At 73.1% G+C, this 54,091-nt stretch carries 59 protein-coding genes (2 of these 59 running past the window's edge); 27 read left to right on the plus strand and 32 right to left on the minus strand.

From position 1 onward, the window contains the following. On the minus strand, positions 1–67 hold the 5' portion of the coding sequence (locus ACH4D3_RS25665; protein WP_398326190.1) for a YbaK/EbsC family protein. 491 nt of this gene lie to the left of the window's left edge; the window shows 67 of its 558 coding nt (coding positions 1–67); the start codon lies at positions 65–67; the stop codon falls past the left edge of the window. A gap of 43 nt (positions 68–110) precedes the next feature. Beyond that, positions 111–683 carry a helix-turn-helix domain-containing protein gene (locus ACH4D3_RS25670; RefSeq protein WP_398326193.1) on the minus strand — a complete coding sequence of 191 codons (573 nt, stop codon included), beginning with the start codon at positions 681–683 and terminating at the stop codon, positions 111–113. 119 nt (positions 684–802) lie between these two features. Here ACH4D3_RS25670 and ACH4D3_RS25675 point away from each other — a divergent pair, with 119 nt between their 5' ends. Continuing rightward, the gene (locus tag ACH4D3_RS25675; RefSeq protein ID WP_398326196.1) at positions 803–1,660 is read left to right on the plus strand and encodes an EamA family transporter; all 858 of its coding nucleotides are present in this window, start codon (positions 803–805) and stop codon (positions 1,658–1,660) included. Between the two features lie 47 nt (positions 1,661–1,707). On the opposite strand, the gene ACH4D3_RS25680 is transcribed toward ACH4D3_RS25675, so the two are convergent. Next, entirely contained in the window at positions 1,708–2,511 is an 804-nt protein-coding gene (locus ACH4D3_RS25680; RefSeq protein ID WP_398326199.1) for an acyltransferase, read from the minus strand. Between the two features lie 107 nt (positions 2,512–2,618). On the opposite strand from ACH4D3_RS25680, the gene ACH4D3_RS25685 reads away from it, so the two are divergent. Next, positions 2,619–3,146, plus strand: a complete 528-nt coding sequence (locus ACH4D3_RS25685) for a gamma carbonic anhydrase family protein (RefSeq protein WP_398326202.1) — start codon at positions 2,619–2,621, stop codon at positions 3,144–3,146. 37 nt (positions 3,147–3,183) lie between these two features. Here the strand turns inward: ACH4D3_RS25685 and ACH4D3_RS25690 are convergent, their stop codons facing one another. Then, positions 3,184–3,819, minus strand: a complete 636-nt coding sequence (locus tag ACH4D3_RS25690) for a DedA family protein (protein WP_398326205.1) — start codon at positions 3,817–3,819, stop codon at positions 3,184–3,186. Positions 3,820–3,907: 88 nt separating this feature from the next. After that, entirely contained in the window at positions 3,908–4,345 is a 438-nt protein-coding gene (locus tag ACH4D3_RS25695; RefSeq protein ID WP_398326402.1) for a DUF4442 domain-containing protein, read from the minus strand. An 84-nt stretch (positions 4,346–4,429) separates the two neighbouring features. On the opposite strand from ACH4D3_RS25695, the gene ACH4D3_RS25700 reads away from it, so the two are divergent. Further along, positions 4,430–5,428, plus strand: coding sequence for a hypothetical protein (locus tag ACH4D3_RS25700; RefSeq protein WP_398326405.1), 999 nt, complete (start codon positions 4,430–4,432; stop codon positions 5,426–5,428). Between the two features lie 76 nt (positions 5,429–5,504). Further along, positions 5,505–6,536, plus strand: a complete 1,032-nt coding sequence (locus ACH4D3_RS25705; protein ID WP_398326208.1) for a hypothetical protein — start codon at positions 5,505–5,507, stop codon at positions 6,534–6,536. A gap of 22 nt (positions 6,537–6,558) precedes the next feature. Here ACH4D3_RS25705 and ACH4D3_RS25710 read toward each other — a convergent pair whose 3' ends face one another. The 3 genes from ACH4D3_RS25710 to ACH4D3_RS25720 form a co-directional block, all read right to left on the minus strand. Continuing rightward, the gene (locus ACH4D3_RS25710) at positions 6,559–7,404 is read right to left on the minus strand and encodes a spermidine synthase (protein ID WP_398326211.1); all 846 of its coding nucleotides are present in this window, start codon (positions 7,402–7,404) and stop codon (positions 6,559–6,561) included. Between the two features lie 65 nt (positions 7,405–7,469). Beyond that, the gene (tuf, locus tag ACH4D3_RS25715) at positions 7,470–8,639 is read right to left on the minus strand and encodes an elongation factor Tu (RefSeq protein WP_398326214.1); all 1,170 of its coding nucleotides are present in this window, start codon (positions 8,637–8,639) and stop codon (positions 7,470–7,472) included. A 275-nt stretch (positions 8,640–8,914) separates the two neighbouring features. Continuing rightward, positions 8,915–9,637 (minus strand): DNA alkylation repair protein, encoded by a 723-nt coding sequence (locus ACH4D3_RS25720; RefSeq protein WP_398326217.1) that lies wholly within the window; start codon positions 9,635–9,637, stop codon positions 8,915–8,917. Between the two features lie 49 nt (positions 9,638–9,686). Here ACH4D3_RS25720 and ACH4D3_RS25725 point away from each other — a divergent pair, with 49 nt between their 5' ends. Next, positions 9,687–10,463 (plus strand): TVP38/TMEM64 family protein, encoded by a 777-nt coding sequence (locus ACH4D3_RS25725; RefSeq protein ID WP_115741027.1) that lies wholly within the window; start codon positions 9,687–9,689, stop codon positions 10,461–10,463. A gap of 29 nt (positions 10,464–10,492) precedes the next feature. Here ACH4D3_RS25725 and ACH4D3_RS25730 read toward each other — a convergent pair whose 3' ends face one another. Further along, a complete protein-coding gene (locus ACH4D3_RS25730; protein ID WP_398326220.1) occupies positions 10,493–11,662 on the minus strand; it encodes a thiolase family protein in 1,170 nt (389 codons plus the stop codon). 151 nt (positions 11,663–11,813) lie between these two features. Between ACH4D3_RS25730 and ACH4D3_RS25735 the strand changes: the two genes are divergently transcribed. The 4 genes from ACH4D3_RS25735 (at position 11,814) to ACH4D3_RS25750 (ending at position 14,812) form a co-directional block, all read left to right on the plus strand. Further along, positions 11,814–12,287: a winged helix-turn-helix transcriptional regulator gene (locus tag ACH4D3_RS25735; protein WP_398326223.1), complete on the plus strand. Its 474-nt coding sequence runs from the start codon at positions 11,814–11,816 to the stop codon at positions 12,285–12,287. Positions 12,288–12,436: 149 nt separating this feature from the next. Beyond that, on the plus strand, positions 12,437–13,312 hold the full coding sequence (locus tag ACH4D3_RS25740) for an undecaprenyl-diphosphate phosphatase (RefSeq protein WP_398326226.1): 876 nt from the start codon (positions 12,437–12,439) through the stop codon (positions 13,310–13,312). A gap of 71 nt (positions 13,313–13,383) precedes the next feature. Then, a complete protein-coding gene (locus ACH4D3_RS25745; RefSeq protein WP_398326229.1) occupies positions 13,384–13,824 on the plus strand; it encodes a MarR family winged helix-turn-helix transcriptional regulator in 441 nt (146 codons plus the stop codon). Between the two features lie 97 nt (positions 13,825–13,921). Continuing rightward, complete coding sequence (locus ACH4D3_RS25750) at positions 13,922–14,812, plus strand: NmrA/HSCARG family protein (protein WP_398326232.1); 891 nt, start codon at positions 13,922–13,924, stop codon at positions 14,810–14,812. Positions 14,813–14,888: 76 nt separating this feature from the next. On the opposite strand, the gene ACH4D3_RS25755 is transcribed toward ACH4D3_RS25750, so the two are convergent. Beyond that, positions 14,889–15,716 carry a helix-turn-helix transcriptional regulator gene (locus ACH4D3_RS25755; protein ID WP_398326234.1) on the minus strand — a complete coding sequence of 276 codons (828 nt, stop codon included), beginning with the start codon at positions 15,714–15,716 and terminating at the stop codon, positions 14,889–14,891. Positions 15,717–15,925: 209 nt separating this feature from the next. On the opposite strand from ACH4D3_RS25755, the gene ACH4D3_RS25760 reads away from it, so the two are divergent. Together ACH4D3_RS25760 and ACH4D3_RS25765 are read left to right on the plus strand one after the other, a co-directional pair. Then, positions 15,926–16,768, plus strand: a complete 843-nt coding sequence (locus tag ACH4D3_RS25760; protein ID WP_398326237.1) for an NAD(P)H-binding protein — start codon at positions 15,926–15,928, stop codon at positions 16,766–16,768. 95 nt (positions 16,769–16,863) lie between these two features. After that, positions 16,864–17,043 carry a hypothetical protein gene (locus ACH4D3_RS25765; RefSeq protein WP_398326240.1) on the plus strand — a complete coding sequence of 60 codons (180 nt, stop codon included), beginning with the start codon at positions 16,864–16,866 and terminating at the stop codon, positions 17,041–17,043. Positions 17,044–17,062: 19 nt separating this feature from the next. On the opposite strand, the gene ACH4D3_RS25770 is transcribed toward ACH4D3_RS25765, so the two are convergent. Beyond that, positions 17,063–17,803 carry an SDR family NAD(P)-dependent oxidoreductase gene (locus ACH4D3_RS25770; RefSeq protein WP_398326243.1) on the minus strand — a complete coding sequence of 247 codons (741 nt, stop codon included), beginning with the start codon at positions 17,801–17,803 and terminating at the stop codon, positions 17,063–17,065. Between the two features lie 151 nt (positions 17,804–17,954). Between ACH4D3_RS25770 and lnt the strand changes: the two genes are divergently transcribed. Continuing rightward, positions 17,955–19,529, plus strand: coding sequence for an apolipoprotein N-acyltransferase (lnt, locus tag ACH4D3_RS25775; protein WP_398326246.1), 1,575 nt, complete (start codon positions 17,955–17,957; stop codon positions 19,527–19,529). On the opposite strand, the gene ACH4D3_RS25780 is transcribed toward lnt, so the two are convergent. Both ACH4D3_RS25780 and ACH4D3_RS25785 read right to left on the minus strand, forming a co-directional pair. After that, positions 19,453–20,358, minus strand: coding sequence for a Gfo/Idh/MocA family protein (locus ACH4D3_RS25780; RefSeq protein WP_398326249.1), 906 nt, complete (start codon positions 20,356–20,358; stop codon positions 19,453–19,455). The genes lnt and ACH4D3_RS25780 overlap by 77 nt on opposite strands. A 13-nt stretch (positions 20,359–20,371) precedes the next feature. Further along, positions 20,372–21,562 (minus strand): FAD-dependent monooxygenase, encoded by a 1,191-nt coding sequence (locus ACH4D3_RS25785; protein ID WP_398326252.1) that lies wholly within the window; start codon positions 21,560–21,562, stop codon positions 20,372–20,374. 126 nt (positions 21,563–21,688) lie between these two features. Between ACH4D3_RS25785 and ACH4D3_RS25790 the strand changes: the two genes are divergently transcribed. From ACH4D3_RS25790 to ACH4D3_RS25800, 3 genes are all read left to right on the plus strand, one after another. After that, entirely contained in the window at positions 21,689–22,309 is a 621-nt protein-coding gene (locus tag ACH4D3_RS25790) for a TetR/AcrR family transcriptional regulator (RefSeq protein ID WP_398326255.1), read from the plus strand. Positions 22,310–22,352: 43 nt separating this feature from the next. Further along, positions 22,353–22,865 carry a DinB family protein gene (locus ACH4D3_RS25795; protein WP_398326258.1) on the plus strand — a complete coding sequence of 171 codons (513 nt, stop codon included), beginning with the start codon at positions 22,353–22,355 and terminating at the stop codon, positions 22,863–22,865. 103 nt (positions 22,866–22,968) lie between these two features. Beyond that, positions 22,969–23,475, plus strand: a complete 507-nt coding sequence (locus tag ACH4D3_RS25800) for a hypothetical protein (protein ID WP_398326408.1) — start codon at positions 22,969–22,971, stop codon at positions 23,473–23,475. Between the two features lie 51 nt (positions 23,476–23,526). Here the strand turns inward: ACH4D3_RS25800 and ACH4D3_RS25805 are convergent, their stop codons facing one another. From ACH4D3_RS25805 to fabG, 5 genes are all read right to left on the minus strand, one after another. After that, entirely contained in the window at positions 23,527–24,078 is a 552-nt protein-coding gene (locus ACH4D3_RS25805; protein WP_398326261.1) for a hypothetical protein, read from the minus strand. Between the two features lie 127 nt (positions 24,079–24,205). Then, entirely contained in the window at positions 24,206–24,889 is a 684-nt protein-coding gene (ung, locus tag ACH4D3_RS25810; RefSeq protein WP_398326264.1) for a uracil-DNA glycosylase, read from the minus strand. Between the two features lie 73 nt (positions 24,890–24,962). After that, positions 24,963–26,549: an ABC transporter substrate-binding protein gene (locus ACH4D3_RS25815; protein ID WP_398326267.1), complete on the minus strand. Its 1,587-nt coding sequence runs from the start codon at positions 26,547–26,549 to the stop codon at positions 24,963–24,965. Between the two features lie 207 nt (positions 26,550–26,756). Then, the gene (locus ACH4D3_RS25820; protein ID WP_356863055.1) at positions 26,757–27,518 is read right to left on the minus strand and encodes an SDR family oxidoreductase; all 762 of its coding nucleotides are present in this window, start codon (positions 27,516–27,518) and stop codon (positions 26,757–26,759) included. A gap of 58 nt (positions 27,519–27,576) precedes the next feature. Further along, positions 27,577–28,338 carry a 3-oxoacyl-ACP reductase FabG gene (gene fabG / locus ACH4D3_RS25825; protein WP_003977481.1) on the minus strand — a complete coding sequence of 254 codons (762 nt, stop codon included), beginning with the start codon at positions 28,336–28,338 and terminating at the stop codon, positions 27,577–27,579. A gap of 266 nt (positions 28,339–28,604) precedes the next feature. On the opposite strand from fabG, the gene ACH4D3_RS25830 reads away from it, so the two are divergent. Beyond that, entirely contained in the window at positions 28,605–29,393 is a 789-nt protein-coding gene (locus ACH4D3_RS25830; protein WP_398326271.1) for a hypothetical protein, read from the plus strand. Between the two features lie 46 nt (positions 29,394–29,439). On the opposite strand, the gene ACH4D3_RS25835 is transcribed toward ACH4D3_RS25830, so the two are convergent. Both ACH4D3_RS25835 and ACH4D3_RS25840 read right to left on the minus strand, forming a co-directional pair. Further along, positions 29,440–29,823, minus strand: coding sequence for a DUF3037 domain-containing protein (locus ACH4D3_RS25835; protein ID WP_398326274.1), 384 nt, complete (start codon positions 29,821–29,823; stop codon positions 29,440–29,442). Then, positions 29,820–30,575, minus strand: coding sequence for a HipA family kinase (locus tag ACH4D3_RS25840; protein ID WP_398326277.1), 756 nt, complete (start codon positions 30,573–30,575; stop codon positions 29,820–29,822). Before ACH4D3_RS25840 ends, ACH4D3_RS25835 begins: the two co-directional genes overlap by 4 nt. A gap of 333 nt (positions 30,576–30,908) precedes the next feature. Here ACH4D3_RS25840 and ACH4D3_RS25845 point away from each other — a divergent pair, with 333 nt between their 5' ends. After that, on the plus strand, positions 30,909–31,883 hold the full coding sequence (locus ACH4D3_RS25845; RefSeq protein ID WP_398326280.1) for a helix-turn-helix transcriptional regulator: 975 nt from the start codon (positions 30,909–30,911) through the stop codon (positions 31,881–31,883). Between the two features lie 6 nt (positions 31,884–31,889). Here ACH4D3_RS25845 and ACH4D3_RS25850 read toward each other — a convergent pair whose 3' ends face one another. Then, complete coding sequence (locus ACH4D3_RS25850; protein ID WP_398326283.1) at positions 31,890–33,302, minus strand: aminopeptidase P family protein; 1,413 nt, start codon at positions 33,300–33,302, stop codon at positions 31,890–31,892. Between the two features lie 123 nt (positions 33,303–33,425). Here ACH4D3_RS25850 and ACH4D3_RS25855 point away from each other — a divergent pair, with 123 nt between their 5' ends. Then, positions 33,426–34,409, plus strand: coding sequence for a LuxR family transcriptional regulator (locus ACH4D3_RS25855; protein ID WP_398326286.1), 984 nt, complete (start codon positions 33,426–33,428; stop codon positions 34,407–34,409). A gap of 44 nt (positions 34,410–34,453) precedes the next feature. Here ACH4D3_RS25855 and ACH4D3_RS25860 read toward each other — a convergent pair whose 3' ends face one another. After that, entirely contained in the window at positions 34,454–36,067 is a 1,614-nt protein-coding gene (locus tag ACH4D3_RS25860; protein WP_398326289.1) for a serine protease, read from the minus strand. Between the two features lie 331 nt (positions 36,068–36,398). On the opposite strand from ACH4D3_RS25860, the gene ACH4D3_RS25865 reads away from it, so the two are divergent. Both ACH4D3_RS25865 and ACH4D3_RS25870 read left to right on the plus strand, forming a co-directional pair. Then, complete coding sequence (locus tag ACH4D3_RS25865) at positions 36,399–36,851, plus strand: Rieske (2Fe-2S) protein (RefSeq protein WP_398326292.1); 453 nt, start codon at positions 36,399–36,401, stop codon at positions 36,849–36,851. After that, positions 36,848–37,315, plus strand: coding sequence for a pyridoxamine 5'-phosphate oxidase family protein (locus tag ACH4D3_RS25870; RefSeq protein ID WP_398326295.1), 468 nt, complete (start codon positions 36,848–36,850; stop codon positions 37,313–37,315). The genes ACH4D3_RS25865 and ACH4D3_RS25870 overlap by 4 nt, the downstream gene beginning before the upstream one ends. A gap of 33 nt (positions 37,316–37,348) precedes the next feature. On the opposite strand, the gene ACH4D3_RS25875 is transcribed toward ACH4D3_RS25870, so the two are convergent. After that, on the minus strand, positions 37,349–38,260 hold the full coding sequence (locus ACH4D3_RS25875; protein ID WP_398326298.1) for a LysR family transcriptional regulator: 912 nt from the start codon (positions 38,258–38,260) through the stop codon (positions 37,349–37,351). Between the two features lie 74 nt (positions 38,261–38,334). On the opposite strand from ACH4D3_RS25875, the gene ACH4D3_RS25880 reads away from it, so the two are divergent. Next, on the plus strand, positions 38,335–39,336 hold the full coding sequence (locus ACH4D3_RS25880; RefSeq protein ID WP_398326301.1) for a DMT family transporter: 1,002 nt from the start codon (positions 38,335–38,337) through the stop codon (positions 39,334–39,336). A gap of 388 nt (positions 39,337–39,724) precedes the next feature. On the opposite strand, the gene ACH4D3_RS25885 is transcribed toward ACH4D3_RS25880, so the two are convergent. Then, complete coding sequence (locus ACH4D3_RS25885; protein WP_398326304.1) at positions 39,725–41,062, minus strand: aminotransferase class I/II-fold pyridoxal phosphate-dependent enzyme; 1,338 nt, start codon at positions 41,060–41,062, stop codon at positions 39,725–39,727. A 35-nt stretch (positions 41,063–41,097) separates the two neighbouring features. Between ACH4D3_RS25885 and ACH4D3_RS25890 the strand changes: the two genes are divergently transcribed. Further along, entirely contained in the window at positions 41,098–41,784 is a 687-nt protein-coding gene (locus tag ACH4D3_RS25890) for a pyridoxamine 5'-phosphate oxidase family protein (protein WP_398326307.1), read from the plus strand. 64 nt (positions 41,785–41,848) lie between these two features. On the opposite strand, the gene ACH4D3_RS25895 is transcribed toward ACH4D3_RS25890, so the two are convergent. The 3 genes from ACH4D3_RS25895 to ACH4D3_RS25905 all read right to left on the minus strand — a co-directional run bounded on the left by ACH4D3_RS25895 (position 41,849) and on the right by ACH4D3_RS25905 (position 44,706). Continuing rightward, complete coding sequence (locus ACH4D3_RS25895) at positions 41,849–42,811, minus strand: DMT family transporter (protein ID WP_398326310.1); 963 nt, start codon at positions 42,809–42,811, stop codon at positions 41,849–41,851. 186 nt (positions 42,812–42,997) lie between these two features. Then, a complete protein-coding gene (locus ACH4D3_RS25900) occupies positions 42,998–44,002 on the minus strand; it encodes an EamA family transporter (protein WP_398326313.1) in 1,005 nt (334 codons plus the stop codon). Between the two features lie 164 nt (positions 44,003–44,166). Further along, the gene (locus ACH4D3_RS25905) at positions 44,167–44,706 is read right to left on the minus strand and encodes a Clp protease N-terminal domain-containing protein (RefSeq protein WP_398326316.1); all 540 of its coding nucleotides are present in this window, start codon (positions 44,704–44,706) and stop codon (positions 44,167–44,169) included. A 218-nt stretch (positions 44,707–44,924) separates the two neighbouring features. On the opposite strand from ACH4D3_RS25905, the gene ACH4D3_RS25910 reads away from it, so the two are divergent. After that, complete coding sequence (locus ACH4D3_RS25910; protein WP_003977461.1) at positions 44,925–45,092, plus strand: hypothetical protein; 168 nt, start codon at positions 44,925–44,927, stop codon at positions 45,090–45,092. Between the two features lie 147 nt (positions 45,093–45,239). Here the strand turns inward: ACH4D3_RS25910 and ACH4D3_RS25915 are convergent, their stop codons facing one another. Genes ACH4D3_RS25915 through ACH4D3_RS25925 form a run of 3 tightly spaced genes read right to left on the minus strand, consistent with a single transcriptional unit; the run spans position 45,240 to position 47,789 of the window. Continuing rightward, on the minus strand, positions 45,240–45,893 hold the full coding sequence (locus ACH4D3_RS25915) for a PadR family transcriptional regulator (protein WP_011027749.1): 654 nt from the start codon (positions 45,891–45,893) through the stop codon (positions 45,240–45,242). Next, on the minus strand, positions 45,886–46,647 hold the full coding sequence (locus ACH4D3_RS25920; RefSeq protein WP_398326320.1) for an ABC transporter ATP-binding protein: 762 nt from the start codon (positions 46,645–46,647) through the stop codon (positions 45,886–45,888). Before ACH4D3_RS25920 ends, ACH4D3_RS25915 begins: the two co-directional genes overlap by 8 nt. After that, positions 46,644–47,789, minus strand: a complete 1,146-nt coding sequence (locus ACH4D3_RS25925; RefSeq protein WP_398326323.1) for an ABC transporter permease — start codon at positions 47,787–47,789, stop codon at positions 46,644–46,646. The genes ACH4D3_RS25920 and ACH4D3_RS25925 overlap by 4 nt, the downstream gene beginning before the upstream one ends. A 173-nt stretch (positions 47,790–47,962) precedes the next feature. On the opposite strand from ACH4D3_RS25925, the gene ACH4D3_RS25930 reads away from it, so the two are divergent. From ACH4D3_RS25930 to ACH4D3_RS25940, 3 genes are all read left to right on the plus strand, one after another. Further along, positions 47,963–49,177: a sensor histidine kinase gene (locus ACH4D3_RS25930; protein WP_398326326.1), complete on the plus strand. Its 1,215-nt coding sequence runs from the start codon at positions 47,963–47,965 to the stop codon at positions 49,175–49,177. Then, complete coding sequence (locus ACH4D3_RS25935) at positions 49,174–49,809, plus strand: response regulator (RefSeq protein ID WP_398326329.1); 636 nt, start codon at positions 49,174–49,176, stop codon at positions 49,807–49,809. The genes ACH4D3_RS25930 and ACH4D3_RS25935 overlap by 4 nt, the downstream gene beginning before the upstream one ends. Before the next feature lie 112 nt (positions 49,810–49,921). Then, complete coding sequence (locus ACH4D3_RS25940) at positions 49,922–50,731, plus strand: PhzF family phenazine biosynthesis protein (protein ID WP_398326332.1); 810 nt, start codon at positions 49,922–49,924, stop codon at positions 50,729–50,731. A gap of 27 nt (positions 50,732–50,758) precedes the next feature. Here the strand turns inward: ACH4D3_RS25940 and ACH4D3_RS25945 are convergent, their stop codons facing one another. Together ACH4D3_RS25945 and ACH4D3_RS25950 are read right to left on the minus strand one after the other, a co-directional pair. Beyond that, positions 50,759–51,586, minus strand: a complete 828-nt coding sequence (locus ACH4D3_RS25945; RefSeq protein ID WP_398326334.1) for a CPBP family intramembrane glutamic endopeptidase — start codon at positions 51,584–51,586, stop codon at positions 50,759–50,761. 81 nt (positions 51,587–51,667) lie between these two features. Continuing rightward, positions 51,668–53,185 (minus strand): glutamate--cysteine ligase, encoded by a 1,518-nt coding sequence (locus ACH4D3_RS25950; RefSeq protein WP_398326337.1) that lies wholly within the window; start codon positions 53,183–53,185, stop codon positions 51,668–51,670. Positions 53,186–53,751: 566 nt separating this feature from the next. Between ACH4D3_RS25950 and ACH4D3_RS25955 the strand changes: the two genes are divergently transcribed. Continuing rightward, positions 53,752–54,091, plus strand: the 5' portion of a protein-coding gene (locus ACH4D3_RS25955) for a hypothetical protein (protein ID WP_398326340.1). Its footprint extends 245 nt past the window's final position; the window shows 340 of its 585 coding nt (coding positions 1–340); it begins with the start codon at positions 53,752–53,754; its stop codon lies off the right edge, out of view.

Below are 54,091 nucleotides of genomic sequence, written 5' to 3' on the forward strand. Positions count from 1 at the left end.
GGGTCAGTGCGTCGAGGCGGTCCGGGGCGGGCGCGGCGCTGTCGAAGTTCCCGATGGGTGCGTGCATGGCGGCACGCTAACAACCCCCGGAGCCCCGGAGAACGGCCGTCTCAGCGGACGGGCGGCACCGATACCGCCATGATCATCTCCATCGGCGCGTCGCCCTCGTTGCCGTACGTGTGCGGGGTGTCGGACTCGAAGGAGGCGCTCGCGCCCGTGGGCACGCGGTGGGTCACCCCGTCGACGGTGAGGGCGAGTTCGCCGGCGGTGACGTGCACCAGTTCGACGGTGCCGGTGGGGTGCGGGTCCGAGAGGCTGCTCTCGCCCGGCATCAGCCTCCATTCCCACATCTCCAGCGGGCCGGGCGCCTCCACTCCGGCGAGCAGCCGGCTGAAGCTGCCGGCGTCGGTGTGCCAGAGGCGGACGGCCTCGTCGGCGGGAACGACGCGGACCGCGGGCCCCTGTTCCCAGTCGAGCAGGGTGGTGATGCTGACGCCGAGGGCGTCGCCGATCTTCACGACCGTACCGAGGCTGGGGTTGGTGCGGGCCTGCTCGATCTGGATGAGCATGCCGCGGCTGACCCCGGCGCGGGCCGCCAGCGCCTCCAGGGTGAAGCCGCGTTCGCCGCGCCAGCGCTTGACGTTGCGCGCCAGGGACTGGGTCAGGAGGTCGAGGTCCGCCACGTTCCGTCCAGGGACTCGTACAGGTGCGTACATTATTTTGGATGACATGGTGCAGCGGATTGAACTATGGTCTGCTGCACCCGAAGGTCCATCGAACTGTACTGCGAGGCGACCGGATCATGACAGCGCTGTTCGCCCTGGCCACCAGCGTCCTGTGGGGCCTGGCCGACTTCGGCGGCGGAGTGCTGACCCGGCGGACCCCGGCGCTCACGGTGGTCGTCGTCTCGCAGTCGATCGCGGTCGCGGTCCTCGGTGTGATCGTGGCGGCGACCGGCGCCTGGAGCGAGGCGTCGCCGCACCTGTGGTTCGCGGTCGCGGCGGGACTGGTCGGGCCGGTGGCGATGCTCGCGTTCTACAGGGCATTGGCCATGGGCCCGATGGGCGTCGTCTCGCCACTCGGTTCGCTCGGCGTGGCCGTCCCGGTGACCGTGGGCCTCGTCCTGGGCGAGCGGCCCGGACTGCCGCAGCTCGCGGGCGTCCTGGTCGCCGTGGCCGGGGTCGTGCTGGCCGGGGGTCCGCAGCTGCGGGGCGCGCCCGTGCAGCGGCGGGCCGTCGTCCTCACGCTCGTCGCCGCGATCGGCTTCGGCGCGGTGATGGCCCTCATCGCCGAGGCGTCGACCACGCTCACCGGTCTCTTCCTCGCCCTGTTCGTCCAGCGCGTCACCAACGTCGCCGCGGGCGGACTGGCACTGCGGCTGTCCGTCCGGCGCGGCGCCCCCGCGCTGCCCGGGCAGGGACTCCCCCTCACCGCGCTGCCCGCCCTGGCCTTCGTCGGCCTCGCCGACGTCGCGGCCAACGGCACGTACTCGATCGCCGCCCAGCACGGCCCCGTCACGGTCGCCGCCGTCCTGGCCTCGCTCTACCCGGTGGTGACCGCGCTGGCCGCACGGGGGTTCCTGAGCGAACGGCTGCGTGCCGTACAGGCGGCCGGCGCGGGCCTCGCGCTGGTGGGCACACTGCTGCTGGCGACGGGCTGAGGCCGGCGCCCGCTCGGCACTCATGCCCGCTCGGCACTCGCGCCCGTTCAGCCCTCCGCGGCCGGTTCGGCGAGCCTGCCCGCCGCCCGCTCCGGGTCGTCCAGTTCGGCCAGACGGGCCACCGCCTCGTCGTCCAGCTTCGACAGCTCCCGCAACTGCCCCGGCGTGATCCCGTCCGGGATCGGCACCGGAGCCGGGGTCCGCAGCGGCGGCTGCCAGCCCTCGGCCGGTGTCCAGCGCCGTACGACGCGGGCGGGGGCGCCCGCCACCACGGCGTGGTCGGGGACCGTGCCCCGGACCACCGCACCGGCGGCCACGACCACGTTCCGCCCGATCCGCGCGCCGGGCAGGATCACCGCGCCGGTACCGATCCAGCAGCCGGGGCCGATCTCCACCGGGTCCATCCGCGGCCACTGCTTGCCGATGGGCTGCTGCGGGTCGTCGTAGGAGTGGTTGGTGGAGGTGACGTAGACGTACGGGCCGAAGTAGCAGTCGCTGCCGATGGTGACGGTGGTGTCCGCGATGACGTGGCTGCCGCGGCCGAGGACGACCCCGTCGCCGATGCGCAGGATCGGTTCCGGTCCGAGGTCGAGGTCGGGCATGAGCCCGGCGGTCAGCGTGACCTGCTCGCCGATGATGCAGTGCGCGCCGACATGGATCCAGGGCTCACCGAAGACCGTGCCGAGCGGGAAGGCGAGCCGGGTGCCCGTGCCCAGCGCGCCGAACCGGAACCGCCCGGGGTGCGCGGCGGTGACGGAACCGGTGCGCTGCACCCAGGCCCAGCCCGCGTGGACGGCCCGCTGCGCGAGACGGCTCCGCCAGGACGAGAACGTGTTCTTCCGGTGCGGCACCCGCTCACGGTAGACCGCGCGCGCCGCGGCCAGGACCGCGCCGTGCTGTGATCTTCACCCCACCGGGTGGCGTACGGTGCCGTACAACACCCGAGCAGGAGGCGAAGATGACGCAGCAGGCGCTGATCACGGGCATCGGCGGCAAGGACCCGAAGGTGGACGCGGAGGCCTTCGTGGCGCCGACCGCCTCGGTCGTCGGGGACGTGACGCTGCACGCCGGGGCGAGCGTCTGGTACGGCGCGGTGCTGCGCGGCGACGTCGAGCGGATCTTGGTCGGGGCGAGCAGCAACGTCCAGGACAACTGCACGCTCCACGCCGACCCGGGCTTCCCCGTCACCGTCGGCGAGCGCGTCTCCATCGGGCACAACGCCGTGGTGCACGGCGCCACCGTCGAGGACGACTGTCTGATCGGCATGGGTGCCACGGTGCTCAACGGCGCGGTGATCGGCGCCGGTTCACTGGTGGCCGCACAGGCGCTGGTCCCGCAGGGGATGCGGGTGCCGCCGGGGTCGCTGGTCGCGGGGGTGCCGGCGAAGGTGAAGCGGGAGCTGACGGAGGAGGAGCCTCAGGGGGTCACGCTGAACGGCACGATGTACGCGGCGCTGGCCGGGGAGCATGCCCGGCTCCACGGGTGAACAGGGAGCCGCGGCCCCGCGCCCCGCTGGGGGCGCCTCACTCCCCGGCGGTGACCGGATCGGGCTCCGGGTGGGCCCGGTTCGCCCGCCGCTTGACGATCAGCATCGAGGCGACGCCGATCAGGACCGCCACCACCAGGCCGAGCCACGAGAAGCGCTTGAGCCAGTCCTCGGCGACGACGCCGACGTAGTAGATGACGGCGGTGGTGCCGCCCGCCCAGACGATGCCGCCGAGGACGTTGGCGATCAGGAACTTCCAGTACGGCATCCGCAGTACACCGGCCAGCGGGCCCGCGAAGATCCGCAGCAGGGCGACGAAGCGGCCGAAGAACACGGCCCACATGCCCCACTTCTGGAAGGACCGCTCGGCGGTGGCGACGTGTCCCTCGCTGAAGTGCTTGGGGAACTTTCTGCCCAGCCAGGCCAGCAGGGGCCGGCCTCCCTTGCGGCCGATGGCGTATCCGATGGAGTCGCCGATCACCGCGCCCGCGCTGGCGCAGGCGCCGAGGACCAGCGGGTCGATCCCGCCGTGCTGCGACGACAGCAGGGCCGCCGACACCAGGATGATCTCGCCGGGCAACGGAATGCCGAGGCTCTCCAGACCGATGACGAGTCCGACGACGGCGTAGACGGCCGCCGCGGGCACCGTGTCGAGCCATTCCTGGACGTGCAACGCCCCACCCTCCGCTTCGCGAACCTGATCCCTGTTCCCGGTGCGCCTCGATCGAGGCGCACCGGGAAGCGTACCGGGTCGGCGAGGGTCAGCTGTTGGGGCGCAGGGTCCATATGACGGTCATCTCACCGGTGACGGCTCCGTCCTCGCGCCGGATGGCGACGCTCACGGGGAACTCGGGCCGGCTGCCCGCGTCCAGTTCGGCGACGACCTCCGCGGCGGGCCGGCCGAGGGTGGCGGTGGCGGTGACCGGACCGAGGGCGATCTTCTTGAAGGCGATCTCCGCGGTGACCGGCAGCGGCACCGCCCGGGAGAGCTGGTCGCCGAAGGCGGCCAGCACGATCGCGCCGCTGGCCGACTCGCCCAGCGTGAACATGGCTCCGGCGTGCGGTCCGCCGACGTGGTTGCGGTACTCGCTCTGGTCCGGGAGGGCCAGGACCGCCTTCTCCGGAGTGGTCTCCTGGTACTCGAGGTTCAGGGTCCGGACCATCGGCACCGTGGCGGCGAGCAACTCGCCGATCGACATCTGATCTGCGCTCATGGAGGCAGGTTACCCGTGAGTAGCTTCCAGGGCCAGGCACCCGTGAAGATCGCCGTAGGCTGTGCACCCATGTGGCCAGGAGAGCAGTCATCCACCGGCGGACCGGACCCGCGCCGGCCCAACCCGTACCAGCAGCCCGGCTACCAGCAGCAGCCGAACCCGGGACAGCAGCCGTACGCGGGACAGCAGCCGTACGCGGGACAGGCCGGGCCCGCGCCCTGGAACGCCCCCACCGTCGCCTCCGGCGGACCGGCGGACCGGGGGCCCGGCAACGGCCGTACGAAGGTGGTGGCGATGGTCGCCGCCGCGGTCGTGGTGGTCGCCGCGGCGGTGACCGGGACAGTGCTCCTGGGCGGCGGTGAGGACGACGGGGCACGGCCGCCCGGCCCCACCGCCTCCTCCTCCCCGTCCGCCGCCGCCCCGTCCGCGTCCCCCGCCGACGACCCGCGCGGCGGGGACGGCGCCCCGAAGGCCACCGTCGAAGGGTGGACCGTCGTGGCCAACCCCGGCCACGGCATCGCCTTCGACGTGCCGGCCTCCTGGGTGCCGCAGTCCCGCGACTGGGTGACCTACGTCGCCGAGGACGACGACCCCGACGAGAAGCCCCTGGTCGCCATGAAGGCCCCCGCCGTCCTGAAGGAGAAGTGGTGCGGGTCGGACGGCGACCGGGACGGCTCGGTCGAGTACACGCCCCTGGCCAGTGCGGGCACCCGCGGCAACAACGGCGCCCGGAGCACCGAGGAGATCGCCCGGACCGACTCCGCGACCTGGGTCTACGGAGCCTTCACCCAGCCGGACCGGGACAAGGTCTCGACGGGGCCGGTGACGCCCTTCACCACCGACTCCGGCATCGAGGGCAGCCTGGCCACCTCCCGGTCGGCCGGGGTGGCGAAGAAGGGCAAGTGCGACGTGAACGGCAAGGCGACCACCTTCGCCTTCAAGTCCGCCGACGGCGACTTCGTGTCGTGGTCGTTCTTCGGTGCCGCGGGCGTCGCCGACGAGGTGACCGACGCCACCGTCCGCAGAATTCTGGCCACCGTCAGGGAGTACACCCCGTCGGAGGCCTAGGCTTCCGGGTTTCGGTACGTCCCTGACAAGGGTCGGTGACCGAATCGTTTCCCGGGCGGCATTAGGGTGACTGCTCATGTGGCCAGGACAGCAGCCGCCCGGGGGCGAGCAGAACCCGCAGAATCAGAACAATCCCTACCAGCAGCCGGGGTACCAGCAGCCGAATCCGTATCAGCAGCCGGGCTACCAGCAGCAGCCCGGCGCGTACGGGCAGCAGCAGTGGAGCACGCCGCAGCCGGCCACCGTTCCGCAGCCGGCCACGGGCGGGGGTGGCGGCGGTGGCGGCAACCGGACGAAGCTGGTCGCGATCGTCGCGTCCCTCGCCGTGGTCGTGGCCGCGGGCGTCACCGGCTTCCTGGTGCTCGGCGGTGACAAGGACGACAAGGCGGACGACGGCAAGGACAAGAAGACGTCCGCGAGCCCGACCGTGGAGAAGTCCGAGTCCCCCGCCGCCGACCCGAGCGCGTCGGGCTCCGACGAGAACCCGCGCGGGGGCGAGGGCGCGAAGGCCACCGTCGACGGCTGGAAGGTCGTCGCCAACCCGCGCTTCGGCACCATGTTCGACGTGCCCGCGGACTGGGAGATCGACAGCACCGACACCAGCGTCGGCTTCGAGTGGGAGGAGGACGGGAAGACCGACCGCACCACGGTCACCGCTCCCGCCTACCTGAAGTCCGAGTGGTGCACGACCGACGAGAACAAGGACGGCCGCAAGGAGACCACCGCCCTCGCCACCACGGGCACCCGCGGCGAGAGCGGCGCCAAGACCACCGACCAGGCGGCCGAGACTCGGGTGCCGTGGTGGATCTACGGCGGTTACACCGAGCCGGACAAGAAGAGCGTGAAGTACGGCAAGCCGAAGCCGTACACCACCGCGTCGGGCATCAAGGGGAGTGTCATCACGGCGCACTCGGAGGGCGCTCCCAAGAAGGGCAAGTGCGACACCGAGGGCAAGGCGATCACCTTCGCGTTCAAGAACGGCGCGGGCGATTTCGTCACCTGGAACCTCTACGGCCCCAAGGGCGTCAAGGAGGAGATCCCGGAGGCGACGGTCCAGAAGATCCTCGCCACCGTACGCCTCACCGAGGAACCGCCGACCGAGTCCTAGGACACCGGGCCGGTGGCGTCGCTCAGCCGATGCCGAACGCCCCGGCCGGCGGCTCGGGCGACGGTACGGCGTCCTCGTCCCGCACCGGACGGGCGTCGCCGACGAAGTCCCGCAGGGCGGGCCCGTGCTCGACCCTGGCCGGGAAGGCGTCGGCGGCGGTGCGCCGGGCCAGCGCCGCGGTGTCCAGCGGCCGGTGGGCGGCGACGAGCACCGCGTTGCCGAAGCGGCGCCCGCGCAGCACCCCCGGTTCGGCGATCAGCGCCAGCTCCTCGAAGAACGCGGCGAATCCGGCCAGTTGCCCGCGCAGGAAGCCGAACGGCGCCCCGTCGGCCAGGTTGGCCACGTAGACGCCGTCGGCGCGCAGCACCCGGGCCGCCTCGCGCACATAGCCGAGGGACGTCAGGTGCGCGGGCACGCGTGAGCCCCCGAAGACGTCGGCGACCAGTACGTCGGCCGAGTCCGCGGGGGCGGCCGCCAGCCAGGCGCGGGCATCGGCGCCGTGCGCGGTGATGCCCGCGTCCGGCGGCAGCGGCAGGTGCTCGGCGACCAGGTCGAGCAGCCCCCGGTCGGCCTCCACCACGTCCTGCCGCGAGTCGGGCCGGGTCGCGGCCACGTACCGGGGCAGGGTGAACGCGCCGCCGCCCAGGTGCAGGACGTCCAGCGCGCGCCCCGGCTCGGCGACTGTGTCCAGGACGTGGCCGAGCCGGCGCGTGTACTCGAACTCCAGGTGCGCCGGCTCGTCCAGGTCGACGTACGACTGCGGCGCCCCGTCCACGGTGAGCAGCCAGGCCCGGGCCCGGTCGACGTCGGGCATGAGCTTGGCGGTGCCGTGGTCGGTGACCCGGCTGACGGGTATGGCTTCGTTCACCCGCCCATTGTGCCGGTGCCCGGCGGGACGCTCCCCCCACCGCGCTCCACCGGGCTCCACCGGGCTCATTCCACCGCGGTCACGGTCCCCGCTCCCACGGTGCGGCCGCCCTCGCGGATCGCGAAGCCGAGCCCCGTCTCCAGCGGCACGTCCCGCCCCAGTTCGACCGTCATCGTGACGGTGTCCCCGGGCCGGGCGACGGCCACCTCGCCGAGGTCCACGTCGCCGACCACGTCCGCGGTGCGGATGTAGAACTGCGGCCGGTATCCGGTGGTCAGCGGCGTCGAGCGTCCGCCCTCGCGCGCCGAGAGCACGTACACCCGGGCCCGGAACCGCCGCGCCGGGACGACACTGCCGGGTGCGGCGACCACGTGCCCGCGGCGCACCGTGTCACGGGCGACCCCGCGCAGCAGCAGCGCCACGTTGTCCCCGGCCTGCGCCTCCTCCATCGGCTTGCCGAAGGTCTCCAGGCCGGTGACGACCGTCTCGACGGACGCCCCGAGCACCTCGACCCGGTCCCCGACGCGCACGGTGCCGCGTTCGACGGCGCCGGTGACGACGGTGCCGCGGCCGGTGATGGTGAGCACGTTCTCCACCGGCAGCAGGAACGGCGCGTCCAGGTACCGCTCGGGCATGGGCACATAGGTGTCCACGGCGTCGAGCAGCGCCTCGACGGACGCCGTCCACCGCGGGTCGCCCTCCAGCGCCTTCAGCCCCGAGACCCGTACGACGGGCACGGCGTCCCCGCCGTAGCCGTGCGCGGTGAGCAGTTCGCGTACCTCCAGCTCGACGAGGTCGGTCAGTTCCTCGTCACCCGCGTCGGCCTTGTTGAGCGCGACCACGATGTGGTCGACGCCCACCTGCCGGGCGAGCAGCACGTGCTCGGCGGTCTGCGGCATGATCCCGTCCAGCGCGGAGACGACGAGGATCGCCCCGTCGAGCTGGGCGGCGCCGGTGACCATGTTCTTGACGTAGTCGGCGTGGCCGGGCATGTCGACGTGGGCGTAGTGCCGGGTGTCGGTCTCGTACTCGACGTGCGCGATGTTGATGGTGATGCCGCGCGCCGCCTCCTCGGGGGCGCGGTCGATGCGGTCGAACGGCACGAATGTGCCGGCCCCGCGCTCGGCGAGGACCTTGGTGATCGCGGCGGTCAGGGTGGTCTTGCCGTGGTCGACATGGCCCATCGTGCCGATGTTCAGGTGCGGTTTGGTGCGGACGTACGCCGTCTTGGACATGGCGGTACCTCGAAGCCTCGTGGCGGTGTTGGGGACCCCTGGGGCCGGCCGACCCTCCCCCTGCGGGGTCCGCCGGACGATCCGGGGAGGGTCAGCTTCGGGCGCCGTCGACTGCGGCGGTGAGGTGGGCGACGGCAGCCTTCGGGGCATCCGCGACCGCGGATGCTGCGAGGTGGAAGGCGTACCGGAACATGAGGCAGATCATTGCCGACGCTTCGTCGCACGTCGAATGGTTTTTGAGGGAACGGCAGTTCGAGAGCGGTACCGGTCCGGCGCTAGGCGCCGACGGTCCGCAGCGCCTCCCGCGCGGACAGCGGCGCGAGGCGCGTGCGGTGCTCGGCCACGAAGGCGCGCACGGCGTCCGGGTCGGTCTTGGCGTACTCGCGCAGGCACCAGCCGACGGCCTTGCGGACGAAGAAGTCCCCGTGGCCGGACTGCCGCAGGCAGTAGCCGAAGAGGCGGTCGGTGTCGGTGTGTTCCTTGTACCGCAGCTGGTGGAGGAGGGCCGCGCGGACCAGCCAGCGGTCCTCGTCCTCGATCCAGGCGTCCATGTCGGCCGTGAGGCCGCGGTCGGCGGTGACCAGGTTCCCGACGACGTGTGCGGCGAGCAGGTCGACGGTGTCCCACCAGGGGACCGTGGTGAGCAGGTACCGGACCACGGGCAGGAATCCGGACGAGCAGTGCGTCACATACCGGCGCAGGTAGTCGACGGCGAAGTAGTGGTACTCGCGCTCGGGCAGCCGCCAGCAGCGCAGCGCGACCGCGGTGCAGTCCGGCTCGTCCGGGCGGGGCACTCCTGCCAGCACGGTGCGGGTCAGGGAGCGGCGAACGGGCGAGGTCATGCCCAGGAACGGCGCCACGTCCTTCATGTACGCCCGGAGCCCGACGGCCCGCTCCGGGTCGGCCGCGGCGGGGTATTCGACGGTGATCCGCTTCAGTACCGTGTCGGCGAGGGCGCTGTGCGGCGCGTCCGGAACCGGCCGGGCTGTGACGCTCATGAGACGCACCATACGGCGATCACACACATTTGTCGGTTAGTGTCACCGGATGCTCGATGCCACCACCCGCTCTGGGGGCACCGCCACGGTCTCTCCCCGGACCGCCGCCGCCGAACTCGCCGTCGCCGCCGCGGGACCGGTCGCCCCGACCGGCTTTGCCGCGCGTGTGACGAGAGTGCTGCTGTCACCGTGGTCCCGGCTCTCCCTGCTGGTCGCCCTGCTGGCCTCGGCCGCGACGACGGTGGTGCTCTTCCAGCCGCAGCAGTTGCTGACGAACGGCTGGCCGCCTCAGCTCGGGGGCGCCGCGGCGGCCGTCGCGTACGCGGTGGCGTACGGGCTGTGCACGGTCGCCTTCGTGCCGCGCCCGCTGCTCAACCTGGCGGCCGGCGCGCTGTTCGGTTCGCAGCTGGGGCTGGCCTCCGCGCTGGCGGGGACGGTGCTCGGCGCCGGGGTCGCCTTCTGTCTCGGCCGGGTCCTCGGCCAGGAGGCGCTGCGCCCGCTGCTGCGGGGCAAATGGCTGAAGGCCGCGGACGGGCAGCTGAGCCGGCACGGTTTCCGGACGATGCTGGCGATGCGGCTGTTCCCGGGGGTGCCCTTCGCGGCGTCCAACTACTGCGCGGCCGTGTCCCGCATGGGTCTGCTCCCCTTCCTGCTGGCGACGGGGCTCGGTTCGATCCCCAACACCGCGGCCTACGTCGTCGCGGGCGCCCGTGCCTCGACGCCGACCTCCCCCGCCTTCCTGATCGCGCTGGCCTGCATCGCCCTGCCGGGGCTCGCGGGCGCGGTGGTGGCCTGGCGCAAGCGGCACCGGCTGCGCGGGCGCTGAGCGGACACCGCGAGGGTGCTGACGAGGCGTTACAGCGCTTCCAGGATCATGGCGTTGGCGAGACCGCCCGCCTCGCACATGGTCTGCAGGCCGTAGCGGGCGCCGCGTTCGTGCAGGGCGTGGACGAGGGTGGTGGTCAGGCGGGTGCCGCTCGCGCCGAGCGGATGGCCGAGCGCGATGGCCCCGCCGTGCACGTTGACCTTGTCCAGGTCGGCGCCGGTCTCCTGCTGCCAGGCCAGTACGACGCTCGCGAAGGCCTCGTTGACCTCGAAGAGGTCGATGTCGCCGAGGGAGAGCGACGCACGGCGCAGCACCTTCTCGGTGGCCGGGACGACGCCGGTGAGCATGAGCAGCGGGTCCGAGCCGGTCACCGCGAAGCCGTGCAGCCGCGCGAGGGGCCGCAGGCCGAGGCGGGCGGCGGTGTCGCTCGACGTGATCAGCACGGCCGAGGCACCGTCGTTGACCGGGCTGGCGTTGCCCGCGGTGACGTTCCACCCGATCTGCGGGAACCGTTCGGCGAAGGCCGGGTCGTGATAGGCGGGCCGCAGTCCGGCGAGGATCTCGACGCTGCTGTCCGGGCGGACGCACTCGTCGCGCGAGACCCCGTCCAGCGGCGCGATCTCGGCGTCGAAACGGCCGGCGGCGTGGGCGGTGGCGGCCTTGTGGTGCGAGGAGACGGCGAAGACGTCCATGCGCTCCCGGCTCAGTGACCACTTGGCGGCGATCAGTTCGGCGCTGATGCCCTGCGGGACGAGCCCCTCCGGGTAGCGGGCGGCGACGCCGGGACCGAAGGGGTCGGCGCCGGGCGGCACGTTCGACCACATCGGCACCCGGCTCATGGACTCGACCCCGCAGGCGACGACGAGGTCGTAGGCCCCGGCCATGACGCCCTGCGCGGCGAAGTGGACGGCCTGCTGGGAGGAGCCGCACTGCCGGTCCACGGTGGTCGCGGGGACGGACTCGGGGAAGCCCGCCGAGAGCAGGGCGTAGCGGGTGGTGTTCATGGCCTGTTCGCCGACCTGGTCCACCGTGCCGCCGATGACGTCGTCGATCAGCGCCGGGTCGACCCCGGACCGCTCGACGAGGGTGCGCAGGGTGTGCGCGAGGAGTTCCACGGGGTGGACGTGGGCGAGGGTGCCGTTGGGCTTTCCCTTGCCCATGGGGGTGCGTACGGCTTCCACGACGACTGCGTCACGCATGGTGCGGGCCTCCGGTGGTCGGCGGATCGGTGGGTCGGTGGTCGGCTGACTGCCGGTGCGGAACTACCGGTGAGTAGGAAATCTGGACTCACCATAGCTCCGTGAGTTGGAAATTCAAACCCTCCCCTGGTCCTCGCCTAGACTGGCCGTCATGGCCGCCGCTCCCAAGAACCCGCGTCCCTGTTCCATCGCCGACACGCTGGCGCTGGTCGGCGAGAAGTACTCGCTGCTGGTCCTGCGCGAGGTCTGCCTCGGCAACGGCCGCTTCGATCAGCTGGTGGGCAACACCGGCGCCCCGCGCGACGTCCTCGCCACCCGGCTGCGGCGGCTCGTCGACGCGGGGATCCTGGACCGGCGTCCGTACAGCGAGCGCCCGCAGCGCTTCGAGTACCGGCCGACCCGGGCGGGGCTGGAGCTGGAGCCGGTCCTGATGACCCTCATGGCGTGGGGGGACCGGCATCTGCACGCGGACGGCGACCGGCCCATGGTGATCGAGCACGTCTGCGGACACGAGCTGGCCCCCCAGGTCATCTGCCCCGCCTGCGGCGACGCCGTCCGCCACGAGGACCTGACCGCCCATCCGCAGGTCCCCGGCTGGACGGTGACGGGCCCGGCGGCGGCGTAGGCCCGCTCACCCCCGTCGTCCAGGGTTCATTTTGGGGCGCTACGCTGCCCCACGGCACGCCAGGTCCCGATCACCGCACGCGACGGTTCGGCGTGTCCGCCGACCGTTCCTCGCCGTTCTCCGATCGCCACTTGGACTGACGCAACTCCATGTCTTGGTTTGAATCCCTCGTCCTCGGACTCGTCCAGGGACTGACCGAGTTCCTTCCCGTGTCCTCCAGCGCGCACCTGCGGCTGACCGCGGCGTTCTCCGGCTGGCACGACCCGGGCGCGGCCTTCACGGCGATCACGCAGATCGGCACCGAGGCCGCGGTGCTCATCTACTTCCGCAAGGACATCGGGCGGATCATCGCGGCGTGGACGCGCTCCCTCACCGACAAGTCGATGCGCCACGACCCCGACGCACGCATGGGCTGGCTGGTGATCGTCGGCTCGATCCCGATCGGCGTGCTCGGCCTGACGCTGAAGGACCAGATCGAGGGCCCCTTCCGCGACCTGCGGATCACCGCGACGATGCTGATCGTCGTCGGCGTGATCATCGGCATCGCCGACCGGATGGCCGCCCGGGACGAGAAGGGCGGCCGGCACCGCACTCCCCAGCAGCGCAAGGAACTGGAGAACCTGGGCGTGCGGGACGGCCTGATCTACGGCCTGTGCCAGGCGGCGGCGCTCATCCCCGGCGTCTCGCGCTCCGGCGCGACCATCAGCGGCGGTCTCTTCATGGGCTACCGGCGCGAGGCGGCCGCCCGGTACTCGTTCCTGCTCGCGATCCCCGCGGTGCTCGCCTCCGGCGTGTTCGAACTGAAGGACGCGATGGAGAGCGACCACGTCTCCTGGGGACCGACGCTCTTCGCCACGGTCATCGCCTTCGCCACCGGGTACGTGGTGATCGCCTGGTTCATGAAGTTCATCTCCACCAAGAGCTTCATGCCGTTCGTCTGGTACCGCATCGCGCTCGGCATCGTCATCATCGCCCTGGTGGCAACGGGTTCCCTCAGCCCGCACGCGGGCGAGTCCGGCGGCTGAACCAGGGCCTCGCGGACCGCCGGCCCGCGACGAGTAGGCTGATCGTTCGTCATCGGACCGGGGAGGTCGGCGTGGACTATGGCGACAAGATCTTCTGGCTCTCGGTTGTGATTCAGCGCAAGTACGCGCAGGTCTGCGCCGAGTTCGATCTGACCCCCTCGCAGGCCACGCTGCTCTGCGCGGTCAGGAACGAGCCGCGGAAGATGGCCGACCTCGCCGCGTCGTTGGGCATGACCAAGAACGCGTTGAGCCAGCTGGTCGATCGCACCGCGCGGCGCGAGCTGGTCGACCGGACGAGCTCGGCGCAGGACCGGCGGGTCGTCATGCTCAGTGCGACGCCCACGGGGAAGGTGCTCGGCGAGGCGGTCTACGCCGAGATCGCCAGGCGCCTGCCCGAGATCGCGAGGAATCTCGGCGCCGACGACCAGCGCGACTTCGAGCGCGTGGCCACCGCCATCGTGGACACCTCGGACCTCTCTCCGCCCGCCTCGGACCCACCCATCACACCGTGAGGTGCCGCTGCACCCGCACCGCTGCACCCGCACCTTGACGAAGTTCACGGCATGAACTAATTTCGTTCATGCCGTGAACTACTGAAGGGTGGCAGCGATGAGCACACAGACGACCGGCACGATCGCGGTCTTCGGCGCGACGGGGCAACAGGGCGGGGCGGTGGTCGACGCGCTGCTGGACCACAAGGCGCGGGTGCGGGCCCTGGTCCGCAACCCGCGGTCCGACCGGGCTCGGGCGTTGGCCGCCCGCGGCGTCGAGCTGGCGGCCGTCCGGGGCGACGACCCGGCGTCGCTTGCCGCCGCGCTGGCGTCGGTCGAGGGTTTCTACTTCATGACCCCGGAGGCGAACAGCCTCGAAGAGGTCGAGGCGGAGATCCGTATCGGCACCGCGCTCGTCGACGCGGCGGTCGAGACGGGCGTCCCGCACGTCGTGTTCAACTCGGTCTTCGGAGCGGACCGGGAGTCGGGTGTGCCGCACCACGACTCGAAGCGCTCCATCGAGGAGCATCTGAGGAAGTCCGGCCTCAGGGCCTCGATGGTTCGCGCGACCGCCTTCATGGAGAACTTCGCGAGCGTGATGGCGCCGAGCCTGGAGCATGGGGAGATCGTGCTGAGGCTGCCGCTGCCGGAGGACGTCGCCCTGAAGATGATCTCGGTCAGGGACATCGGCCGGGTCGCCGCCGCCCTCCTGCTCGGCACCGCGCAGGCGCCCGGCGGAGCCGTCGAGCTCGTGGGCGACGAGCTGACGGGCCCCCAGATCGCCGCGGCGTTCGGCGCGCGCGCCGGGCTCCCGGCACGGTACGAGGCCGTCCCGTTGAGCGTGCTTCCCACCGATCTCGACAGGGTGATGTTCCGCGAGTTCGCGAAGGCGGCGCAATACCCTTCGGACCCCGCGGTGGTGCGCTCGATCGAGCCGGACACCCTGGACCTGGCCGGCTGGATCCGAGCCACCGGCTGGACGGCGCCCGCAAGCGTGGCTGGTTCCTGAGCCTCCGGCCGCGACGAACGCCTCGCGGGGCCGTACAGCTGCGCGGGTACAGCACGTCGATCGGTGGCGGCAGCGGTCAAAGGCTCCTCAGCGCGGCGGCGCTGGGGCTGCCGGCTTCTGCCGTGTACATCACCAAGGAGAAACCCGAGCCGGGCAGGCTGAGGGTGTGCCGGTCGATCTCGAGCTCGCCGAGTGTGGGGTGATGCAGGCTTTTTCGCACGCTGAGTATGGGGTGTACGGAGTGCTTGCGCCAGCTGCTCGCGAAATCTGGATCGTGGGTCGCGAACTCGTTGATCAGCTCCGCGAGCACGTTGTCCGTGGGGTACAGAACGCTGGCTGCGCGCAACTGAGCGGCCATCTGCCGAGAGAAGTCGGACTCCGCACCGGGCGCGCCGGTGCAGAGGGTGTCACGGAACCTCGTTGAGATGCGCGTGAGGTTGCGCTCGTCGGGTGTGAGACGAGAGAAGTCGGTAATCAGAGCCGCGGCCGCTGCGTTCCAGGCGACGATGTCCTGCCGGTCGTTGACGATGTAGGCAGGGATGCCGTCGAGCCGGCCGAGTAGCTGTCGGGCGTCCTCGGGTACGTGCTCCGGCGCGCCGTCGTTCTCCGCCGGCAGCACTTGTCCGGCCAGGCGGGCCAGATGGTCGCGCTCCGCTTCAGTGAGCCGGAGAGCGGTCGCCAGCGCGGACAGCACTTGCGGTGAGGGCCGGGGTGCCCGTGCCTGTTCCAGTCGTTCGTAGTAGCTCACTGACACCTGCGCCAGGGCGGCTACCTCTTCGCGGCGCAACCCGGGTGTGCGACGGGCGCGCCGACCTGGTGGCAGCGGCGTTTCGGCCTGCGCATCTTCTGGTCGCAGGTCCTCGCGGCGGCGGCGGAGAAAGTCTGCGAGTTCCTGGCTGCTCACTCTTCCATGCTGTCACGGGAGGGACGGCCGAGCCTCGCACTGTTGGTCCGGGGCTCAGCCGTCCGTTCCGCGCCCACTCATCTGCCGTGCAGGGTGGTCCAGTCGGTTTGTCGACCACGAGGAGGAACGGTGCACAGCACACCTGAGGCAGATCTGTGGGCCCCTGACGGAATCGCGGAATTCCCTCTCGCAGCCGGGAGTTCCGCCTGATGTCCGCAGTGCTCGTGACAGGAGGAACCGGCAAGACCGGCAGGACGCTGGTGCGCGTGCTCCGCGACGCCGGTGTGAGGGCTCGGGTCGCCAGCCGGAGCCCGGCCGCAGCCGGCCCGGATCTGATCCGCTTCGACTGGAATGACCCGACCACATACGGACCTGCGCTCGAAGGGATGGACCGGGTCTTCCTGCTTCCGCCGGTGGAGAGTGTGGACCCGCTGCCACTGGTCGAGCCCTTCCTGCGCCAAGCACAGGTGGCCGGTATCCAGCGCCTCGTGATGCTCGGCTCCGCGATCGTTCTGCCGAACGCACCCAGCGCGGTGGAGCTGGCCGCTCTGGTTCAGGCTCAGCCCGGAGGTGTCGTACTCCGCGCGTCCGGCTTCATGCAGAACTTCCTGCGCCCGCACCCACTGGCCGAGCGCATCCATCGACTCGGTGAGATCCGCACCGCGGCCGGTGACGGCAAACTGGGGTGGGTCGACGCGCGGGACATCGCGGCCAGTGCTGCCGCGCTGTTGACCGACCCGGAGGTGGATGCCCGAAGCGACTACCTGATCACCGGACCGCACGGGATGAGCTATCCGCAGGCCGCGGAGATCATCACCGCGCAGACCGGCAGACAGGTTCGGGTGGAGCGTATTACGGAGGAGGAACAGGCCGCCGCCTACCGTGCCTCCGGAATGCCGACCGAGTTCGCAGCCGCTCTTGCCGCCGTCGAGCGCGGAATCAGAGAGCGACGCGAAGAGCAGGTCAGCACCGCGGTGCTGGAACTGACCGGCCGTCCGCCGCGCGCCTTTGCCGAATTCGTCTCCGATCACGCGTACGAGTGGACGCGGTAGTGCCTGAACGGCAATGGAAGTCCGCCGCCTGACCGGAACCGCTTGTGTAGCCGTCCGGTAGCGCAGTGTCAGTGCTTGCCCCTAGGCTTGTCCGCATGTCCCCCGATTACGTGACGCCTGGTTCCGTGCGGTCCGCCGCGGAGCTGAACGATCAGATCCGCGCGCTGTGGCGGCGCGCGGGCGGGACCCTGTCGGCGCAGGAGCGTGTGGAGTACGAGTTGCTGGTGGTCGAGTGGGCGACCGCGATCCGCGGGAAGGTCATCGAGGCGGCCTGAGCCGCGGGGCCGCCCCCGGTCAGCGTCCGCCCGCCACCCGGAGCACCGTCCCCGTCGTGTACGACGCGTCGGGCGACAGCAGCCAGGAGATCGCCGCGGAGATCTCCTCCGCCCGGCCCGCCCGCCCCATCGGCACCGCCGCCCCCATCCGGGCCGCCCGGCCGGCGTCCCCCGCCGCCGCGTGCATCTCGGTGTCGATCACCCCGGGCGCGACGGCGTTGACCCGGATTCCGTCCGGGCCGAGTTCCTTGGCCAGGCCCAGGGTCAGCGCGTCGACACCCGCCTTGCTCGCCGCGTAGTGGACGTACTCCCCCGGGCTGCCGAGGGTCGCGGCGCCCGACGACACGTTCACGATCGCACCGGTCCGCCGCGGCGTCATCAGCCGCGCCGCCCGCCGGGCGCACAGCAGTACGCCCAGCAGGTTGACGTCGAGGACCCGGCGCAGGTCCGCGGTGTCACTGTCGGCGAGTCGCCCCAGCGGGCCGGTCACGGCCGCGTTGTTCACCAGCCCCGTCACCGGGCCCAGCCGCTCCTCCGCCACGTCGAAAAGCCGCTCGACGTCGGCCTCGACGGACGTGTCCGCGCACACCGCGACTCCGCGGCCGCCCGCGTCGCGCACCCCTGCCAGGACCGTCTCGGCGGCCGTCGAGTCGCGCGCGTAGCCCACGACGACGTCGTGGCCGTCCGCCGCGAGGCGCAGACAGGTCGCCGCTCCGATCCCCCGGCTGCCGCCGGTGACCACCGTGATGGGCCGTGTCATGAGGTACCTCCACGTTTTGATCGATCATCGATCATCCTAGGTGAGGTCTCACGCGCCGGACAGGCTTCGGTGTGATCAACTGAATTCGCCGCACGTCGCGAGCGCACACTGTACGGATCACCGGGTAGGGATCACCTGTAGGGAGGAGTCCATGAAGACGCTCGACCACCGGCTCGCCTCCCCGTGGCGACGCTCGGGCCTCGCCGTGCTCGCCGGTGCCCTGCCCGTGCTCGCCTTCCCGGGCCCGGCCCTGTGGTGGTGGGCCTGGTTCGCGCTGGTCCCCTGGATCCTGCTGGCCCGTACCGCGCCGGGCGGGAAGCGGGCGGCGTACGACGGCTGGTGCGGCGGGTTCGGGTTCGTGCTGGCCATGCACCACTGGCTGCTGCCGAACCTGCACGTGTTCACGTTCGTCATCGCCGCGCTGCTCGGCGCGCTGTGGGTCCCGTGGGGCTGGCTGGTGCACCGGACCCTGGGCGGAACGCCCTCCTCCGGCCGGGTCGCCGCGGCGCTCGTCGTGCTGCCGTCGGGCTGGCTGCTGGCAGAGCTGGTCCGCTCCTGGCAGGGGCTGGGCGGCCCCTGGGGGATGCTCGGCGCCAGTCAGTGGCAGGTCGCCCCCGCGCTGCGGCTCGCCTCGGTGGGCGGCGTGTGGCTGCTGAGCTTCCTGGTGGTCGCCGTCAACGTCGCCCTCGCCGTCCTCGTCGCCGTGCGCCGGGCGAGGGTGCCGGCCCTGGCCGGGCTCGTCGCCACGGCCGCGGCCACCTCGGCGGCCTGGGTCTGGTCGCCGCGCCCCGACACCGACGAGCGGGCCGCGATCGCCGTGGTGCAGCCCGGTGTCGTCGCCGGGGCGGACAGCGCCGACCGGCGGTTCGACCGCGAGGAGCAGCTCACCCGGCAGCTCACGGGCAGGGACCTCGACCTGATCGTCTGGGGCGAGAGCAGCGTCGGCTTCGACCTGGACGACCGGCCGGACCTCGCCCGGCGGCTGGCCGCGCTGTCCCGGGAGACCGGCGCGGACATCCTGGTCAACGTGGACGCGCGGCGCTCCGACAAACCCGGCATCTACAAGAGCTCGGTCCTCGTCGGCCCCCAGGGACCGACCGGCGACCGGTACGACAAGATGCGGCTCGTCCCCTTCGGCGAGTACGTGCCGTTCCGCTCGGTGCTCGGCTGGGCGACCTCCGTCGGCAAGGCGGCGGGCGAGGACCGCAGGCAGGGCACCGAGCAGGTGGTGATGGACGTCGGCGACGGCCTGCGGATCGGGCCGATGGTCTGCTTCGAGAGCGCGTTCCCCGACATGAGCCGCAGCCTCGTCGACGACGGTGCCGAGGTACTGGTCGCCCAGTCCTCGACCTCGACCTTCCAGCACACCTGGGCACCCGAGCAGCACGCCTCGCTCGCCGCGCTGCGCGCCGCCGAGACCGGCCGGCCGATGGTGCACGCGACGCTGACCGGCGTCTCCGCCGTCTACGACGCGAACGGCGCCCGGATCGGCTCCTGGCTCGGCACCGACGCGAGCACCTCACGGGTGTACGAGATCCCGCTCACCCACGGCACCACGCCGTACGTCCGCTACGGCGACTGGACGGTGTACGGGGCGCTGGGGATCCTCGCGGCCTGGGGCGCCGCCGAGGGCGTACGGACGGTGCGGCTCAGGCGGGGCCGTCCAGTACGGCCCGGACCACCCGCTCGCACAGCTCATGGGTCGCCAGCGCGTCGCGGGCACTGAGCACCTCGCCGGAGCGCACCGCGTCGAGGAAGGCGAGCACGGCCTGCTCGATGCCGCGCTGGCGGGCCACGGGGACCCAGTCGCCGCGCCGCCGCACGGTCGGCTGGCCCTTGTGGTCGATCACTTCGGCGAGGTTGACCACCTGGCGCTTGGTGTCCTGGCCCGAGACCTCCAGGATCTCCTCCGCCGAGCCGCTGAGCCGGTTCATCACGCCGAGCGCGGTGAAACCGTCCCCGGCGAGCTGGAGCACGACGTGGTGGAGCAGGCCGTCCTCGGCACGGGCGCGCACCGTCACGTCGTCGACCGGTCCGGGCACCAGGAACCTCAGCGTGTCGACCACGTGGATGAAGTCGTCGAGGATCATCGTGCGCGGGTCCTCGGGCAGTCCGGTGCGGTTCTTCTGCATGAGGATCAGCTCGCGCGGGTGCTCGGCGCACTGGGCGTACCCGGGCGCATGGCGCCGGTTGAAGCCGACGGCGAGGCCGGTACCGCGCTCCTCGGCAAGGGTCACCAGGCGTTCGGAGTCGGCCAGTTCGTAGGCCAGGGGCTTGTCGACGTAGGTGGGTACGCCCGCGTCCAGCAGCCGGGTCACGATCTCCGGGTGGGCGGCCGTCGGCGCGTGCACGAAGGCGGCGTCCAGGCCCTGGGCGAGGAGCGCGTCGAGGTCGGCGTGGCGCTGCGCCGGCGGGATGCGCAGCTTGTCCGCGACCCGGGTGAGGGTGGCGGGGGTGCGGGTCTGCAGGTGCAGTTCGATCCCGGGGAGGGCGGCGAGCACCGGCAGGTAGGCCTTCTGCGCGATGTCGCCGAGTCCGATGCAGCCGACCTTCACGGGATGTGCTCCTCTAACGCTCGTTGTGCTCGCCGACCTGGGTCCGCCGGGAAGCATACGGGGGCTGCGGGGGCCGCCAGTCGGCGATGTCGTCGAAGCCGCGCAGGAACAGGGCGGGACCGGCCTTGGACAGGGCGAGGATCGCGGCGTCGCGGACGGCGGTACCGGCGCGGCTGCGCATCAGGTTGAGGCGGGCCACCCTGACGGCCCGGCGGGCGATCGCGGTGGTGCGGGGCAGCCGGGCGGCCGTGTAGGCGGCGAGGTCCTGGCTGTGGTGGGCGAGCACGACCGCGTCCTCGACGGCCTGGTTGCCGCCCTGGCCGAGGTTGGGCGGCATGGCGTGCGCGGCGTCCCCGAGGAGGGCGACCCGGCCGCGGTGGTAGGCCGGCAGCGGCTCCGCGATGTGGTGCACGTCGTGGCGCAGGACGTCCTCGGGGCGGGCGGCCGTGAGGACGGCGGGGATCGGGTCGTGCCAGTCGCCGTAGCGGTGCAGCAGTTCGGCCCTCTCGTCGGCCGCGTGCCCCGCGGCCGGGGCGACGGCGGCGGCGTAGGCGTACACCAGGCCGTCCTTGAGCGGATGCGTGCCCCAGATGCGGCCCCGGCCCCAGGTCTCGTGGGAGGCGAACGCCACGCCCGGGACGGGGATCACCAGCCGCCAGGTGGTGAAGCCGGAGTAGACCGGGCCCGGGTGGTCCGGGAAGAGCGCGCGGCGCACGACGGAGTGGATGCCGTCGGCCGCGACGACCAGGTCGGCCTCCAGCTCGCCCGCCGGAGTACGGACCGTGGCCGGACGGTCGCGGTCACCGGGGTCGGCGACCCTCGCGTCGGCGGCCGTTCGGACGGCGTCCGGCGGCAGCAGCGCGGCGAGGCGTTCGACGAGGGTGGAGCGGTGGAGCAGCACCAGCGGACCGCCGAAGCGCGCCGCGGCCGCCTCGGCGCTGGAGCGGGAGAGCCAGCGCCCGCCGGGGGTGCGCAGTCCGCCGTCGCCCTGCCAGGCGGCGAGGGCGCGGATCTCGTCGCCGAGGCCGATCACGTCCAGGGCGCGCAGGGCGTTGGGCGAGAGCGAGATGGCCGCGCCGACCGGGCGGAGCGAGGGGGCGCGCTCCAGGACGGTGACCCGCAGGCCGCTTTGGTGCAGGGCGGCCGCCGCGGTCAGGCCGCCGATGCCGCCGCCGATCACGACGGCGCTCCTCGTGCGTGTCATGGCTCTCCTCGGCACTCTCCTCGACGCGCGGCGCACCGCGGATGCGGTGACACCGCGCACTACAGATGTAGTAACACCCGCCGCCGACTGTACTACAGCCGTAGTGAGACGGGTAGGTTGATCTCCATGCCCGCACACACCGCACCCTCCGCCCCCTCGGCGGGCGCTTCCCGCGCCGACCTGGTCGCCGACGCGGCTCTGGCCCTGCTGGCCGAGCGCGGGATGCGCGGGCTCACGCACCGGGCGGTCGACGAGACGGCCGGGCTCCCCCAGGGCTCCACCTCCAACGTCGCCCGGACCCGGCAGGCGCTGCTGGAGCTGGCGGTACGGCGGCTGGCCGACCGGGAGGCCCGGGTACTGGCGCTGCACGAGATGCCGGACCCGCGTGCCGGCCTGGACGCCCTGGTGGACGCGCTGGCGCTGGCGACGCACCGGGCGCTGACCCGTAACCGCGCGCTGACGCTGGCCCGGTACGAACTGGCGCTGGAGGCGACGCGGCGCCCGGAACTGCGGGCGCACTTCGACGCCGCGGGCGCCCGTTTCCGGGAGCAACTGGGCGCCCTCGTCACCGCGATGGGCTCCGCCGACCCGGCCCGGCACGTCCTCTCGCTGGTCGCCTGGGCGGACGGCCTGATGTTCAGCTGCGTGGCCGGGACCTTCCACGCCGAGATGCCGCACCTCCAGGAGGTGCGGTCGGGGCTGCGGGAACTGCTCACGGGCATGCTGGGCGGAGTATCGGACGGCTGAAATCACCTGGTGGGACCGACCGGTTCTGGGCGAGGATGCCAGGATGACGACCGAACGCCGGGAACCCGCCACCGACGCCGACGAACGCACCATGCTGGAGGGCTGGCTCGACTACCACCGGCAGACCCTGGCCTGGAAGTGCGAGGGACTCACCGACGAGCAGTTGCGGACGGCCGCCGTGGCACCGTCGACGCTGTCCCTGATGGGGCTCGTCCGGCACATGGCGGAGGTGGAGCGCAGTTGGTACCGCCGAGTGCTGGCGGCCGAGGACGCGGGCCCGATCTACTACTCCGACGAGGACCCGGACGGCGAGTTCCGGCTCACCGACACGGACACCTTCGCCGAGGCCCACGCCACCTGGCAGGCCGAGATCGAGGCGGCCCGGCGCAACGCGGCCGGTGTCCCCCTGGACGAACCGACCCGGGGCGTGCACCTGCGCACCGGCGAGCGCTACACCCTGCGCTGGATCCACACCCACCTGATCGAGGAGTACGCGCGTCACAACGGGCACGCGGACCTGATCCGCGAACGCCTGGACGGCGCCACCGGCGAATGACGTCACCCCGGGTCGCGCACGGGACTCCGTACGGGGCCGGAGATCACCCGTGCGGGGCAACCTGCGCTTGTCCGGCGCCGGTCGTGACGCCCGAACCAGCAGAGTGGCGCGGGTGCATCGAACGACGACCACCGCAACGCTTCTGGTGACCGTGGCTGTCTCGGCCCTGACCGGCTGTACGACGGTCCGGGGCCCGGCCGCGGCCGACCCGTCCGCGGTCGGCGCCCGCTCGTTGGCGCCACGTCCGGACGGCCCGGCCGCGCCGCGGGTGGTGCAGGCCCCGGCCCGGGAGGCGCTGGAGATGATCGGCCCCTCCCCCACTCCGGAGCGGACCACCGGAGAACCCCGCCGCACGAAGGCCCCGTCGCCCCCGGCCGCGCGGCACCGGCTCCCGGCAGCCGGTGCCACCGAACAGCGGTCCGCCGCTCCGGCGGCTCCTGAGCACACCCGTGCGCCCGCGACCCACCGGCCCCGGGTGCCCGAACTGCCCGGCGGGTCCGGCGAAGGCACCGGCGGGAAGGCGGACGTGTGCTCCCTCGGCAAGCGGTACGGCGGCTGGCGGCCGGGCAGCCCCGAGGCCCGCATCTGCGAGCACGCGTACGGCCGCTGAGCCCGGCCCGGCCACGTGACCGGCCGTACCACGGTGACGGCCGGGCCGGGTCTAGGGCCGCTGCCGCGGCGGTCGGCCCCGTCCCTGGGGGCCATCGGGGCGGCCGGGCCCGTCGGCGTCCCGGCCGGTGCCGTCCAGGCGGAGCTCCAGCCGGTCGATCGAGGCGCGTACGCCCTCTCCGTAGCGCCCGGGGGCGAGGGTCTCGGCGGCGGCACGGGCACGCGTCAGGTGCAGCCGGGCCGCCTCGCGGTGACCGAGCCGGTCGTAGTCGGCGGCCAGGTTCAGGTGGAGCGAGGGGTAGAGGGCGCGGGCGGCAGACGTGCCCTCGTGCCGGCCGGCGGGCGGGTCCCCCGTCAGTTCCTCGGCGGCCGACAACGCCCGCAGGTCCCAGGCCAGTTCCTCCTGCGGGTCGTCCTGGGTGTCGGCCAGGTAGTGGGCCAGCGTGCAGCGGTGCAGGGCGTCGCCGTGCTCGCCGATCTCCGCCCACAGGGCGAGGAAGCGGTGCCGGGCCTCCTCGCGGTCGCCCGCGTGATGCAGCATGGCGACCTGGCCGATCCGCGTCAGCACGGCATCCGGCGCCGCCTGCTCCTGTCCCTTCGCCACCGCGTCCTCCGTGCCCTCGTCGGATGTCCCGACGACGCTAACCGCACGCGCCCGCTTTCCCGGTCAGGCGGCACCGGGATGCGCGTGGGCCGGCCGGTGACGGACCGGCCCGCGCGTCGGGCCCGGCTCAGCCCAGGTTCGGAATGACCCAGTCGATCGGCTCGTGGCCCTGTCCGGCGACCGCCTCGTTGATCTGCGTGAAGGGGCGGGATCCGAAGAACTTCTTCGCAGACAGCGGCGAGGGGTGCGCCCCCTTGACCACGACGTGCCGCGCCTCGTCGATCAGCGGCAGCTTCTTCTGCGCGTAGTTGCCCCACAGCACGAACACCGCCGGGTCGGTCCGGGCGGCCACCGCGCGGATCACCGCGTCGGTGAACAGCTCCCACCCCCGGGACTTGTGCGAGTTCGCCTCGCCGGCCCGGACCGTGAGCACCGCGTTGAGCAGCAGGACGCCCTGCTTCGCCCACGGCATCAGATAGCCGTTGTCCGGGATCGGGGTGTCCAGCTCCGCGTGCATCTCCTTGTAGATGTTGCGCAGGGACGGCGGGACCTTCACCCCCGGCCGGACCGAGAAGCACAGCCCGTGCCCCTGGCCCTCCCCGTGGTACGGGTCCTGGCCGAGGACCAGCACCTTCACCCGGTCGAACGGCGTGGCGTCCAGCGCCGCGAAGACCTCCTCGCGCGGCGGGTAGACGGGGCCGTTCGCCCGCTCCTCCTCGACGAACTCCATCAGCTCCTTGAAGTAGGGCTGCTGCAGCTCGCCGCCCAGCACCTCGCGCCAGGACTCGGGCAGCATGGCGATGTCGGTCACGTCAACTTCCTTACGCTGTGCGGTGGCTTCCACTGCCCAAGAACCTACCGCCGACCACTGACAACGGGCGCGGCTACCAGCTCGTCTTCCGCTGGAGCTGCCACATCATCATGATCGTCGACGGGTCCAGGGCCTGCTCCGCGCCCGAGATGTCCGTACTGGCGGCCACGTACTGCTTGCCCTGCCACAGCGGCAGCAGCCGCGCGTCGTCCACCATGATCTGCTGCGCCTGCTCGAACTCCCGCTCCACGTTGGCGCGGTCGCTCTCCCGGCGGGAGCGCGGCAGCAGGTCGCCGGTGATCTTCGGGGTGAGGTACGGCGTGCCGAGCGCGTTCTGCTCCCCGACGAAGGGCGCGATGAAGTTCTCCGCGTCCGGGAAGTCCGGGGACCAGCCGCGTCCGAACACCGGGTACTCGCCCTTCTGGTATCCGCCGACGTACGTCTTCCAGGGACGGCTCTTGAGGGTGACGTCGAACAGCTTGGAGGCGTCGAGCTGCCGCTTGATCTCCTCGAACTCCTTGGCCGTCTCGGAGCCGTAGCGGTCGGTGGTGTACCAGAGGGTGAGCGGGACCGGCTCGGTGATGTCGGCGTCCCGGAGGATCTCGCGGGCCTTGGGGACGCTGGGGTCGCCGTAGTCGTCGAAGAAGCCCGTGGTGTGGCCGGTGAGGCCCTTGGGGACCATCGAGTACAGCGGATCCACGGTGTCCTGGTAGATCTTGTGGGCGATCACCGTCCGGTCGATCACCTGCGCGACGGCCTGGCGCACCTCCTTGCGCCCCGCCCACGGGTCTTCGGGGTTGAAGACGAGGTAGCTGATCTCCGTACCGGTGCCCTCGACCAGCTGGAGGCCCTCCTCCTTGCCCTCCTTGCCCTGGAGCGTGATGACGTCGTCGGCCGCGAGGCCTCGGTAGGTCACCTGGATGTCTCCGTCGCGCAGCGCCTTCACCATGCCGGCGGAGTCCTTGAAGTAGCGGATGGTCACGGCCTTGTTCTGCCGTTCGGCGAAGCCCTTGTAGCGGTCGTTGCGCACGAGTTCGGCCCGCTCGCCGTCCTCGTACGACTTGAGCGTGTACGGGCCCGAGCCCACGACGCCGCTGCCTTCCCGCACGGCGTCCGCGGGGTAGTCGCCGGGTGCGACGATCGACATGGCGGGCGTGGCGAGCACGAACGGGAAGGTGGCGTCGGACTTGTTGAGGTGGAAGACGACCTCGCGTTCGCTGGGCGCCTGGACCCGTTCGAGGCTGCCGAGCAGGCCGGCCGGTCCACCGTTGACGTCGATGTCCTTGATCCGGTCGATCGAGTACTTGACGGCCTGGGCATCCAGAGCGTCGCCGTTGGAGAAGGTCAGGCCCTCGCGCAGCTCGCAGCGGTACACCCGGTTCGTGGTGTCGGTGAACGCGCACTGCTCGGCGGCGTCGGGCTGCGGCGCGGTGGCACCGCTGGGGTAACTGAGCAGCGTCTGGTAGATGTTCCGGAACAGCTCCCACGAGCCGTCCCAGGAAGCGGCCGGATCGAGGGTGCTGGGGGCGCTGGTCGTCCCCACGACAATCGGCTCCTCGTCCTCCGGATCGTCGGAGGACAGGATGCCGCATCCGGTGACCAGTGACGATATGGACACGATGGCCGCGACCCGCCGCAGGCCCCGCTTCCGGTTGAACACGCGCACGCTCCTCGATCCGCCGTACCAAGGTCGGCAGACCATACCGCAGCGCCCCGCCCCCTGAACCCCCTTCTGAACAGGGGTTTTGATCATTTGGCGATGACTACGTTGTCATCGTGCACCGGGTTCCGATACGCGGACACGGGCGCCGTTCTCGTCAACGGCGCCCGTGTCCGGGGCGATCTTGCGGGGTCCTGGTGGGCGAGATCAGGCCACGCCGGCGTTCAGGAAGATGCCGCCGTCGACGACGAGCGTCTGACCCGTGACCCAGGCGGACTGCTCCGAGGTGAGGAACTCGGCGGCGCCCCCGATGTCGGAGGGCACGCCGAGCCGGCCCAGCGGGTAGCCCGAGGCGGCCTCCTCCTCGCGCCCCTCGTACAGGGCGGCGGCGAACTTGGTCTTCACCACCGCCGGGGCGATCGCGTTGACCCGCACCTTGGGCGCGAACTCGTGCGCCAGCTGCGCGGTGAGGTTGATCAGGGCGGCCTTGCTGACGCCGTACGCGGCGATGAAGGGAGAGGGCGAAAGACCCGCCACGGAGGCGATGTTGACGATCGCGCCGCCGTTGTCCTTCTGCCAGGCGTGCCAGGTGCGCTGGGCGAAGCCGAGCGCCGAGATCACGTTGGTCTCGAAGACCTTGCGCGCCACGTTCAGGTCGAGGTCGGCGATCGGGCCGAACACCGGGTTGGTACCGGCGTTGTTGACCAGGAAGTCGACGCGGCCGAAGGCCTCCATCACGCGCTCGACGGCGACGGCCTGGTGGGCCTCGTCGTGCGCCTTGCCGGCGACGCCGATGACCCGGTCGGAGCCGAGCCTGTCGACGGCCTCCTTCAGCGCGTCCTCGTTGCGGCCGGTGATGCAGACCCGGTCGCCGCGCGCGACGAGCGCCTCGGCGACGCCGTAGCCGATGCCGCGGCTCGCGCCGGTGACAAGCGCGACCTTGCCGGAGGGCTCGGGCAGTTCAGTCATGTCAGTGTTCCCAACCGTTCCTGGTCTCCGTGTTCCTGGTCTCCGTGTTCCGCGTTGCCTAGTCGAGCGGTCCGCCGGCCACGTACAGGACCTGGCCGGAGACGAAGCCGGCGGCCTCGCCGGTGAAGAAGGCGATGGCGTTGGCGATGTCGTCGGGCTCGCCCACCCGCGCGACCGGGATCTGGGTGGCGGCGGCGGCCTTGAAGTCGTCGAAGCCCATGCCGACGCGGTCGGCGGTGGCCTTCGTCATCTCGGTGGCGATGAAGCCGGGGGCGACGGCGTTGGCGGTGACGCCGAACTTGCCCAGCTCCTTGGCGAGGGTCTTGGTGAAGCCCTGGAGACCGGCCTTGGCGGCGGAGTAGTTGACCTGGCCGCGGTTGCCGAGGGCGGAGGAGGAGGACAGGTTGACCACACGGCCGAACTTGGCGTCCACCATGTGCTTCTGGCAGGCCTTCGTCATCAGGAAGGCGCCGCGCAGGTGCACGTTCATGACGGTGTCCCAGTCCGAGACGCTCATCTTGAACAGCAGGTTGTCGCGCAGCACGCCCGCGTTGTTGACGAGGATCGTCGGCGCGCCCAGTTCCTCGGCGATGCGCGCGACGGCCGCCTCGACCTGTGCCTCGTCGGAGACGTCGCAGCCGACCGCGATCGCCTTGCCGCCGGCCGCGGTGATCTTCTCCACGGTGTCCTTGCAGGCGGCCTCGTCGAGGTCGATGACGGCGACCGCGCGGCCCTCGGCGGCCAGTCGTACGGCGGTGGCGGCGCCGATGCCGCGCGCGGCTCCGGTGACTACGGCGACCCGCTGCTCAGTGGTGGACATTCGCTGCTTCTCCTCGTCCTGGGGATGCGGCCCGTGCGGAGCGTGCGCCCTGCGGTGAGCGACCGCTTAGTACCTTCCGCAGACGTGACGCTAGAAGCCCTGGCACCCGGTGTCAACGGGACACCGGGCCGGTGTGATCCATTACCTGGTCCCCGCCCTGCGCCGGTCCCCCTCGGTCGCCCGATCGGCCCAGCGCTGCGGGCCGCCCGGCCGCCCGGCCCCTAGCGTCGAAGCGCGAGCCAACCGTGGCCGGAAAGGAGGCGTCCATGCGCCGTCGAACCGGTGCAGCAGGCATAGCAGTCGCGATCGCCGCGATCGTGCCGCTGGCCGACCCCGCACCCGCCCAGGACCTCACCGCGAGTCTGGAGCCGGACTGCCGGAGCTTCACCTACCAGGAAGCGGTACCGATCGGGCTGGAGGCGGATCCGGGCAGCCCGGACCCGTCGTGCCCCGACGCAGGGTACGAAGACCCGTCCGCCGAGGTCCCACTGGACGAGGGCCGGACCGACGACGGCCGGACCGACAACGGCCGGCCAGACCCGGGCGGAGCCGACGACGGGCGCCTCGACGGAGATCTGCCCGACGGAGGCGGACCGGGTCAGGTCCGACCCGACGAGAACGGCCCCGACGGAGGCGGACCGGGCCAGAACCGGCCCGACGAGGGCCGCCTCGACGAGGGCCGGATCGACCAGGACCACCTCGGTCAGTCGCACTCCGCGGGCCAGGATCCCTTCGAGCTGGGCGGGATCCGTGAGATCCGGGAGGCGGACGACGGCGTGGGCGGCGCGGCCCGTCCGGACCGGGACCAGCTCCCGACGATCTCCGCCACCTCCATGCCGCGTCCGGCCACCACGGCCCCGGCCCCGGCCCCGGTCGTCACCACACCGGCGCCCGTGGCCTCCCCCGCCGTGACGCCGACGCTCGGCACACAGGGCGGCCTCGGCGGCGCCTCGGGCACCGGTCCCAGCGACTGGGACATCGGCATCGGCCTGAGCTTCGTCACCGGCGCCGCGCTCGCGACGGGCTACGTGATCAGGCGCCGCCGACGCGTCTGAAGCACGGTCCGGCAGCGCGTGCCGATCGTCCGGGCGGGCCCCGCCCCTACCGCACCAGCAGTTCGAGAAGCCGTTCCGTCTCGGCCGCCGGGTCGGCCGTGAGGCCGGTGTGGACGGGGCCCGGCTGGACCACGGTCGAACGGGGCGCGATCAGCCAGCGGAACCGGCGGCCGGGGTCGTCCTCGGCCGCCTGGCCCGCCGCGTCCCCTCCGGCGCACACGCCCTGCACGGCACGCAGCGCCGCGCGCACCCCGGGCAGGTCCACCCGCGGGTCCAGGGCCAGCAGCCGGTCCTCGTCGAGGTGGGTGCGGGCACCGACGTAGGACTTGGCACGGCAGTAGACGAGTACGCCGGCGTTGACGCACTCCCCGCGCTCGACGCGCGGCACCACGCGCAGCAGCGCGTACTCGAAGACGTGGCGGTCGCTCACCGCACCCCCTTGACGCGTTCGTGGATCGTGGCGGCCCGGGCGAGCAGCGGCCCGGCGTAGGCGCGGCGCAGGTCGTCGGGTGCGGCGAAGCCGGGTTCGTCCCGCAGCCAGACGTCCGGGATCTCGGCGGTGACCTCGGCCAGGAGTTCCTCGGTGACCAGCGGTGCGAGCGCGGCGGCGGCCGAGCGGACGTCCGGCGCGAAGCGCGCGAGGGCGTGGTCGGTGGCGTCGTAGGGGCGGGCGGCGGATGCCTCGGCGCCGGGCCAGTTGTGGTGCCAGATCATGGTGGCGCCGTGGTCGATGAGCCACGTCTCGCCGCGCAGGCGCAGCAGGTTGGGGTTGCGCCAGGAGCGGTCGACGTTGTTGACCAGCGCGTCGAACCAGACGATCCGTCCGGCCTCCGCCGCGCTCACCTCGAAGGCGAGCGGGTCGAAGCCGAGCGCGCCGGAGAGGAAGCCCATGCCCAGGTTGGTGCCGCCGCTGGACTTGAGCAGTTCCTGCACCTGCTGGTCGGGCTCGCCGAGCCCGAGCACCGGATCGACGTCGACGGTCACCAGCCGGGGCACCCGGAAGCCCAGCCGGCGGGCGAGTTCGCCGCAGACCACCTCGGCGACGAGCGTCTTGCGGCCCTGCCCCGCGCCGGTGAACTTCAGGACGTACGTGCCGAGGTCGTCGGCCTCGACGAGTCCCGGCAGCGAGCCGCCCTCACGCAACGGCGTGATGTAGCGGGTCGCGAGGACCTCTCTCAACACTTGCGCCGGCCACCCGTCTCTTCCGCCCTGCCCGTCCCCGCGGGGAGGCTTCCCCCGGACCTGGACTGAGCATAGTGACCGCGGGTGACCGTCGGCGAGAGGGGCCCGGGCCCACGCCCCGCGGAAGGCTTTTCTTGCGTATCCGTAGCGCCCGGGCCCGTATGTACGCGCGGTGGCCGCGGTCCCTAGGTTGCCGTCATCGGCCGGCCGCGCCTCGGCGCGCGCCCCCTGCCCGCCGCTCTTCGCACCAGGAGCCTGCCTTGGCCAACCCGGTCCTCCCGGTGGGCGGGGCTGGGCGAGCGGTGCGAGCGGTTCGTCGCCGACACCGCCGACATGCCCGTGGTGGCGGCGGACGCCCACCTGGTGCGGGGCCTGCTGGCCTTCGCCCAGGGGGACTGGACCGAGGCCGTGCACTGGCTGACCGCCCTCGGGGCGCCCGCGCCGGAGTGCACCCGGATGCCGCTGGCCGCGGCCACGGCGGGGGCGCTGATCCGGCTCGCCCTGGTCCGCGGCGCCCCGTCGGCCGCGGCGGACCAGGCCGGGGCGGCCTGGACGGCCGTGTCGGACAAGGGCATCTGGGCGTGGGCCGCGGAGCTGGCCCCCTGGGCGGTGGAGGCGGTGGCCCGGGCGGGGGACATGGCGGCCGCCCGCCGGATGGCCGCGGAGTTCGTCCAGGGACTGGAGGGGCAGGACGCGCCGTCCGCCCGGGCCGCCGTCGTATGGAGCCGGGCGGCGCTGGAGGAGTGCGAGGGCCGCCACCGGGAGGCGGCCGGGTCGTACCGGAAGGCCGCGGCGGCCTACCGGGAGCTGCCCCGTCCCTACGCCTGGGCCCTGACGACGGAGGGGGCGGCACGCTGCTCACTCACCGGGGGCCCGGAAGCCTCCGGTGCGGCCGGCGGGGCGGCCGGGGACCGTTCGGCCGGTGCCGCCGGTGTCTCCGGCGTCTCCGGCGTCTCCGGTGCGGACGGCGGGCGGGCCCAGGCCGTCGCGTCGTTGCGGCGCTGTGTCGAGGAGTACACGGAACTCGGCGCGGTCTACGACGCCGCCCGGGCCCGCACCCTGCTGCGCTCCCACCAGCCCCCGCAGGCCCGCCGCCCGGGCCGTCCCGCGTTCGACGACCGGCTCTCCCCCAGGGAGCGGGAGGTGGCGGAGCTGGCGGCCCGTGGACTGATGAACCGTGAGATCGCGGTGGTGCTGCACCTCTCGCCGCGGACGGTGGAGCAGCACGTCGCCCGTGCCATACGGAAGACCGGCGCCCTCTCCCGCCGCGACCTCCTGCGCGCGGAGAAGAACGCCGGTCCTCCTTGAGGTCGCTCAGCCCGCGAAGCGGGCCATCCAGGCCTCGACCTCGTCGGCGCTGCGGGGCAGGCCCGCGGACAGATTCTCGTGGCCGTGCTCGGTGACGACGAGGTCGTCCTCGATCCGGACGCCGATGCCGCGCCACTCCTCGGGCACGGTCAGGTCGTCCGCCTGGAAGTACAGGCCCGGTTCGACGGTCAGGCACATGCCCGGCTCCAGCACGCCCTCGACGTACTCCTCCGTGCGGGCCCGCGCGCAGTCGTGGACGTCCAGGCCCAGCATGTGCCCGGTGCCGGCCATGGTGAAACGGCGCTGCAGACCCAGCTCGTACGCCCGCTCGGCGGGGCCCTCGATGAAGCCCCACTCCACCAGCCGCGCCGCCAGGTGGCGCTGGGCGGCCTCGTGGAAGTCGCGGTACGCGGCGCCCGGCTTGACCGTGGCGATCCCGGCCTCCTGCGCCTCGTACACCGCGTCGTACACCTCGCGCTGGAGCGGCGTGAAGGTACCGCTGATCGGCAGGGTGCGGGTGACGTCGGCGGTGTAGAGGGAGCGCGTCTCCACACCGGCGTCCAGGAGCAGCAGGTCTCCCGGGCGGACCGGGCCGTCGTTGTCCGTCCAGTGCATGATCGTGGCGTGCTCGCCGGCGGCGCAGATGGTGCCGTAACCCACCGCGTTGCCCTCCAGCCGGGCCCGGCGGAAGAAGGTGCCCTCCAGCCACCGCTCCGACGAGGCGACGGCCCGGGACAACTCGCCCACGACGTCGGTGAAGCCGCGCACCGTGGAGTCCACCGCCTTGCGCAGCTCCCCGAGTTCCCAGGCGTCCTTGACCAGGCGCAGGTCGCTCAGCGCGTCCTCCAGCTCGGCGTCGCGCTCCTCGTCGCTGGTGACGGCCGCCTCCAGGGCGGGGTCGACCCCGCGCACGATCCGGGTCCGCACCTCGCCGGCGGCGGCCAGGTCGGCGGCCGCCGTGCGCACGTCGCGGCACGGCAGGCCGAGCACCCGCTCCGACTCGGCCAGCGAGCGGCGCCGTCCGGTCCACAGTTCGGCGTGGGCGCCGGTCCAGAACTCGTCGTCGTCGCGGCTGTCCCGGGGCAGTTGGTAGCAGTAGGCGTCGTGGCCGCCGTCCGCGCGGGGTTCGAGCACCAGGGCTCCGTCCCGGGCCTGGTCTCCGGTCATGTGCACGTAGCCGGAGTACGGCCGGAAGGGGTAGGTGTCGTCGTTGGAGCGGACCTTGAGGTTGCCCGAGGGGACCACCAGCCGTTCGCCGGGGAACCGTGCGGAGAGCGCGGCACGGCGGCGGGCCGCGTACGGGGCCTGCTCGGCGGGCGCGAGGTCGTGCCGCTCCGTGTCCGCCCAGCCCGTGCGCATCAGTGCGGACAGCTCCGCCGAGAGCGTGGGGTACAGGCTGTTCTTCCGCCGGTTCGACACCTCGTGCACCTTCTTTCGCTGGACTTCCGCCGGACGGTACCGCGCCCCGGTGGGCCGCGGGGCTCAGGAGTGCCACTGGCACTGATCGGCCACCACGGGACCGGTCGGGCAGATAATCGCCTCATGGCGAACGAGAAGCTCGGCGAGTCCCTCCGCGTACTGGGGCTCGACCCCACGGCCTGCCGGGTCTACCTGGCCCTGCTGGAGCTGTCCCCCGCCCCGCTGGAGGCGATCGGCGCGGCGACCGGCCTGCGCGGCGACCGGCTCACCGCGGCGTACGCCACGCTGGCGGACACCGGTCTGGCCAGTGCGGCGGCCGGGGACGCGGACGTCGTGGCGCCGGTGCCGCCGGCGGCGGGCCTGGAGGTGCTCGCGCGGCACCGGGCGGCCGAGCTGGAGGAGTCGCGCATCGCCGTCGGGGGTGCGTTCGAGTCGTTCCGTCGTCGGCGCCTCGCCGCCTACAACGACGGCCTCGTCGAGGTCGTCACCGGGGAGGACGTCGGTCCGCGGATGCGCCACGCGTGGGCCAGCGCCCGGGAGCAGATCCGGCAGTTCGAGTCCCCGCCCTACGTCCACCTGGCGGGCGCGACGGACGACGCGCTCGCGACGCTGGCCCGCGGGGTGACCCAGCGCGTCGTCTACGCGCGCGAGGCGCTGGAGCGGCCCGGACAGCTCGAGAACGTCATCGAACCGTGCATCGAGGCGGGTGAGCAGGCCAGGGTGCTGCCGTCGGTGCCGGTCAAGCTGCTGATCATCGACGAGGCGTTCGCGCTGGTGTCGTTGTCGATCAAGGACGCGGACGTGCACAACACCATGCTGGTGGTGCAGCCCTGCGGTCTGCTCTCCGCGCTGGCGGCGCTGTTCGAGCAGACCTGGCGCGACGCCGTCCCGCTGCACGGTCCCGCTGCCCGCCCCGCCGGGCTCCCGCCGGCCGACCGCCGTCTGCTGCGGCTTCTGGCCGGCGGTGCGACCGACGAGGTCGCCGCCCGCGAGCTGGGCATCAGCCGGCGCACGCTGTTCCGGCGCCTCCAGATCCTCATGGCCCGCCTCGGCGCCGCGAACCGCTTCCAGTTGGCCCTGCAGGCCCAGCGCGCGGGCTGGCTGTGACCCGCCGGTGGCCGGTGGTCAGCACATCTGCGAGGGCCGGCGGCTCAGAACTGGAGCGACCAGGCGTCGATGTGGCCGGTGTCGTTGACCCAGTTGTCGCTCACCCGGAGCTTCCAGGTGCCGTTCGCGGGCTTGCCGGAGGCGTCGACCGCGAACGTGCCCAGGACGTCGTCGGTGCCGTCGTAGGCCGCGTAGTCCTTCAGCAGGAAGACCTCGCCGTCGGGGGCGACCAGCTCGACCCTGAGGTCGCCGCGGTAGGTGTGGCGGATGTCCACGGTGACGGAGAGGTCGGCGGGCGCGTTGCCGCTGACGCCGGTGACCGTGAGGGGGGACTCGACGGTGCCGCCGTCCCGGATCGGGTAGTCGTCGGTGTTCTCGAACCGCTCCCCGTCGGAGGGCGGCTGGGTGTCGTCACCGGTGCCGGTGAACAGCAGGCGGTTGGGGGACCCGCTGCGGGGGTCGGTGACCTTGCCGGACGTGGCGTCGGCGACGAGTCGGTCGCGGACCTGGGCGGGGGACCAGTCCGGGTGGGCGGACAGCAGCAGGGCGGCCGCACCGGCGACGTGCGGGGAGGCCATCGAGGTGCCGCTGTCGGTGCGGGAGGCGGAGTCGCCCGCGTTGGAGGCGGAGACGATGTCGTCGCCGGGGGCGAAGATGTCCAGGCAGCCGCCGTAGTTGGAGCCCTGTCCGTTCGACCAGCCGTCGGCCCGGGCGTCGCGGCTGTCGGTGGCGCCGACGGTGACGGCGGCGGGGGTGGAGGAGGGTGAGTACGAGCAGGCGTCGGCGTTGTTGTTGCCGGCCGCGACCACCCAGGTGACGCCGGAGGCGATGGAGGTGTTGACGGCGTCGTTGACGGACTGGGTCCGGCCGCCGCCGATGCTCATGTTGGCCACCGAGGGGCCGTCGGCGTTCCTGGTGACCCAGTCGATGCCCGCGAGGACCGGTGCCCAGGTGTTGCCCGAGGTGCCCTGGCAGTTGAGCACCCGGACGCTGACCAGCCGGACGTCCTTCGCGACGCCGTGCGAGGCGCCGCCGACGGTGCCGGCCACATGGGTGCCGTGGCCCTGGCAGTCGGAGGCGTTGGTGTCGTCGTCGATGAAGTCGTAGCCGCTGACCGCGCGGCCGCCGAAGTCGTTGTGGCTGAGACGGACTCCGGTGTCGACGACGTACGCGGTGACGTCCGGGGCGCCGCCGGGGTAGGTGTAGGAGCGGTCGACCGGCAGGTCGCGCTGGTCGATGCGGTCCAGGCCCCAGGAGGGCGGGTTGGGCTGGGTGCCGACCGCGTAGGCCACGGCGTCGGCCTCGACGCGGGCCACCGACGGGTCGGCGGCGAGTTCCTCGGCCCGCTGCTCCGTCATCTTCACCGCGAAGCCGCGCAGGGCGGTGGTGTAGGTGTAACGCAGGCTGCCTCCGTGGCGTTTGGCCAGCGTCTTGACCGAGGCGGGTATGTCGGCTCTGGCGACGTCGTCCTTGAGGGTGACGAGGTAGGACCCCTCGACGGCTCCGGCGCGGTCGGCCCCGACGATGCGGCCCCGGTCGTCGGACGGTACGGGGGCCGCCGCTCCGTTGGCCGCCGCGGCGCCTACGAGCAGGGCGGACGTGGCACCGGCGGCGAGCAGCCCCCGTATGGCACGGACGTCGAACTTCCTGGGTTTCATGGGCATCTCCGTGAGGTGTCGTGTGCGAGATGTCGCGGGCATGACAAAGCACGGCAAGCCACCTTTCGCGTCGTTCACGCCTCCCGGGGCGCGGACCGGTGCGACGGTGTCTCGCGAAAGGGAACCTAGGCACCGGCCCGCCGCACGCCTATCCGGGTGTCACGGGCACGGACACGCAAGTAATTGCGGCGCCCGGTACGACTCGGGGAGTTCCACGCGGAGTTGCCCGGCGGCCGGTCGGCGAGGGACGGCCGCCGGCCTTGAACAACGAGCGCCGCGGGGCCGTACCTCTCGGCAGATCATCACGCATCCACCCCGGAAGGGACCCAGCATGACCAGCGCATCGTTTCATCCCGCAGCGGGACCGGCCCGTCGTACCGTCGTGGCGGCGGCCGGGGCGGCGGGGCTCACCGCCGTGCTGGCCGCCTGCTCAGGCTCGGACGACGACGCGTCCGGCGGCGGCGGTTCGGGCGGCGGCGAGAACGCGGGGGCCGGGGCCGCCCTGGCGGCGACGGCCGACATCCCCGAGGGCGGCGGAAAGGTCTTCCCCGACCAGAAGGTTGTGGTGACCCAGCCCGCGGCGGGCGACTTCAAGGCGTTCTCCGCCACCTGCACCCACCAGGGCTGCGCCGTGAAGAGCGTGGCCGACGGGCTCATCAACTGCCCCTGCCACAACAGCAGCTTCTCGATCACCGACGGCAGCGTGCAGGGCGGTCCCGCGCCCAAGCCGCTGCCCGCCGTGCAGATCACGGTCAGCGGGGACTCCATCCGGCTGGCCGGATGACCGTGACGCAGCGCCGGGGGCGCCGGATCATGATGACGCCCGGCGAGCTGGAGGCGTTCCTCACCACCCAGCGCACCTGCCGGGTCGCCACCGTCTCGGCGGACGGCGCCCCGCACGTGAGTACGCTCTGGTTCGTCTGGGACGGCGCCTCGATGTGGCTGTACTCGGTCGTGCGCAGCCGGCGCTGGACGGACCTGCGGCGCGATCCGAGGGTGGCGGTCGTCGTCGACACCGGTGAGGAGTACGAGGAGTTGCGGGGCGTGGAGCTGTCCGGCCGGGTCGCGTTCGTGGGCGAGGCGCCGCGCACCGGTGAGCTGTGCGCCGAACTCGACTTCCCGGAGACGCTGTTCGCCCGCAAGAACTTCGGCCTCCAGGAGATGCCCCACGACGGCCGGCACGCCTGGCTGCGGCTGACGCCGGAGAAGGTCGTCTCCTGGGACTTCCGCAAGCTGGCGTCCGTGTAGCCCGGCGCGCGCCAGAGTGGCGCCCGCCCGGGTTCACCCCGCCTCGCCCACCTCCCGCGCCGTCGCCCGCAGCGCGTCCACCGCCGCCCGGATCGACGGGCGGCGGTCGGCGTCTGCGCGCCAGACGACGTACACATGCCTGCGCACCCGCTGCTTCAGCGGCACGGTGACGACGGCGGCGGGCATCGGATGGCGGCCGAGCAGGGGCGCGATGCACACGCCGAGCCCGGCGGCGACCAGCCCGAGCTGGGTGTGGGTCTCGGCGGCACGATGGCCGACGATCGGCTCGATGCCCTTGGAGCGCAGCGTGAACATCAGCCACTCGTGGCAGAACTCACCCTCGCCCCACGTGATCCACTCGTCCTCGGCGAACTCCGCGAGGTCCACCTCGTCCCGGCCGGCCAGCCGGTGGCCGACGGGCAGGGCGACATCGGCGGGGTCGTCCAGGAGCGGCGCCTTGACGAGTCCGTCGGGCAGCGGCATCGGCTTGTTGTACCAGTCGAGCACGACGGCCAGGTCCAGGTCGCCGCGCACCACGCCGTTGATGCCGCGCTCCGGCTCCAGCTCCGAGGAGCGGATGCGCAGTGCGGGGTGCTCGCCGCGCAGGGCGGCCAGCGCGGCGGGGAAGAGGCCGCGGGCGGCCGTGGGGAACGCGGACAGCCGCAGCTCGCCCGCCACCTGGCCGCGCTGCGCCTCCAGGTCGGCCTGCGCCAGCTCGACCTGCGAGAGGATGCGGGCGGCGTGCTCGGCGAGCAGCCGGCCGGCGTCCGTGAGGCGTACACCCCGCCCGTTCTTGGCGAGGAGCCGCTGCCCGGCCTCGCGCTCCAGCTTGGCCATCTGCTGGGAGACCGCCGAGGTGGTGATGTGCAGGCCGGCCGCGGCACCGCTGACCGATCCGTGCCGGGCGAGGGCGTCGAGGGTCCGCAGGCGCTCCAGGTTCAACATGTAAGCGATACTACGAGATATTCCGTGCGAATTCTCGATTGTGCTACGAGGACGACTGCCTCATCGTTGCCTGCATGAGCAGCGTCCCGTCCCCTTCGGCCCCGTCCCCCTCCGCCCCCTTCCCGGCCCGCCGCGTCCTCGACTGGCGGCTGCGCTTCGGGCTCCTCTCCCTCGTCTGGGGTTTCAGCTTCCTCTTCATGAAGGTGGGCACCGAGAGTTTCGCCCCGTTCCAGGTCACGCTCGGGCGGCTGGCGTTCGGCACGGCCGTGGTCGCCGCGGCGATGGCGGTGAAGCGGGAGCGGCTTCCGCGCGGGGCGTGGACGTGGGTGCACCTGACGGTCGCCGGGTTCCTCCTCAACGCGCTGCCGTTCTCGCTGTTCGCCTTCTCGGAGCTGACCATCCCGTCGTCTCTCGCGGGCATCTGCAACGCGACCTCGCCGCTGTGGGGCATGGCCCTGTCGCTGGTCGCCCTGTCCGAGGACCGGCCGACGCGCCGCCGGGTGGCCGGGCTCGGCATCGGCTTCCTCGGCGTCCTGACCGTGCTGGGCGTCTGGCAGGGCTTCCACGGCCTGGACGTCACGGGCACGGCGCTGGCCCTGCTGGCCTCGCTCAGCTATCCGGTCGGCTGGATCTACGTCCGCCGCACGCTGGCGGGCTCCAGCCACTCCCACCTGTCGCTGACCGGTGCCCAGCTGGGCCTGGCCACGCTGCAACTGGCGGTCGTGACACCGCTGTTCACCTCGATGCCCACCAGCTTCCCGGTACTCCCGCTGCTGGCGGTCGCGGCCCTGGGCGTCCTCGGCACCGGGCTCGCCTTCCTGATCCAGTACGACCTGGTCGCCGAGGTCGGCCCGACGACGGCCCAGATGGTCACCTACTTCACCCCGGTCATCGCGACGGCCGCGGGCGTCGCCCTCCTCGGCGAGTCGCTGTCCTGGTCGACCCCGGTCGGCGCGGCCGTCGTACTCGCCGGCGCGGCACTGACCCAGTCCCGGCCCAGGACGGACCGGGGCGGCACCGCGCCCGCGCCGGAGCCTCGGGGGACGACGGGGGTACGACAGGGCTCGCGGGTCTGAGAGGGGCGAGGCTCCGGGCGCCTGCGTCGCATCACGCACCCGGTGGACGGCTCATCGGATCGCCCACCGTCCGTGCCGGGAGCCACTCGCCTTCGGATTCGCCGGGGCGGCTCAAGGCGGCCCGGACGCCCCGGGGCAGCGCGCCCGGAACGCAAGCGCGCGTCCCACGCTGTCCGGCCGGGCGGAGTTCAGCACAGTACGGCGCGACGCCGCCGGACACCCCCGCCGCCGGGGCCCGGCCCGGCCCGGCATCCGGACTCGGGGAGCACGCCCCGCGACGGGACCCGGGGCACCCCCACGGTGCACTACTCCGACCGCCGGACATGCAAGGTACCCGGCGCCGGGTTCGCGAGGGTCCCGGCCGACCGGGGCGCTCGCGAACCCCGCCTCAGACGTAGCTCCGTGGCGGCCCCGACCCCGGTCCCGTCGCCGCGGCGACCGCCTCCGCCAGTGGACCGAGGTCGTCCTCCCCCAGCGTCGAGACGGTGATCCGGATGCCGGGCGGTGCGCCCAGGCGGAAGCGGGCGCCGGGGGCGACCGCCCAGCCGGCGTGCAGGAGCCGGGCGACGGCACCCGTCTCGTCCGGCACCGGGATCCACACGTTCATGCCGCTGCGGCCGTACCCGGCGACCCCGTGTTCCGCGAGGGCGCCGAGGAGCCCGTCCCTGCGCCGCCCGTACACCCCCGCCACCGCGCGGGCGTCGACCGCGCCGTCGGCCCACAGCCGGGCCACGGCCCGCTGGGTGATGCGGCTGACCCAGCCGGGGCCCAGCCGCTGCCGCCCGCGCACCCGGTCGAGCGTGACGGGGTCCCCGGTGAGCACGGCGAGCCGCAGGTCGGGACCGCAGGCCTTGGCGGCGGAGCGGACGAAGGCCCAGTGCCGGGTCGTACCGGCGAGCGGGTGCAGCGGCAGGTCGACGATGCCGTGGCCGTGGTCGTCCTCGATGAGCAGCGTCCCCGGGCGCTCGCGCAGGACGGACCGCAGCGCACGCGCGCGTGCCGCGCCCACCGCGGCACCGGTCGGGTTCTGCGCGCGGTCCGTGACCACCAGGGCGCGGGCACCGGCCGCCAGGACCCGGCGCACGTCCTCGGGCAGCGGCCCCTGGTCGTCGACCCCGACGGGGACCGTGCGCAGGCCGAGCGCGGGCACCAGGTCCAGGAGGCTGCCCCAGCCCGGGTCCTCGACGGCGACGGCGTCACCGGGCCTGAGATGGGCCGCGAGGACCCGCTCCATGGCGTCCAGGGAGCCGGACGTCACCATCACGGGCCCGTCCGGCACACCGTCGGCGTCCAGTTCGGCCCGCGCGACGCGGGCCAGTTCCGGATCCACGGGCGCGTGCCCGTAGAGCACCGGTTCGTGGTCGCCCTGGGCAGCCGCCCGGGCGAACACCGGGCCCAGCGCGGGCAGCAACGCCGGGTCCGGATTGCCGTCGGACACGTCGCGCACCCCCTCGGGCACGTCGACGCGGATGAACTCCCGCCCGGTGGTCGCCGGTTTCGCGCGCACCCGGCTGCCCCGCCGCCCGGCCGTCTCGATGACCCCGCGTTCCCGCAGGGTGCGGTAGGCGGCGGCGACGGTGTTCGGGTTCACCCCGAGCCGCTGCGCCAACTCCCGCATCGGCGGCAGGGGCTGCCCCGGCCGCAGCTCTCCCGAGCCCACCGCGCGCTCGACACTCGCGGAGATCTCCGCTGCGCCCCGCCCTGTGATCCGATACTCTCCTAGCACAAAGAAGATTATGCACTAGTGCAATGGAGAGCGCCATGCAGGGGACCACGGGGACGCCGTCGCAGCCCACCGGCACCTACCCGCCCACCGACCGCACCGTCCCCACCCGCTCCCCCGAGCGGGCCGCGTACGACAAGGAGCTGGTGCACGCGATACTCGACGAGGGGTACGTCTGCCACCTCGGCTTCGTCCGCGACGGCGCCCCGGTGGTCCTGCCGACGCTTTACGGCCGGGTGGGCGAGCGGCTCTACGTGCACGGCTCCACGGGCTCGCGCCCGCTGCGGATGACGGGGGCGGCCGACCCGGGCCTGCCGGTGTGCCTGACCGTGACGCACGTGGACGCGCTGGTGCTGGCCCGCTCGGCCTTCCACCACTCGATCAACTACCGGTCGGTGGTGGTGCACGGCACGGCGTACGAGGTGACGGATCCCGAGGAGCGGCGCACGGCCCTGGACGCCCTGGTCGACCACGTCGTCCCGGGCCGCTCCCGCGATTCGCGGCCGGCCAACAAGAAGGAGCTGGCCGCCACCGCCGTGATCCGCCTCGACCTGAACGAGGTCTCCGCCAAGCTCCGCACCGGCGGGGTGAACGACGAACCGGAGGACCTCTCCCTCCCGCACTGGGCCGGTCTCGTCCCGTTGCGCAAGGGGTACGACGCTCCGGTCGCCGACGCGGCCCTAGCGTCCGGCACGGCGCTGCCGGACTACCTCTCGGCCGGGTGACACCGGCCCGCGCGGGCGGCGCGGGGCCCCTGGGAGGCCGCCGCCGTCACGCGGTCTCCCGCCGTCACGCGGGCGCCGGCCCCGTCCTCGCCTGCCGCGCCGCCCGTGTCTCCGCCACCGCGAGCCCCGCGACCGAGCCGAGCATCAGCAGCGTGCCGGCCAGGGTCGCCGCCGTGAGGTGTTCACCGAGCAGCAGGACGGCGAGCGCGGCCGCGCTGACCGGTTCCAGGAGCATGATCACGGAGACGGTCGCGGACCGGACGACGGCCGCGCCGGCGAAGTAGAGCCCGTAGGCGAGCGCGGTCGGGACGGCCGCGACGTAGGCGAGGAGCCACAGCAGCCGGACCGGTTCGGCGGTGTGCGGCAGCAGGCCCTCGGCCAGGGCGAGCGGCAGCAGGCACAGGCTCGTGACGGCGAAGGCCCCCACGGACGTACCGGCCCCGTCCGCCCCGCCGCCCCGTCCCCACCACCGGGTGAGCAGCGTCATCACCGAGTACCCGGCGGCGGACAGCAGCGCGAGGAGCACACCCGGCAGGCGGACGGTCGCACTCCCGCCGCCGAGGACGAGCACCAGGAGCCCGGCGAGGGCGCCGACCACGGCCGCGGCGCCCCCCGCTCCCAGCTGTTCACCGAGGGCGAGGCGCGCGCCGAGGGCGATCAGTACGGGCCCCGCGCCGAGGGTGACCACCGTGGCCACGGCGAGTCCGGTGGACTGCACGGCGGCGAAGTAGGCGGTCTGGAACACCGCGAGCCCGACACCGGTCACGACGGCCCGCAGCGTCTTGCGGGCGAACGGTTCGCGGACCGCCGGGTGCACCTGCGGGCGCACCCGCGGGCGCAGCGGGCGGACGGCGAGCAGCAGCACCAGCCCCACCGCGCAGCGCCAGAACGACAGGGCGACGGGCCCCATGTCGCTGGCGCGGTAGACCAGCGAGGCGGCGGCACCGGCGGTGCCCCAGGCGACACCGGCGACGATCAGATAGAGAAGGCCACGCCCTACGGGCAGGCCGGAGACGGCATTCGACACGAGTTCTCTCCGCAGACGCGCACGAGGCGCGGAAGTTCGGGGCGGCCCGGAACGACCGGGGCGCGAGGACTTTCGTCTGCGGGCAGCACCGTCCGGCCCGGCGACGGCGCGCCGGGCTCGCTACAGGGCCCGCCTCAGGCGGCCGGAGGCGGGAGGACGAGTGCGTCGGAATGCATGATCCGCACCCTAGGTCGACGTTCCCCGGCTCGACAACTCCCTTTCGGGACCGCCACCGGCCACCGGGTCCGCCGCGCCCTTCGCCGGGGTCGAGGACTGGGCGATGAAGGCGCCCGCCAGCACCACGACGCCGCCGACGACCTGCGGGGCGGAGAGGTGCTCGCCCAGCAGCACCCACGCCAGAACGGTCGCGATGACCGCTTCCAGGCACGCCACGACTCCGGCGACCTGCGGCGACAGTCGGCGTACGGCCACGATTCCGGTGACGTAGGCGAGCACCGTGGCGATGAGCACGATCCAGGCCAGCAGCAGGGCGGCGGCGACGGGCGTGCCGTCCATGGGTGCCGGGCCGGCGAGGACGGACCAGTCCATCGACCAGGGCCGGGCGACGACGGTGAGTACGGCGGCGCCGACCAGCAGGCCGTAGGCGATGACGCCGAGCGGGTCGGGCGCCTCCTCGCCGGCGTCGCTGCCCTGGTCGGACAGGACGAAGTAGCCGACCTGGCAGCAGGCGGCGCCAAGGGCGAGCAGCAGGCCGAGGGCGTCGAAGCCCAGCCCCGACCAGACCTCGACCACGCAGGCGAGTCCGCCGACCGCCAGCACCACGCCGAGCGCGGCGGCCCGCGTGACCGGCCGCCGCTGCACGAACCGCACCCAGCCGAGGACCAGGGCGGGCGCCAGGTACTCGACCAGCAGCGCGACGCCGACGGGGATGCGCGAGATGGCGGCGAAGTAGCACGCCTGCACACCGGCCACGGCGAACAGTCCGTACCCGGCGACCAGCGCGGGACGGCGGCGCAGCAGGGCGCGGTGGCGTACGGCGAGCGGCAGCATCACCAGGGCCGCGCCGGCGACGCGCAGCCAGACCACGTGGAGCGGATCGAGTCCGGCCTCGATCAGCGGTTTGGCCGCGACTCCGGAGCCTCCGAAGGCGACCGCGGAGGCCAGCGCCAGGCCGAGCCCGGTGCCCTTGCCGCGGCTGCCGCGGGCGCTGTCAGACGTATGCACCGGCACATGATGACAGGGGTCGACATGACCGTCACCCCCAATGACACCTGTCTCACCGACTGGACGGCGCAGCGGCGCACGCGCGGGAGCGGCGCGAGAGGGACGCGGAAGTGGCGCGGGGGGGGACGCGGGAGGAATGCGGGAGGAATGCGCGAAGGACGCGGACGGACTCAGAGTGTCGGCTCGAAGTGGCTCTCCACTCGGGCGAGCACGGTGTGCGGCTCGACGGCGGCACGGGCCAGCACCTCGGCGGCGCGCGTCCGCGGGTCCGCGACCAGGGCGGCGAGCAGGTCCGGGCCACCGGCCCGGACCACCCCGCGCCGGGCCGCCCGTGCGCACGCGTCCTCGATGGCCGCCGCGGCGGGCGGGGAGAACCCGGCGGCTCCGGTCACGACGGGTACGGCGCCGGAGTCCTCGACGGAGTTCTGCCAGCGCAGGCCGTAGCCGATGCTGCGCTGCACGAGGTAGCCGAGGACGCGGACGACCCGCGGACCGTCCCCGAGCAGCTCGCGGGAGTCCCCGTCGCACTCGAGCAACGAGTGCAGCAGATGGGCCGTGTCGATCTGCCGGTCCCCGTCCCGCACCGCGCGGCGGCGGGCACCGGAGACCGCCGAGGCCAGTTCCGCTCCGAACCGGTCCTCGAGGTCGGTGCCGTCCGGCCACCGGCCGCCTTGCTCGCCGGCCGACTGCCGGGGGATACGGGGTTGCACATCCCCAGCTCATCAGTCCCACGGAGCCCGGTCATCCCCGAAGGGAAGCATTTCGCCGTCCCACGCGGAGTGGACCCGCCCGGACAGATCTCCTCCTTGTGGATGAGATCAGGCCGTTTCGGCCCCGCGGGCGCGCGCCGCCTTGCCACACGCCCCCTGGGGCAACCGAAACGTGTCCTCGCGGGTCGAACAGGGGCATGAGGAGCAGGTGCTGGCTCGTGGCGCTGCCCGCCGTCGACGGCAGGCAGTACGTGTACCGGGTGGACGCCCCGGCGGAGGCGCTGCTCGCCGACCTGTTCTGGGAGGCGTGGCACTGCCACGACGAGAGTGCCTTCCCGCGCGCGTGGGACGTCTTCGACGCGGCGGTGATACGGCGGGTCGACTGAACGCCCCGCGAACACCCCGCCCGGGCCGCTCACGTCCCGCCCCGGCCGCTCACGTCCCCGCACGCGAGGGTGCCCCGCGGATCCACTCCGCGGGGCACCCTCGTCCTCGTCCGCACCGGGGCTCGGTCCGCACCGGTGCTCGCCGTGTCAGTCCTCGTCGGCGAGGATCAGGTACAGCTTCTTGCGGGCGTCCCCGATGACGGCGAGCGCCTTCTCCCGCTGCTCCTTGCTGCCGGTCTTCCAGACCTGGCCGAAGGCCTCCATCAGTCCGAAACCGGCCTGGCGGATGTCGTTGAGGGCTTCCCAGTCGACGCCTCGCGAGGCCTCCTCCCAGGGCGCCTCCGGGCCTTCCTCGGCCGCGGTGCGGCCCGCCTCGGTGAGTGCGAAGAGCTTCTTGCCGCCCTCGCTCTCGCTGGCGATCAGCCCCTCGTCCTCCAGCAGTTGGAGGGTGGGGTACACCGAACCGGGGCTGGGCTTCCACGCCCCGCCGCTGCGCTCGGCGATCTCCTGGATCATCTCGTAGCCGTGCATCGGCCGGTCCTTCAGGAGGGCCAGGATCGAGGCGCGTACGTCGCCCCGCCGTGCCCTTCCCCTGGGCCCGCCGCGCCCTCGGCCGCCCCAGGGGCCGCCGTGACCGAAGCCGGGCCCGAAGGGACCGCCGGGGCCGCCGCCGGGGCCACCCGGGCCGAAGGGGCCGAATGCCGCACGCCGGCCGTCGAAGCCGCCTCGGCCGAAGGGGCCGCCCTCTCCGTGGCCGGGGCCGTGCCCGCCGTGTCCACGCTCGTATCCGTGGTTACGCATCGCCATCACTCCATTCAGTCGTTGATCTGTCGCGATGCCTCAACGATATATCGGAAGATGTCGCATGGCAAGACCCCGCCACCGTCGGCAGGCGGAGGCGGCCGTCGTGGACCTCGGCGATGCGGTCGGCGGCGGTGAGGTGGGTGCGGTCGTGGGTGACCAGAACGGTGGCGCTCGCCCGCTGGTGGGTGAGACGGGTGATCAGTGCGATGACGGCGGCGCCGCGCTCGTGGTCGAGGGCGCTCGTGGGTTCGTCGACCAGGAGGACGGTGGGGTCGTTCATCAGGGCCCGGGCGAGAGCGACGCGCTGGCGCTGGCCGCCGGAGAGCTGGTGAGGACGGCGGCCCGCCTGTCCGGCCAGCCCGACCGCCTCGAGGAGCTCCATCGCCCGGCTCCGGGCGGCGCGCGGCCTGCGGCCGTCGATCTGGGCCATGACCTGCAGTTGTTCGACGGCGGTGAGGGAAGGCAGCAGGTTGGGCTGCTGGAAGACGATGCCGATCCGGCGGCGGCGCAGTGCGGTCAGCTCGCCGCGGCTCAGGCCGGTGGTGGGGGTGCCGTCGACGGTGACGGTCCCGGCGTCGGGCGTGATGAGCGTGGCGGCGACGGCCAGCAGGCTGGACTTTCCGGAGCCGGAGGGACCGACCACGGCGGTCAGGCTGCCCCTGGGGACCTCCAGGCTGACCCGGTCGAGTGCGGTCAGGCGCTCCCCGCCGTCGGGGTAGGTGAGGGTGACGTCGGTCAGGTACAGGCTCATCGGGCGCTCCCCAGGGCGGTCAGCGGGTCGACGGAGGTGATCCGGCGGATGGACAGGGCGGCTCCGAGCGCGCCGAGGAGGACCATCACGGCGGCCGGCAGGAGGACGGTCGCGGGAGTGAGGAGGAACGGCACGGACGAGCCGGCGGCGAGGGCTCCCAGGGCGGCGGCGGCACCGGTGCCGAGCAGGGTGCCGCCGACCAGCAGGACGACGGCCTGGCCGAGGGCGTCCTTGAGGAGACCGGCGGTGGAGGCACCGAGCGCCTTGAGGACGGCGACGTCACCGCTGCGCTGAATGGTCCACACGGTGAAGAAGGCGCCGACGACGAGCGCGGAGATGGCGAACAGGAAGCCGCGCATCAGCTGCAGGGAGCCGTTCTCGGAGGTGTAGGAGCCGATCGCGGACAGCGAGTCGGCGGTGGTGACGGTCGTGGTGCCGGCCTTCTCGTCCACGGCCGCCACGTCGGCCTCCGCGGTGGTGCGCAGCGCGACGACGGTGGCGGTGGGTCCGCCGTCGCCCCGGCCGTCGGCGGGTCCGTCGCCGCCCCTGCCGCCGGTGGCGCCGTCGCCGCCGTCATCGCCGGTGGGAGGCGCGGCCCTCCGCCACACGTCCAGGCTGGTCCAGACGACCGGCGTGTGGCTGAAGAAGGCGTCGCCCCGCACCGCGGCCACCCTCAGCCGCTGCCCGGCCAGGGCGAAGGAGTCGCCGCGCCGCACCCCGAGATCGTCGGCGGCCGTGGTGGACAGCACCGCCGCGCCGTCGTCGATCCCGTCGGCGGGGGCGAGGCGGGAGCCGGGCCGCACGCCGAAGGCGGAGACGCCGGCGCTCCGGTCCCCGGCGGTGGCCCTGGTGGTGGTGATGCCGAGCGGTTCGGCGGCCTCGACGCCGGGGGCCTCGGACCACTGCCGCCACTGTCGCTCGGTGACCGTGGAGTCGGCGTACGACAGGTCCCCTCCCCCGCCGGGAGCCCGGAAGGCGATCCGGTCGGCGGGCAGGTCCGTGATGGCGGAGGTGTTCTGCCGCCCCAGTCCGGCCGTCAGTCCGGACAGCAGCCCGACCAGCAGGGTGATCAGCACGATGACGGTCCCCATCAGGGCGAAGCGCCCCTTGGCGAACTTGAGGTCTCTCCAGGCGACGAACACGGTCTCGGCCTGTCCTTTCCGACGGTGCAAGCGGTACGGCCCCCACCGTCGCCGCCGGTCCCCCGCTCGCGCGTCCGGCGCAGGAGGTCACTTCCCGGGCCGGAAGGCGGCACGCGGGTTGTAACTTTCGATGGAGGCTTCCGGGCGCCGGCCTTTCGTAGCCTGGGAGCACTGTGAACGTTTCCGCCCCCGCCCCGACCCCGACCACCCGGGCCCTGGCCTGGTGCCTGCACCTGTTGGTCGTCGGGCTGCTCGTCCTGGTCGCCGCGCGGGCCGTGACGGACGGCCGGTCCCCCAGCGGAACCATCGTCGCCGTCGCCCTGGCGTGCGCCCTGGTGTACGCGGCCGGGCCGCTCCTGCCCCGGGTGCGTCTCGTCCGGCGGGTCGCCGCCTGGTGGCTGGCGGCGGTGGGCGCCGTCTGGCTGGCGCTGCTGGCGCTGTCGCCCGAAGCGGTCTGGGTCGCCTTCCCGCTGTACTTCCTCCAGCTCCACCTGCTGTCGCGCCGCGCCGGACTGGCCGCCGTGACCGCCACCGCCGTGGCGGCCGTCGCCGGGTTCGCCGCCCACACCGGCTCCTTCGGCCCGGCGATGGTGATCGGTCCGGCGCTGGGCGCCGCCGTCGCCGTCGCGGTGGTGTGGGGCTATCAGGCCCTCTATCGCGAGAGCGAGCGCCGCCGACGGCTGATCGAGGAGCTGACCGCCACCCGCGCCGACCTCGCGCGGGCCCAGCACACCGCCGGCGTGCTCGCCGAACGCGAGCGGCTGGCCCGCGAGATCCACGACACGCTCGCCCAGGGCCTGTCCAGCATCCAGTTGCTGCTGCGGGCCGCCGAACGCGCGCTGCCCGAGCGGCCCGGTGCCGCCGCCGGCCACGTCGTCGCGGCCCGGCAGGCCGCCGTGGACAATCTCGCCGAGGCCCGCCGCTTCGTCGCCGCCCTCACCCCGCCCGCCCTGGAGGGCAGCACGCTGGCCGACGCCCTGGAGCGCCTGTGCGCCACGGCCCGCGTCCGGCACCGGATCACCGCCCGTTTCCACCTCGCCGGCTCCCCGGCCCCGCTGCCGACCGCGCACGAGGTCGCCCTGCTGCGCGTCGCCCAGTCGGCCTTGGCCAACACGGTCCGCCACGCCGACGCGGGCACGGCCGAGATCACCCTGCGCCACCTCGGCGACCACGTCGCCCTGGACGTCGTCGACGACGGCACCGGCTTCGACCCCGAGGCGCTGCCCCCGCCCGATCCTGAGACGGGCGGCTTCGGGCTGGCCGCCATGCGCGCCCGCCTGGACGCGCTGGGCGGCACCCTGTCCATCGAGTCCGCGCCCGGCCACGGCACCGCCCTGACCGCCCGGCTGCCCCTCGTCCCGCCCACCGAGCCCGAGGCCCACCCGTGACCGACAGCCCCCTGCGCCTGCTTCTCGCCGACGACCACCCCGTGGTCAGGGCCGGGCTGCGCGCCGTACTGGAGACCGAACCCGGCATGGTGGTGGCGGCCGAGGCGGCCACCGCCGAGGAGGCCGTCACGCGCGCCGCGCTGGGCGACATCGACGTCGTGCTGATGGACCTGCAGTTCGGCAAGGGGATGAACGGCGCCGAGGCCACCGCCGCCATCGCCGCCCGCCCCGGTGCCCCGCGGGTGCTGATCGTCACCACGTACGACTCCGACGCCGACACGCTGCCCGCCATCGAGGCCGGAGCCACCGGCTACCTCCTCAAGGACGCACCGCCCGAGGACCTGGCCGACGCCGTGCGCACGGCCGCCGCCGGACGCACCGCGCTGGCCCCCGCCGTCGCCGACCGGCTCATGAACCGGCTGCGCACCCCCGGCACGACGCTGACCCGGCGCGAGACCGAGGTCCTGGCGCTGGTGGCCGACGGCCTGTCCAACCAGGCCATCGGCCAACGGCTGCACCTCACCGAGGGCACCGTGAAGTCCCACCTGGCCCGCGTCTACGCCAAGCTCGACGTCGACTCGCGCACCGCCGCCGTCGCCACCGCGGCCTCCCTCGGCCTGATCCGCCGCTGACCGCACGCGCGAAAGCTGACCGCACGCGCGAAAGACCGCACGCGCGAAAAGGGGTCCAGCACTCCGGGATTGGCCTTGGTCCACGGCCCCGTCCCGGCTCTAGCGTCGGGCCATGCGCATCCGAATCGTCGACGCCTTCACCGACCGGCCCTTCGCCGGCAACCCGGCCGGGGTCCTGCTCCTCGACGCCTTCCCGGACGACGACCGGCTCCAGCGGGTCGCCCTGGAGGTCAACCACTCCGAGACCGCGTTCGCCCACCGCCTGCCCGCGGGCGGCGAGGCGGACTGGGCGCTGCGCTGGTTCACTCCGGCCACCGAGGTCGCGATGTGCGGCCACGCCACACTCGCCACGGCCCACGTCCTGCACACCACCGGCACCCACGAGGGGCCGGTACGGTTCGCCACCCGCAGCGGCATCCTGGTGGCGACGCCCCGCGAGGACGGCTCGTTCACCCTGGACTTCCCGACCGCGCCGCTCACCCCGGTCGAGGCGCCGCCGGGCATCGCCGCGGCCCTGGGTGCCGAGCCCCGTACCGTCCTGGACACCGGGCCGAACATCGGGGACCTGCTGGTCGAGGTCGCCGACGAGAGGACCGTCCGCGGCCTGACGCCGGACCTCGACGCGCTGGCCGCCCACTCCGAGCGCGGCATCATCGCCACCGCCCGCGCCGAGGACCCGGCCCGCGGTTACGACTACGTCTCCCGCTGCTTCTTCCCCAACGTCGGCATCGACGAGGACCCGGTCACCGGCAGCGCGCACACGGCCCTGGCCCCCTTCTGGTCCGAGCGCCTCGGCCGTCCCGACCTGACCGGGCTCCAGGCGTCGTCCCGCTCCGGCCGGGTGCGCACGGAACTGCGCGGCGGGCGCACGCTGCTGAGCGGGCACGCGGTGACGGTGATCGACGGCGAACTGCTGGCCTGACCCGCGGCGGCGCGGGCCCCCGGTCGGTCACGCCGTCGGCAGCCAGTCCACCTTCCCGGCGAGCAGCCCGTAGCCGACGAAGGCCCCGATGTCGAGCAGCGAGTGCGCGACCACCAGCGGGCCCACGCGGCCCCAGCGGCGGTACAGGTAGACGAACACGACGCCCATCACCATGTTCCCGACGAACCCGCCGATCCCCTGGTAGAGGTGGTACGACCCGCGCAGCACCGAACTGGCCGCCAGTGACGCGCCCGCGCCCCAGCCGAGCTGGTCGAGCCGGCGCAGCAGGTAGCCGACGACGACGACCTCCTCCAGGACGGAGTTCTGCACCGCCGAGAGGATCAGGACGGGGTACTTCCACCACACGTCGGGCAGGGCCTCGGGCACCACGGTGAGGTTGAAGCCGAGGCCGCGCGCGGCGAGGTAGAAGGCGATGCCGGTGCTGCCGATGACGGCGGCGACGGCGGCCCCGCGGCCCAGGTCCGGCCAGGGACGGGTGCGGTCGAAGCCGAGGGTGCGCAGACTGCGCCCCTCGCGCAGCAGGAAGTGCGCGACGAGGGCGACCGGGACGAGCGCCGTGGTGATCCCGAAGAGCTGCCAGGCCAGGTCGAGCCAGGGACGGCCGGGCGCCGCGGAGGCGTTGAGGGTGGCCGCCTGGTCCTTGAGCCCGCCCGGCCGGGTGACCGAGCCGATGAAGCTGATGAGCGCGGACACGCCGCTGGCACCGAGCGACAGCGCGAGGACGAGCAGCGTCTCGTCGCGCAGGATCCGCCGCGCAGGGCGCTCCTCGGTCAAGGACTGCTCGCCGAGTCGCTTCTGAGGGAACGCATCGTCCACCGGGCCCGCCTCCGCCATGCACACCTGCCTCCAGCTGGGACGTCACAGCTTGCCCGATCAGTATGGGGCGGCGCGCGGCGGGGGCGGGTCGGGCGGCGGTCAGCCGAGCGGCACCGGTTCCACAAGGCCCACCGGCCACAGGTGCACCGGGTCCCCCTCGCGCATCAGCTCGACGTAGCGGCGGGTCGTGGCGGCCAGCGCGTCCTCCCGGGACATTCCCGCCTCCAGCGCCCGGTGGAACGTGGCGGCCTGCCAGGACGCGCCGTTGACCCGGCGGCGGCACCGCTCCTCGATCACGCCGAGATAGAGGTCCCGGTCGGCGGGCTCCACCCCCCACGCGTCGAGACCGGCCTCGGCGAGCGGCAGCAGTTCGTCGCGTACGAGGACGGCGGCGTCGACCTCGGTGGTGCCGCCGAGGCGGCCGCGCCGGGGCCATTCGAAGCGCGCGTCGATGCCGTGGCGGCACGCGGCCTCGAAGTTGGCGGCGGCGGCCTCGAACGGCAGCCTGGTCCACACCGGCCGGGGCTCCTCGGCGAGCGCGCGCACGACCCCGTAGTAGAAGGCCGCGTTGGCGATGACGTCGGTGACGGTGGGCCCGGCGGGCAGCACGCGGTTCTCGACGCGCAGGTGCGGGACGCCGTCGGCGATGTCGTAGACGGGGCGGTTCCAGCGGTAGACGGTGCCGTTGTGCAGGACCAGCTCGGACAGGGAGGGCACGCCGCCCGCGTCGAGGACGTCCAGTGGGTCCTCGTCGTCGCAGATCGGCAGCAGCGCCGGGAAGTAGCGCCGGTTCTCCTCGAAGAGGTCGTGGGCCGAGGACACCCACCGCTCCCCGAACCAGGTGCGCGGCCGCACGCCCTGGGCCTGCAGCTCGGGCGGGCGGGTGTCGGTGGACTGCTGGAACAGCGGGGGCCGCGACTCGCGCCACAGTTCCCGTCCGAAGAGGAAGGGTGCGTTGGCGCCGAGGGCGATCTGGGCGGCGGTCACCGCCTGGGCCGCGTTCCACACGTCGGCGAAGCGGTCCGGGGTGACCTGGAGGTGGAGTTGCACCGAGGTGCAGGCGGCCTCGGGTGCGATGGACTTGGAGGTGCAGGTCAGTCGTTCGACGCCCTCGATGTCGAGGGTGAAGTCCTCCCCGCGGGCCGCCACGATCTGTTCGTTGAGCAGGGCGTAGCGGTCGACGGCGGAGAGATTGGACGAGACCAGGTCGTCCCGGTCCAGCGTCGGCAGAATACCGATCATCGCGATTCCCGCGTCAACCTCGCCCGCCTTGCGATCCGCATATGCCAAAGACGTACGGATCTCCTCCGCGAGGCGATCGAATACCCGGCCGCCGAGGCGGTGCGGGGCGATGTTGACTTCCAGGTTGAACATGGCGAGCTCCGTCTGGAAGTCACGGCTCGCGATGCGCTCGAGGACTTGCGCATTCAACATTTTCGGCATCCCGTCGGCACCGACGAGATTCAATTCGATCTCCAGCCCCATCAGGTTCTTCGGGCGGTCGAACCGCTTCTCCGCCAGAAGTCGCTCCAGACCCGTCAGGCACCGCTGGAGCTTCTCGCGGTAGCGCTGGCGATCGGACAGGTCGAACTGACCTGCCACGACCTTCTCCCCCATGGAAGAGTCCCTTCTCGGAGCGACGAGTGGAAGATCCGGCCGCCACTGGCCGATGGCCGGTGGCCGGTCAGGTGGGATGATGCCCAGCCGAAGCGATCGATAACGTCCCCGCACCGGCCCGGCAGCCGCTACGCTGTGCCGGTGTGACCGGTGGCACATTCACCGGGCATGGCACGTCGAGCAGTTTCCCGGGCCGACAACTCGTGAAAAACGCCGACGACAATTGGCCGACCGCTCGGTGAACATTCCCCGAGGTCACCGCCGTACACCCGGTCCGAAATCCGGAGGATTCCCGCATATCGACGGCCGAATGCAGCCTTGTACCGGTTACCGGAATCGGCTAGCCGAAACACAGTCTGAACATATGTCGTATAAACTCCGCGGACAGGCAGTGGACCGGCTCCCACGGTCGCAGGATCCTGCCGTCGAGCTGACGCGCGGCAGGCCTCTCCCACTTCTCGGTTCCCGGACCCGGCCCCTGCCGCTCCCAGCCCTGTGAGCCGACAGCGTCGTCCGCCCAGCTCCGCCCTCGCGCCACCGTGCCTTCGAATGAGAGGCGACCCATCATGCCCCTGCGTGTCCCCCCGGCCCCCGCGCCCGCCCTGCGCTCCGTCCTCACCGCCCTCTCCTCGCCCACCGCGGTCCACGAGGACCGGACCCCCGCCCTGCTCGGCGCCCAGGGACCCGCCACACCCGAACTGCCGCTTCCCGTGCACGTCCTCGACCGGGTCACGGCACAGGGCGCGGCGGCGACGCGGCTGGCCGGGTGGCGGTTCCACATCCGGTTGGGCGACCGGGCGGTGGCGGCGGCGGAGACGATGCTGACCCCCGACGGCTGGGCGTTCTCGCACTTCTTCGAGGGCCCCTACGTCGCCTCGACCGAACGCGCGCTGCGGCAGGCCGAGT

This window comes from Streptomyces sp. NPDC018026 (assembly GCF_044327745.1).
Lineage (GTDB): Bacteria > Actinomycetota > Actinomycetes > Streptomycetales > Streptomycetaceae > Streptomyces > Streptomyces rubrogriseus.

Coding starts and splice junctions, on each gene's coding strand:
- ACH4D3_RS25785 (WP_398326252.1), bottom strand. CDS start 21,562: ATGACACGCACGAGGAGCGCCGTCGTGATCGGCGGCGGCATCGGCGGC.
- ACH4D3_RS25880 (WP_398326301.1), top strand. CDS start 38,335: ATGAGCAGCGTCCCGTCCCCTTCGGCCCCGTCCCCCTCCGCCCCCTTC.
- lnt (WP_398326246.1), top strand. CDS start 17,955: ATGAAGACGCTCGACCACCGGCTCGCCTCCCCGTGGCGACGCTCGGGC.
- ACH4D3_RS25730 (WP_398326220.1), bottom strand. CDS start 11,662: ATGCGTGACGCAGTCGTCGTGGAAGCCGTACGCACCCCCATGGGCAAG.
- ACH4D3_RS25725 (WP_115741027.1), top strand. CDS start 9,687: ATGCTCGATGCCACCACCCGCTCTGGGGGCACCGCCACGGTCTCTCCC.
- ACH4D3_RS25870 (WP_398326295.1), top strand. CDS start 36,848: ATGACCGTGACGCAGCGCCGGGGGCGCCGGATCATGATGACGCCCGGC.
- ACH4D3_RS25685 (WP_398326202.1), top strand. CDS start 2,619: ATGACGCAGCAGGCGCTGATCACGGGCATCGGCGGCAAGGACCCGAAG.
- ACH4D3_RS25830 (WP_398326271.1), top strand. CDS start 28,605: ATGCGCCGTCGAACCGGTGCAGCAGGCATAGCAGTCGCGATCGCCGCG.
- ACH4D3_RS25795 (WP_398326258.1), top strand. CDS start 22,353: ATGACGACCGAACGCCGGGAACCCGCCACCGACGCCGACGAACGCACC.
- ACH4D3_RS25945 (WP_398326334.1), bottom strand. CDS start 51,586: ATGGCGGAGGCGGGCCCGGTGGACGATGCGTTCCCTCAGAAGCGACTC.
- ACH4D3_RS25920 (WP_398326320.1), bottom strand. CDS start 46,647: ATGAGCCTGTACCTGACCGACGTCACCCTCACCTACCCCGACGGCGGG.
- ACH4D3_RS25790 (WP_398326255.1), top strand. CDS start 21,689: ATGCCCGCACACACCGCACCCTCCGCCCCCTCGGCGGGCGCTTCCCGC.
- ACH4D3_RS25915 (WP_011027749.1), bottom strand. CDS start 45,893: ATGCGTAACCACGGATACGAGCGTGGACACGGCGGGCACGGCCCCGGC.
- ACH4D3_RS25950 (WP_398326337.1), bottom strand. CDS start 53,185: ATGGGGGAGAAGGTCGTGGCAGGTCAGTTCGACCTGTCCGATCGCCAG.
- ACH4D3_RS25765 (WP_398326240.1), top strand. CDS start 16,864: ATGTCCCCCGATTACGTGACGCCTGGTTCCGTGCGGTCCGCCGCGGAG.
- ACH4D3_RS25740 (WP_398326226.1), top strand. CDS start 12,437: ATGTCTTGGTTTGAATCCCTCGTCCTCGGACTCGTCCAGGGACTGACC.
- ACH4D3_RS25875 (WP_398326298.1), bottom strand. CDS start 38,260: ATGTTGAACCTGGAGCGCCTGCGGACCCTCGACGCCCTCGCCCGGCAC.
- ACH4D3_RS25770 (WP_398326243.1), bottom strand. CDS start 17,803: ATGACACGGCCCATCACGGTGGTCACCGGCGGCAGCCGGGGGATCGGA.
- ACH4D3_RS25675 (WP_398326196.1), top strand. CDS start 803: ATGACAGCGCTGTTCGCCCTGGCCACCAGCGTCCTGTGGGGCCTGGCC.
- fabG (WP_003977481.1), bottom strand. CDS start 28,338: ATGTCCACCACTGAGCAGCGGGTCGCCGTAGTCACCGGAGCCGCGCGC.
- ACH4D3_RS25860 (WP_398326289.1), bottom strand. CDS start 36,067: ATGAAACCCAGGAAGTTCGACGTCCGTGCCATACGGGGGCTGCTCGCC.
- ACH4D3_RS25695 (WP_398326402.1), bottom strand. CDS start 4,345: ATGTCGATCGGCGAGTTGCTCGCCGCCACGGTGCCGATGGTCCGGACC.
- ACH4D3_RS25855 (WP_398326286.1), top strand. CDS start 33,426: ATGGCGAACGAGAAGCTCGGCGAGTCCCTCCGCGTACTGGGGCTCGAC.
- ACH4D3_RS25820 (WP_356863055.1), bottom strand. CDS start 27,518: ATGACTGAACTGCCCGAGCCCTCCGGCAAGGTCGCGCTTGTCACCGGC.
- ACH4D3_RS25865 (WP_398326292.1), top strand. CDS start 36,399: ATGACCAGCGCATCGTTTCATCCCGCAGCGGGACCGGCCCGTCGTACC.
- ACH4D3_RS25700 (WP_398326405.1), top strand. CDS start 4,430: ATGTGGCCAGGAGAGCAGTCATCCACCGGCGGACCGGACCCGCGCCGG.
- ACH4D3_RS25760 (WP_398326237.1), top strand. CDS start 15,926: ATGTCCGCAGTGCTCGTGACAGGAGGAACCGGCAAGACCGGCAGGACG.
- ACH4D3_RS25750 (WP_398326232.1), top strand. CDS start 13,922: ATGAGCACACAGACGACCGGCACGATCGCGGTCTTCGGCGCGACGGGG.
- ACH4D3_RS25705 (WP_398326208.1), top strand. CDS start 5,505: ATGTGGCCAGGACAGCAGCCGCCCGGGGGCGAGCAGAACCCGCAGAAT.
- tuf (WP_398326214.1), bottom strand. CDS start 8,639: ATGTCCAAGACGGCGTACGTCCGCACCAAACCGCACCTGAACATCGGC.
- ACH4D3_RS25735 (WP_398326223.1), top strand. CDS start 11,814: ATGGCCGCCGCTCCCAAGAACCCGCGTCCCTGTTCCATCGCCGACACG.
- ACH4D3_RS25940 (WP_398326332.1), top strand. CDS start 49,922: ATGCGCATCCGAATCGTCGACGCCTTCACCGACCGGCCCTTCGCCGGC.
- ACH4D3_RS25845 (WP_398326280.1), top strand. CDS start 30,909: ATGCCCGTGGTGGCGGCGGACGCCCACCTGGTGCGGGGCCTGCTGGCC.
- ACH4D3_RS25720 (WP_398326217.1), bottom strand. CDS start 9,637: ATGAGCGTCACAGCCCGGCCGGTTCCGGACGCGCCGCACAGCGCCCTC.
- ACH4D3_RS25890 (WP_398326307.1), top strand. CDS start 41,098: ATGCAGGGGACCACGGGGACGCCGTCGCAGCCCACCGGCACCTACCCG.